This is a genomic window from Pseudarthrobacter sp. B4EP4b, assembly GCF_006680095.1.
In the GTDB taxonomy this organism is placed as follows: Bacteria; Actinomycetota; Actinomycetes; order Actinomycetales; family Micrococcaceae; genus Arthrobacter.
In genome coordinates this window covers 1-57018 of record NZ_VHIJ01000034.1, presented here as the reverse complement: position 1 = coordinate 57018, position 57018 = coordinate 1, and the positions used below count along the sequence as shown (strand labels likewise).

General features: G+C 65.8%; 55 protein-coding genes, 2 tRNA genes and 1 pseudogene (1 of these 58 only partly in view). 31 read left to right on the top strand and 27 right to left on the bottom strand.

Features of this window, described 5'->3' with window-relative positions; all coding sequences use genetic code 11:
- Positions 1-443: the 5' portion of a DNA-3-methyladenine glycosylase gene (locus FNL14_RS12665; RefSeq protein WP_142060554.1), read on the bottom strand. Its footprint begins 541 nt before the window's first position; the window shows 443 of its 984 coding nt (coding positions 1-443); its start codon is at positions 441-443; the stop codon falls past the left edge of the window.
- 141 nt (positions 444-584) lie between these two features.
- Here FNL14_RS12665 and FNL14_RS12660 point away from each other — a divergent pair, with 141 nt between their 5' ends.
- The 7 genes from FNL14_RS12660 to FNL14_RS12630 all read left to right on the top strand — a co-directional run bounded on the left by FNL14_RS12660 (position 585) and on the right by FNL14_RS12630 (position 7200).
- On the top strand, positions 585-977 hold the full coding sequence (locus FNL14_RS12660; RefSeq protein ID WP_091416125.1) for a VOC family protein: 393 nt from the start codon (positions 585-587) through the stop codon (positions 975-977).
- Positions 978-1018: 41 nt separating this feature from the next.
- Positions 1019-2404 carry a cystathionine beta-synthase gene (locus tag FNL14_RS12655; protein WP_142060552.1) on the top strand — a complete coding sequence of 462 codons (1386 nt, stop codon included), beginning with the start codon at positions 1019-1021 and terminating at the stop codon, positions 2402-2404.
- Between the two features lie 37 nt (positions 2405-2441).
- On the top strand, positions 2442-3605 hold the full coding sequence (locus FNL14_RS12650) for a cystathionine gamma-synthase (RefSeq protein WP_142060550.1): 1164 nt from the start codon (positions 2442-2444) through the stop codon (positions 3603-3605).
- A 47-nt stretch (positions 3606-3652) separates the two neighbouring features.
- Entirely contained in the window at positions 3653-4162 is a 510-nt protein-coding gene (locus tag FNL14_RS12645) for a helix-turn-helix domain-containing protein (RefSeq protein WP_142060548.1), read from the top strand.
- Positions 4163-4287: 125 nt separating this feature from the next.
- Positions 4288-5562 carry an MFS transporter gene (locus FNL14_RS12640; RefSeq protein ID WP_255470820.1) on the top strand — a complete coding sequence of 425 codons (1275 nt, stop codon included), beginning with the start codon at positions 4288-4290 and terminating at the stop codon, positions 5560-5562.
- 23 nt (positions 5563-5585) lie between these two features.
- Positions 5586-6356, top strand: a complete 771-nt coding sequence (locus FNL14_RS12635; protein WP_142060543.1) for an SDR family oxidoreductase — start codon at positions 5586-5588, stop codon at positions 6354-6356.
- Positions 6357-6402: 46 nt separating this feature from the next.
- On the top strand, positions 6403-7200 hold the full coding sequence (locus tag FNL14_RS12630) for an alpha/beta fold hydrolase (RefSeq protein WP_142060541.1): 798 nt from the start codon (positions 6403-6405) through the stop codon (positions 7198-7200).
- 83 nt (positions 7201-7283) lie between these two features.
- On the opposite strand, the gene FNL14_RS12625 is transcribed toward FNL14_RS12630, so the two are convergent.
- The 4 genes from FNL14_RS12625 to FNL14_RS12610 are packed head-to-tail and all read right to left on the bottom strand — an operon-like array spanning position 7284 to position 11866.
- Entirely contained in the window at positions 7284-8459 is a 1176-nt protein-coding gene (locus FNL14_RS12625) for an acyl-CoA dehydrogenase family protein (RefSeq protein WP_181762621.1), read from the bottom strand.
- Complete coding sequence (locus FNL14_RS12620; protein ID WP_142060539.1) at positions 8456-9961, bottom strand: APC family permease; 1506 nt, start codon at positions 9959-9961, stop codon at positions 8456-8458. Before FNL14_RS12620 ends, FNL14_RS12625 begins: the two co-directional genes overlap by 4 nt.
- A gap of 31 nt (positions 9962-9992) precedes the next feature.
- Entirely contained in the window at positions 9993-11204 is a 1212-nt protein-coding gene (locus tag FNL14_RS12615; protein ID WP_142060537.1) for a glutathionylspermidine synthase family protein, read from the bottom strand.
- A 2-nt stretch (positions 11205-11206) separates the two neighbouring features.
- Positions 11207-11866: a Tat pathway signal protein gene (locus FNL14_RS12610; protein WP_142060535.1), complete on the bottom strand. Its 660-nt coding sequence runs from the start codon at positions 11864-11866 to the stop codon at positions 11207-11209.
- Positions 11867-12036: 170 nt separating this feature from the next.
- Between FNL14_RS12610 and FNL14_RS12605 the strand changes: the two genes are divergently transcribed.
- From FNL14_RS12605 to FNL14_RS12570, 8 genes are all read left to right on the top strand, one after another.
- The gene (locus FNL14_RS12605) at positions 12037-12693 is read left to right on the top strand and encodes an MOSC domain-containing protein (RefSeq protein ID WP_142060533.1); all 657 of its coding nucleotides are present in this window, start codon (positions 12037-12039) and stop codon (positions 12691-12693) included.
- A 405-nt stretch (positions 12694-13098) separates the two neighbouring features.
- Positions 13099-15231 carry a DEAD/DEAH box helicase gene (locus tag FNL14_RS12600; protein ID WP_142060531.1) on the top strand — a complete coding sequence of 711 codons (2133 nt, stop codon included), beginning with the start codon at positions 13099-13101 and terminating at the stop codon, positions 15229-15231.
- A 291-nt stretch (positions 15232-15522) separates the two neighbouring features.
- Positions 15523-15594 (top strand) — tRNA-Thr (locus FNL14_RS12595).
- Between the two features lie 61 nt (positions 15595-15655).
- Positions 15656-15729 (top strand) — tRNA-Met (locus FNL14_RS12590).
- A 426-nt stretch (positions 15730-16155) separates the two neighbouring features.
- The gene (locus FNL14_RS12585) at positions 16156-18426 is read left to right on the top strand and encodes a phytase (RefSeq protein ID WP_181762620.1); all 2271 of its coding nucleotides are present in this window, start codon (positions 16156-16158) and stop codon (positions 18424-18426) included.
- A 169-nt stretch (positions 18427-18595) separates the two neighbouring features.
- Complete coding sequence (gene yidC, locus FNL14_RS12580) at positions 18596-19417, top strand: membrane protein insertase YidC (RefSeq protein WP_142060527.1); 822 nt, start codon at positions 18596-18598, stop codon at positions 19415-19417.
- 47 nt (positions 19418-19464) lie between these two features.
- Positions 19465-20022, top strand: coding sequence for a dihydrofolate reductase family protein (locus tag FNL14_RS12575; protein ID WP_142060525.1), 558 nt, complete (start codon positions 19465-19467; stop codon positions 20020-20022).
- Between the two features lie 17 nt (positions 20023-20039).
- Positions 20040-20696 carry an SDR family oxidoreductase gene (locus FNL14_RS12570; protein WP_142060523.1) on the top strand — a complete coding sequence of 219 codons (657 nt, stop codon included), beginning with the start codon at positions 20040-20042 and terminating at the stop codon, positions 20694-20696.
- On the opposite strand, the gene FNL14_RS12565 is transcribed toward FNL14_RS12570, so the two are convergent.
- Positions 20689-21894, bottom strand: coding sequence for an ROK family protein (locus FNL14_RS12565; protein WP_142060521.1), 1206 nt, complete (start codon positions 21892-21894; stop codon positions 20689-20691). The genes FNL14_RS12570 and FNL14_RS12565 overlap by 8 nt on opposite strands.
- A 96-nt stretch (positions 21895-21990) precedes the next feature.
- Here FNL14_RS12565 and FNL14_RS12560 point away from each other — a divergent pair, with 96 nt between their 5' ends.
- The 5 genes and pseudogenes from FNL14_RS12560 to FNL14_RS12540 all read left to right on the top strand — a co-directional run bounded on the left by FNL14_RS12560 (position 21991) and on the right by FNL14_RS12540 (position 26913).
- On the top strand, positions 21991-23703 hold the full coding sequence (locus tag FNL14_RS12560) for a glycoside hydrolase family 13 protein (protein ID WP_142060519.1): 1713 nt from the start codon (positions 21991-21993) through the stop codon (positions 23701-23703).
- 31 nt (positions 23704-23734) lie between these two features.
- On the top strand, positions 23735-24676 hold the full coding sequence (locus FNL14_RS12555) for an aldo/keto reductase family oxidoreductase (protein ID WP_142060517.1): 942 nt from the start codon (positions 23735-23737) through the stop codon (positions 24674-24676).
- Between the two features lie 166 nt (positions 24677-24842).
- Positions 24843-25706, top strand: a complete 864-nt coding sequence (locus FNL14_RS12550; RefSeq protein ID WP_091414960.1) for a CoA ester lyase — start codon at positions 24843-24845, stop codon at positions 25704-25706.
- Positions 25707-25736: 30 nt separating this feature from the next.
- Positions 25737-26668: pseudogene (locus FNL14_RS12545) on the top strand (DUF2797 domain-containing protein).
- A gap of 20 nt (positions 26669-26688) precedes the next feature.
- A complete protein-coding gene (locus FNL14_RS12540; protein WP_091414964.1) occupies positions 26689-26913 on the top strand; it encodes a DUF3188 domain-containing protein in 225 nt (74 codons plus the stop codon).
- Here the strand turns inward: FNL14_RS12540 and FNL14_RS12535 are convergent.
- Both FNL14_RS12535 and FNL14_RS12530 read right to left on the bottom strand, forming a co-directional pair.
- Positions 26901-28586, bottom strand: coding sequence for a SulP family inorganic anion transporter (locus FNL14_RS12535; RefSeq protein WP_255470817.1), 1686 nt, complete (start codon positions 28584-28586; stop codon positions 26901-26903). The genes FNL14_RS12540 and FNL14_RS12535 overlap by 13 nt on opposite strands.
- Entirely contained in the window at positions 28583-28963 is a 381-nt protein-coding gene (locus tag FNL14_RS12530) for a metalloregulator ArsR/SmtB family transcription factor (protein ID WP_091414967.1), read from the bottom strand. Before FNL14_RS12530 ends, FNL14_RS12535 begins: the two co-directional genes overlap by 4 nt.
- 124 nt (positions 28964-29087) lie before the next feature.
- On the opposite strand from FNL14_RS12530, the gene FNL14_RS12525 reads away from it, so the two are divergent.
- The 5 genes from FNL14_RS12525 (at position 29088) to FNL14_RS12505 (ending at position 33371) form a co-directional block, all read left to right on the top strand.
- The gene (locus FNL14_RS12525) at positions 29088-29549 is read left to right on the top strand and encodes a MaoC family dehydratase N-terminal domain-containing protein (protein WP_142060514.1); all 462 of its coding nucleotides are present in this window, start codon (positions 29088-29090) and stop codon (positions 29547-29549) included.
- Between the two features lie 2 nt (positions 29550-29551).
- Positions 29552-29989, top strand: a complete 438-nt coding sequence (locus FNL14_RS12520) for a MaoC family dehydratase (protein ID WP_142060512.1) — start codon at positions 29552-29554, stop codon at positions 29987-29989.
- 40 nt (positions 29990-30029) lie between these two features.
- Entirely contained in the window at positions 30030-31097 is a 1068-nt protein-coding gene (locus tag FNL14_RS12515) for a UDP-N-acetylmuramate dehydrogenase (protein ID WP_142060510.1), read from the top strand.
- A 26-nt stretch (positions 31098-31123) separates the two neighbouring features.
- Positions 31124-32254 carry a winged helix DNA-binding domain-containing protein gene (locus FNL14_RS12510; protein ID WP_142060508.1) on the top strand — a complete coding sequence of 377 codons (1131 nt, stop codon included), beginning with the start codon at positions 31124-31126 and terminating at the stop codon, positions 32252-32254.
- Positions 32255-32408: 154 nt separating this feature from the next.
- Entirely contained in the window at positions 32409-33371 is a 963-nt protein-coding gene (locus FNL14_RS12505; protein WP_142060506.1) for a type IV toxin-antitoxin system AbiEi family antitoxin domain-containing protein, read from the top strand.
- Between the two features lie 80 nt (positions 33372-33451).
- Here the strand turns inward: FNL14_RS12505 and asd are convergent, their stop codons facing one another.
- The 13 genes from asd to FNL14_RS12440 all read right to left on the bottom strand — a co-directional run bounded on the left by asd (position 33452) and on the right by FNL14_RS12440 (position 46040).
- The gene (asd, locus tag FNL14_RS12500; RefSeq protein WP_142060504.1) at positions 33452-34582 is read right to left on the bottom strand and encodes an aspartate-semialdehyde dehydrogenase; all 1131 of its coding nucleotides are present in this window, start codon (positions 34580-34582) and stop codon (positions 33452-33454) included.
- Positions 34583-34680: 98 nt separating this feature from the next.
- On the bottom strand, positions 34681-35220 hold the full coding sequence (locus FNL14_RS12495; protein ID WP_255470816.1) for a hypothetical protein: 540 nt from the start codon (positions 35218-35220) through the stop codon (positions 34681-34683).
- A 64-nt stretch (positions 35221-35284) separates the two neighbouring features.
- Positions 35285-35761, bottom strand: coding sequence for a hypothetical protein (locus tag FNL14_RS12490; protein WP_139204854.1), 477 nt, complete (start codon positions 35759-35761; stop codon positions 35285-35287).
- Between the two features lie 5 nt (positions 35762-35766).
- A complete protein-coding gene (locus FNL14_RS12485; RefSeq protein ID WP_142060502.1) occupies positions 35767-36408 on the bottom strand; it encodes a hypothetical protein in 642 nt (213 codons plus the stop codon).
- Between the two features lie 27 nt (positions 36409-36435).
- On the bottom strand, positions 36436-37419 hold the full coding sequence (locus FNL14_RS12480; protein ID WP_255470815.1) for a WXG100 family type VII secretion target: 984 nt from the start codon (positions 37417-37419) through the stop codon (positions 36436-36438).
- A 125-nt stretch (positions 37420-37544) separates the two neighbouring features.
- On the bottom strand, positions 37545-37763 hold the full coding sequence (locus tag FNL14_RS12475) for an NF038396 family protein (RefSeq protein WP_091414989.1): 219 nt from the start codon (positions 37761-37763) through the stop codon (positions 37545-37547).
- 2 nt (positions 37764-37765) lie between these two features.
- Entirely contained in the window at positions 37766-38350 is a 585-nt protein-coding gene (locus FNL14_RS12470; protein ID WP_091414992.1) for a dihydrofolate reductase, read from the bottom strand.
- Positions 38347-39150, bottom strand: a complete 804-nt coding sequence (locus FNL14_RS12465) for a thymidylate synthase (RefSeq protein ID WP_142060494.1) — start codon at positions 39148-39150, stop codon at positions 38347-38349. Before FNL14_RS12465 ends, FNL14_RS12470 begins: the two co-directional genes overlap by 4 nt.
- Before the next feature lie 94 nt (positions 39151-39244).
- The gene (locus FNL14_RS12460; protein WP_255470819.1) at positions 39245-40903 is read right to left on the bottom strand and encodes a hypothetical protein; all 1659 of its coding nucleotides are present in this window, start codon (positions 40901-40903) and stop codon (positions 39245-39247) included.
- 61 nt (positions 40904-40964) lie between these two features.
- Positions 40965-41933 (bottom strand): NUDIX hydrolase, encoded by a 969-nt coding sequence (locus FNL14_RS12455; protein WP_142060492.1) that lies wholly within the window; start codon positions 41931-41933, stop codon positions 40965-40967.
- Between the two features lie 10 nt (positions 41934-41943).
- Complete coding sequence (locus FNL14_RS12450) at positions 41944-44193, bottom strand: RNA degradosome polyphosphate kinase (protein WP_091414999.1); 2250 nt, start codon at positions 44191-44193, stop codon at positions 41944-41946.
- A gap of 129 nt (positions 44194-44322) precedes the next feature.
- On the bottom strand, positions 44323-45291 hold the full coding sequence (gene mshD, locus FNL14_RS12445) for a mycothiol synthase (protein WP_142060490.1): 969 nt from the start codon (positions 45289-45291) through the stop codon (positions 44323-44325).
- Positions 45292-45341: 50 nt separating this feature from the next.
- Positions 45342-46040, bottom strand: coding sequence for a response regulator transcription factor (locus tag FNL14_RS12440; protein ID WP_142060488.1), 699 nt, complete (start codon positions 46038-46040; stop codon positions 45342-45344).
- Positions 46041-46379: 339 nt separating this feature from the next.
- On the opposite strand from FNL14_RS12440, the gene FNL14_RS12435 reads away from it, so the two are divergent.
- The 6 genes from FNL14_RS12435 to FNL14_RS12410 all read left to right on the top strand — a co-directional run bounded on the left by FNL14_RS12435 (position 46380) and on the right by FNL14_RS12410 (position 51868).
- Positions 46380-47147 (top strand): permease, encoded by a 768-nt coding sequence (locus tag FNL14_RS12435; protein ID WP_091415006.1) that lies wholly within the window; start codon positions 46380-46382, stop codon positions 47145-47147.
- A gap of 168 nt (positions 47148-47315) precedes the next feature.
- Positions 47316-47924: an FABP family protein gene (locus FNL14_RS12430; protein WP_050054283.1), complete on the top strand. Its 609-nt coding sequence runs from the start codon at positions 47316-47318 to the stop codon at positions 47922-47924.
- A 30-nt stretch (positions 47925-47954) separates the two neighbouring features.
- A complete protein-coding gene (locus FNL14_RS12425; protein ID WP_142060486.1) occupies positions 47955-48695 on the top strand; it encodes a flavodoxin family protein in 741 nt (246 codons plus the stop codon).
- Positions 48696-48767: 72 nt separating this feature from the next.
- Positions 48768-49850: a folate-binding protein YgfZ gene (locus tag FNL14_RS12420; protein WP_181762619.1), complete on the top strand. Its 1083-nt coding sequence runs from the start codon at positions 48768-48770 to the stop codon at positions 49848-49850.
- Positions 49850-50305 carry an ankyrin repeat domain-containing protein gene (locus FNL14_RS12415; protein ID WP_142060484.1) on the top strand — a complete coding sequence of 152 codons (456 nt, stop codon included), beginning with the start codon at positions 49850-49852 and terminating at the stop codon, positions 50303-50305. Before FNL14_RS12420 ends, FNL14_RS12415 begins: the two co-directional genes overlap by 1 nt.
- Before the next feature lie 48 nt (positions 50306-50353).
- Positions 50354-51868 (top strand): DHA2 family efflux MFS transporter permease subunit, encoded by a 1515-nt coding sequence (locus FNL14_RS12410; protein ID WP_142060481.1) that lies wholly within the window; start codon positions 50354-50356, stop codon positions 51866-51868.
- Here FNL14_RS12410 and FNL14_RS12405 read toward each other — a convergent pair.
- The 6 genes from FNL14_RS12405 to FNL14_RS12380 all read right to left on the bottom strand — a co-directional run.
- Complete coding sequence (locus tag FNL14_RS12405; RefSeq protein WP_142060479.1) at positions 51830-52546, bottom strand: GNAT family N-acetyltransferase; 717 nt, start codon at positions 52544-52546, stop codon at positions 51830-51832. The genes FNL14_RS12410 and FNL14_RS12405 overlap by 39 nt on opposite strands.
- A 9-nt stretch (positions 52547-52555) precedes the next feature.
- Positions 52556-53524, bottom strand: a complete 969-nt coding sequence (locus tag FNL14_RS12400) for an IS481 family transposase (protein ID WP_142060477.1) — start codon at positions 53522-53524, stop codon at positions 52556-52558.
- A 164-nt stretch (positions 53525-53688) separates the two neighbouring features.
- Positions 53689-54714, bottom strand: a complete 1026-nt coding sequence (locus tag FNL14_RS12395; RefSeq protein ID WP_091415021.1) for an ATP-dependent 6-phosphofructokinase — start codon at positions 54712-54714, stop codon at positions 53689-53691.
- A 180-nt stretch (positions 54715-54894) separates the two neighbouring features.
- A complete protein-coding gene (locus FNL14_RS12390) occupies positions 54895-55152 on the bottom strand; it encodes a PspC domain-containing protein (RefSeq protein WP_091415023.1) in 258 nt (85 codons plus the stop codon).
- Positions 55153-55155: 3 nt separating this feature from the next.
- On the bottom strand, positions 55156-55455 hold the full coding sequence (locus FNL14_RS12385) for a hypothetical protein (RefSeq protein ID WP_170850644.1): 300 nt from the start codon (positions 55453-55455) through the stop codon (positions 55156-55158).
- A gap of 1 nt (position 55456) precedes the next feature.
- A partial coding sequence (locus FNL14_RS12380) for a PspC domain-containing protein (RefSeq protein WP_255470814.1) occupies positions 55457-57018 on the bottom strand: 1562 nt, incomplete at its 5' end.

Sequence of the window (57018 nt, the reverse complement as noted above, 5' to 3'; positions counted from 1 at the left end):
TCAAGGATGATGGGCACGAGCTGGTCGATCATCCGCCCGGTGGAGGGAAGCCGGAGGGCCAGGCTCCGCCGCCGCGCCTCCCGGACCATGTGGGGGAGCGTGGCGTGGAACGCCGGCTCATCAAAGGCGCTCCAGTCATCCTCCGCGCCCATGAGCCGGGGCACTGAGCCGATCACTGAGCCTGCTCCCGGACCCCACGCCTGGACGTCCACCCGGAACTCGAGTTCGGCGCTGCCGGCGGGGCTGAGGCGCACGGTGGCGGGCCCGTCCGGCGTCGTGAAGGCATTCCAGATGACTCCACCCTGGACGCTGAAAGACGGATCACTATTGCCGCGCAGGAGCGGGCCCAAGGTGCGGGCAAGGTCATACGGGCCGCCCGGATACCAGCGGAGAGAGGCGTCCGCGGCGGCGGAAAGCCGCGCGGGTGCCTCTGCAATGGTCATACTGCCATCGTCCCATGGCACACGGACAATGCGCCCGCCGGGGTTCCAGCCGGGCCCTTAATCCACGGCGTGCAAAGGACTAGACTCCCAGGTGTGGCGCGGGGCGTCCGCGCCTTCACTTCGCATTCAAAGGAGCATGCAGTGGCTGGAGTTGTGCATTTCGAGATCCCCGCCGACGACAAGGAACGCGCCAACGGCTTTTACCAAAGCGCATTCGGTTGGAACCTGAGCCCCATGCAGGGGATGGACTACACCATCGCCATCACCACGCCATCGGACCAGCAAACAGGGATGCCAAGCGCGCCCGGTGCCATCAACGGTGCCCTGTTCCCGCGCACGGACAACCTCAGGACGCCCATCATCACCATCGACGTCGAGGACATGGACGCCGCCCTGGCGCAGGTGGAATCCGCCGGCGGTTCGGTGGCCCAGGCCAAGGACGCCGTTCCCGGCATGGGTTACTACGCCTACTTCAAGGACACCGAAGGCAACATCATGGGCCTCTGGCAGACGGATTCCTCGGCAGGGAGCTGACTGACGGGGCAGGCGCCCGCGAAAGCGGTAGCTTTGTACTCATGAAGTACGCCCAGTCCGTCCTGGACCTCATCGGCAATACCCCGCTCATCAAGCTCAACCACGTGACGGACGGCATCAAAGCCACCGTCCTGGTCAAACTGGAATACGTGAACCCGGGCGGATCCATCAAGGACCGCATCGCGGCCAAAATGATCGAGGACGCCGAGCGGGACGGCAAGCTGAAGCCCGGAGGCACCATCATCGAACCCACCTCCGGCAACACGGGGGTGGGCTTGGCTCTTGTCGCCCAGCAGAAGGGCTACAAGTGCATTTTTGTGGTGCCGGACAAGGTGGGCGAGGACAAACGGGCCGTCCTGCAGGCCTACGGCGCCGAAGTGGTGGTCACGCCGACGGCCGTTCCGCCGGACAGCCCGCAGAGCTACTACGGTGTCTCGGACCGGCTGGTGCGCGAAACGCCTGGCGCATACAAACCGGACCAGTTCTCCAATCCGGCAGCGCCGGGCAGCCATTATGAGACCACGGGCCCGGAAATCTGGCGCGATACCGACGGCAAGGTCACCCACTGCGTGATCGGCGCCGGCACCGGCGGCACCATCACCGGCACCGGCCGGTACCTCAAGGAGGTTTCGGCCGGCAGGCCGGAGACCGACGGCGGACTGGTCCGGATCATCGGCGCCGACCCCGAAGGCTCGGTCTACTCCGGGGGCACCGGACGCCCCTACTTTGTGGAAGGCGTGGGGGAGGACATGTGGCCGGCGAACTACGACAAGTCCGTCCCGGACCAGGTCATCGCCGTCACCGACGCGGACTCGTTTGCCATGACCCGCCGCCTCGCCCGCGAGGAAGGCCTCCTCGTGGGCGGCTCCTCGGGGATGGCTGTAGTAGCCGCGCTGCAGGCGGCGCGGGACCTGCCGGAGAGTGCCGTCGTCGTCGTGATCCTGCCCGACTCCGGGCGCGGCTACCTGGCCAAAATCTTCAACGACCAGTGGATGCGGTCCTACGGTTTCCTCTCCGGCGGCGAGGAAACCTCCGTGGGTGAGGTGATCAAGTCCAAGAACGGCGAACTGCCGGACCTGGTGCACATCCACCCCAACGAATCCGTCCGCGACGTCATCAACATCATGAACGAGTTCGGTGTCAGCCACATCCCGGTCCTGTCCCAGGAGCCGCCCGTGGTCATGGGCGAGGTACTCGGTGCGGTGGATGAGCGCAGCCTCACGGCCAAGCTGTTCCGCGGGGAGGCCAAGCTGACGGACAAGATCGCCGAGCACATGGGCCCCAAGCTGCCCGTCATCGGTTCCCTGGAGACCATCTCTGCCGCGAGGGAGCTGCTCTCGGACGTAGATACGGTGATGGTCACGTTCGTGGGCGCCCCGGTGGGCATCCTTACCCGGCACGACCTCCTGGCCTACCTCAGCAACTGACCTGCACCTCCGACCTCCCTGCCCGATAAGGAGCACCATGTCCCTCCCGGAAAACCAAGGTTTCAACACCCGCGCCGTCCACGCCGGCCAGCCCTTCGAGCCGCGCACCGGTGCCGTGGTTCCGCCGCTGCACTTCAGCTCCACCTATGCCCAGGACGGAATCGGCGGGCTCCGCGACGGCTACGAGTACGGCCGCGGCGGCAACCCCACCCGGGACGCGCTGCAGGAACAGCTCGCCGCTTTGGAGGGCGGCACGCACGCCTACAGCTTCAGTTCCGGACTGGCGGCTGAGGACTCGCTCATCCGCGCCCTGACCCGGCCCGGCGACCACATCGTGCTCGGCAACGACGCCTACGGCGGGACCTACCGGCTCATCAGCCGCGTGCTGGGCGGATGGGGGATCGGCAACACCCCGGTGGACATGGCCAACCTCGACGCCGTCCGCCAGGCCGTCGCCGCCAACAAGACCCGCTTTGTGTGGGTGGAGACGCCGTCCAACCCGCTGATGAAGATCACAGACATCGCCGCGCTCGCAGAGATAGCGCACGACGCCGGGGCCCTCCTGGTCGTGGACAACACCTTCGCGTCGCCCTACCTGCAGACTCCGCTCGCCCTGGGTGCCGACGTGGTGGTCCACTCCACCACCAAATACATTGGCGGGCATTCGGACGTGGTGGGTGGCGCCGTGGTGGTCAAGGACGCCGAACTGGCCGAGAAGATCGGCTTTGTCCAGTTCGCCGTGGGCGCCGTTTCAGGTCCGATGGATGCCTTCCTCACCACCCGCGGCCTGAAGACCCTGGGTGTGCGGATGGACCGGCACAGCCTCAACGGCCAGGCGGTTGCCGAATGGCTGCTGGAGCGCCCCGAAGTGGAGGCTGTCCTGTACCCGGGGCTGCCGTCCCACCCCGGCCACGAGCTCGCGAAGAAGCAAATGCGCAGCTTCGGCGGCATGGTGTCCGTGCAGTTCAAGGGCGGCGAGGCGGCTGCCCGGAAGGTGGCCGAATCAACCTCGGTGTTCACCCTGGCCGAGTCCCTGGGCGGAATCGAATCGCTGATGAACTACCCGTCAGAAATGACGCACGCGTCTGTCAAGGGCACCGAGCTCGCTGTCCCGGTGAACCTCCTCCGGCTGTCGTGCGGCATAGAGGACGTGGAGGACCTGGTGGCGGACCTCGAGCAGGCGTTCTCGTCCATCCCTTAAGGGCGCTCGTGCTGGCTTTCTTCAAGAAAGTCAGCTAGGGTCCCCATATGGCACTCCGATCTGACTGGTCCCGGCGCAACTGCAGCATGGCCCGTGGCCTGGATATCCTGGGCGATCCCTGGACCATCCTGGTCCTCCGGGAAGTGTTCTTCGGAAACGGGCGCTTCGACGCGATGAAATCCCGGCTGGAGGTGGCCGACTCCGTGCTCACCAAACGCCTGGCCGGCCTCGTGGAGTCGGGGCTGCTGACCAAAAGGGCGTACGACGACGGCGGCCGCACCAGGGGCGAGTATGTCCTGACTGAGAAGGGTGAAGACGCCCTCCCGGTGCTGAACGCTGTCACCATCTGGTCGGAGAAACACTTGCCCGCACCGTCCGAGCAGGCGCACATGTACGTCATCCATTCGGGCTGCGGGCAGCGCACCAGCTCCGCCGACACCTGCACCCACTGCGGTGACCGCCTGACCGCGGCCAACACCAGCTGGCACAGCCAGACCAGGACACCATCGCCGGTGGAGCTCGCCACCGCCGCATCGCCGAAGGGAACAGCCGCGTGAGCGACGACAAGCCCACCCACGGAAGCACCACAGCACCGGCCGCCAGCCTGCTCCCTGGCGACGGAAGCGCCAATGCCGCATCCGCCGTCGTCCGCCCGCAGGACAATCCGCCGCGGCGGCGGCGCCTGCACCCGGCCTGGATCGTTGCCGCCGTCGCGTTCCTCGCGCTGGTGGGAGCTGCCGGTTTCCGGGCTGCTCCGGGCGTGCTGATGGTGCCCCTGCAGCAGGAGTTCGGCTGGTCCACCACGGTGTTGTCCGGGGCCGTCAGCATCAACCTGGTCCTGTTCGGGCTGACGGCGCCGTTCGCCGCGGCGCTGATGGAGCGCTTTGGCATCCGGGCGGTGACGGCAACGGCGCTGGTGCTGATCGGTGCCGGCAGTGCGCTCACGGTGCTGGTGAACCAGTCATGGCAGATCCTGCTGACGTGGGGCCTGCTGATCGGGCTGGGCACCGGGTCCATGGCGCTGGTGTTCGCTGCCACCATCGCCAATACCTGGTTCGTCAAAAACCGTGGGCTCGTGATCGGCATCCTCACCGCAGGAAGCGCCGCCGGCCAGCTGGTCTTCCTCCCGTTCATCGCCGTGCTCGCCCAGGATCCGGGTTGGCGGCAGGCGTCGCTACTCATCGCGGCAGGTGCCCTGGCGGTGGTGCCGCTGGTGCTGAAGTTCCTCAAGAACTCGCCGGCCGACGCCGGTGCGCTGCCATACGGTGCGGAACAGCCCAATGCAGGAACCCTCCGGGCACCGTCCGTGGACAGTGGTCCCCGCGCCAACGCCGCTGTACGCGCCCTGCAGGTGCTGAAGCGGGCCAGCAAGGTCCGCACCTTCTGGGCCCTGGTGGCGGGCTTCGCGATCTGCGGCGCCACCACCAACGGGCTGATCGGCACCCACTTCATCCCCTCCGCCCACGACCACGGGATGCCCGAAACCACCGCCGCGGGGCTGCTCGCCGTCGTCGGGATCTTCGATATTGTGGGCACCATCGCCTCGGGCTGGCTGACCGACCGGTTCAACCCCCGCATCCTGTTGGCTGTCTACTACCAGTTCCGGGGCATCGGCCTGCTGGTGCTGCCCCTCCTCCTGAGCGCCGAGGTGCAGCCCAGCATGATCGTCTTCGTGGTGATCTACGGCCTGGACTGGGTGGCCACCGTGCCGCCGACCGCCGCCATCTGCCGCGAAACCTTCGGCGCGGACGGCAGCGTGGTGTTCGGCTGGGTGTTCGCCGCGCACCAGCTCGGGGCCGCCGCCGCGGCCCTGGCCGCCGGCGCCATCCGCGACTCCACCGGACAGTACACCTACGCCTGGTTCGGCGCGGCGGCCATGTGCACCATCGCCGCGGTCATCAGCGCCACCATCCGCAGGCACGCCGCCCCGCGGGAAGAGCCGGTCGCCGTGGCTTAACGCCGCGCCATTAGGCTGGTGCCATGGAACCCCTTGTGCCGGGCGCTGCCCGCAACACTGCCTTGATCACGGGTGCCGGCCGCCTTGCCGGCATCGGTGCGGGAATCGCCCGGCAACTGGCGGCCGAAGGCTGGGACCTGGTCCTGGCCTACTGGCAGGACTACGATGCCCGGATGCCGTGGGGGAGCGGGCCGGACGACGTCGTGCGCCTGACCGCCGAGCTGGAGGCGATCGGCGCCCAGGTGCATACCCTGCCGGCGGACCTGGAGGACCCGGCCGCCGCAGAGCAGTTGCTCGCCGAAGCCGTCCGGCTGGCAGGGCCGCTGCAGGGACTGGTGCTCAGCCACACCGAGTCCGTTGATTCGGGAATCCTGGATACCAGCCTGGAATCCTTCGAGCGACACTTTGCCGTTAATACGCGTGCCAGCTGGCAGCTGATTGCCGCCTTCGCCCGGCACGTGACGGACGACGGCGGCGCGATCGTGGCCCTGACCAGTGACCACACAGCGTTCAACCTTCCCTACGGCGCGTCGAAGGGGGCCCTGGACAGGATCGTGATTGCCGCGGCGCGGGAGCTGGGGCCGATGGGTATCTCCGCCAACGTCCTGAACCCCGGGCCCGTGGACACAGGCTGGATGGACGACAAGGTCCGCTCAGCACTGACGGCGCAGCAGCCCACCGGCCGGCTGGGCACCGCCGCGGACGTGGCCGGCACAGTCGCATTCCTGCTCTCACCGGCCGGCCGCTGGGTCTCCGGCCAGCTCATCAAGTCCGACGGCGGCTTCTCGGCCTGACGCCTGCTCGTAGGCAACAGGCCTTCGCAGTCCTACAATCGCGGATATGGACGCCGTTGAGGTAGCCGGACTCAGGATTGCTTACCAGCAGGTGGGCAGCGGGCCGCCGCTGGTCCTCTTCCATGGTGCAGGCGATGACAGCAGGATTTGGCGTCAGCAACTGGAGGGCCTCTCCCGGGACTTCACCGTGATCGCCTGGGACGCTCCCGGATGCGGCCAGTCCGATGATCCTGCACCGGACCTCTCGGCCCCGGAGCTGGGCCTGCTCGCCGCCGGCTTCGTGGAGCAGGCCGTCCGCGGCAAGGGAAAGCCACATATCCTGGGCCTGTCCTGGGGCTCCATGGTGGCGCTTGAGTTATACAAGGGGTACCCGGACGTCCCTGCGTCATTGCTGCTGGTATCGGCCTATGCAGGCTGGGCAGGGTCGCTGCCGCCGGAGGAAGTGGACCGCCGGATTGCCATGGTGGAAGCGGAAATCGGGGAGCCGCCGGGAAAGTTCGTGCACGAGTGGCTGCCCACCCTGTTCACGCCCGCCGCCAACCCCGCTGTAGTCGCCGAGATTGCCGCCATCATGCTCGATGTCCGCCCGGCAAGCCTGCGGGCACTGCTCAGCGCGAGCGGACGTGCGGACTACCGCCACCTCCTGCCCACGATTACTGTTCCCACCCTCCTGATCTACGGCGAGGAAGACCAGCGCTCACCGCTGCCGGTGGCGCATGAGCTCCACCGGCAGATACCCGGGGCAGAGCTGACGGTGATTCCCGGCGCCGGACATCTGGTGTTCGCCGAAGCACCCGACGCCTTCAATGCCGAGGTCCGCCGCTTCCTGCAGGGTCAGGCATAAACCCCGCACCCAACTGAGTAGCGCTAAGTGTCGTTTTGGCGCTCCACAACGACACTTAGCGCTACCTAGTTGGGATGCATGGGTCAGCGGAAGGCGCCCAAGCCGGTGATGTGCTGGCCGAGGATCAGGGTGTGCACCTCGTCGGTGCCCTCATAGGTGCGCACCGACTCCAGGTTGGCCGCGTGCCGCAGCGGCGGGTAGTCCAGCGTGATCCCGTTGCCGCCCAGGATGGACCGGGCCTCGCGGGCAATGCGGATGGCTTCGCGGACGTTGTTCAGCTTGCCCAGCGAGATCTGCTCCGGCCGCAGCGTCCCGGCGTCTTTGAGCCGGCCCAGGTGCAGCGCCAGCAGCGTGCCCTTCTGGATCTCCACCAGCATGTTCACCAGCTTTTCCTGGGTCAGCTGGTAGCCGGCCAGCGGCTTGCCGAACTGGAGCCGCTCCTGAGAATACGCCAGTGCCGCCTGGTAGGAATCGCGGGCAGCGCCCATGGCGCCCCAGGCGATGCCGTACCGCGCTTCGTTCAGGCAAGTGAACGGCCCGCGCAGGCCGCGCGCCGCCGGGAGCAGGGCCTCCGGACCCAGCCGGACGTCGTCGAACACCACATCACACTGGATGGACGCACGCATGGACAGCTTCTGCGCGATCGGCGTGGCAGCCACGCCAGGCGTTCCGGCCGGCACGAGGAAGCCGTGCACGCCGTCGTCCGTCATGGCCCACACCACCATGACCCCGGCCACCGAAGCGAGCCCGATCCAGCGCTTGGCCCCGTTCAGCACCCAGCCGGCGTCGTCACCGGACCCGACGCGTCGGGCATACGTGGTCATCGAGGAGGGATCGGAACCGGCGGTAGGTTCGGTCAGCGCAAAGCAGCCGATGACTTCCCCGGCGGCCATCCGGGGGAGCCACTCCTGCTTCTGGTCCTCCGAGCCCCACGTGTGGATGGCGGTCATGGCCAACGAACCCTGCACCGAGACGAACGTGCGGATTCCGGAGTCCCCGGCTTCCAGTTCCATCGCCGCCAGGCCGTATTCGACGGCGGTCCGGCCGGGGCAGCCGTAGCCCTTCAGATGCATCCCCAGGACCCCGAGCTCACCCAGTTCCGGTGCGAGCTCGAGGGGAAAGACGGCGTCCTCATACCAGCGGGCGATGTCCGGCCTGATGCGCTGGTCCGTAAAGTCCCGGACCTTCTGCCGGAGGGCCAGTTCGTCCGCCGTCAGCAGCGAGTCAAGGGCAAGGACGTCAGACGGGTCAGGTGTCACGGTTTCCCCACAAAGTAGCTCTGGGTGGCGGGCAGGAACCGGCAGACGACAGCGAGGACCACACCCAGGGCCAGGAGCACCACGCCGCTGACAAAGGCACCGCCGACGCCGAAGATCCGGGTATCGCCGTACGCCGGGTCCCACATCTGTACCGCTGAAACGAAGAAGGCACCGGTCAGCAGCAGCGCACCCACGAGCGGCAGGATGCCCCGGAACCACAGGTTGCGCGCCGACTGCCGGAGCGTATTCCGGAAGAACCAGAAGCAGGCAAAGCCGGTCAAGGCGTAGTAGAAGGCGATGAAGAGGCTGATGGCGCTGATGGAGTCCGAGAGCAGGTTTTCGCTGAGGAAGCTCATGGCCACGTAGTAGGCAATGGCCGCGCCGCCCATCACCTGGGTGGAGAAGCCGGGTGTCTGGTTCTTTGGGTGCACCTCGCCGAACTTGGCGGGCAGGGCGCCGTGGACGCCCATGGACAAAGTGCCTCGGGCGGTGGGCAGGATGGTGGTCTGGGTGGAGGACAAGACGGAAGCCAGCACCGCGACGACGATCAGCCAGCCCCACGGCCCCAGCACCACGTCCTTCATGGCCAGGAAGACATCGTCCTGGTTCGCCTCGTTGCCGAGCCCGATTCCTTCCGTGCCCACCGTCGCGTACATCATCACCAGGAGCGCAACGGACACGTAGATTGCCACCAGGACGAACGCGGAGATCACGGCCCCGCGGCCCGGAGTGGTGGAGGGGTTCTCGGTTTCCTCGTTCACAGCCAGGCAGGTGTCCCAGCCCCAATAGATAAACAGGGCCAACAGGGCGCCGTGCACCACGGCGCCCGGGTCCGCGAAAGCACCGGCGGGGTTGAACCACTCAAAATCGAAGGGCTGGATGGTGGTCTCGCCACTGGCTGAACCCCTGATGATTCCCACCACGATGGCCACTGCGAAAATGCCCAGCGATATGTACTGCACATACGTCAGGACACGCTGCACGTGCTCGCCCAGGCGGATGCCGCGGTAATTGACCAGCGTCATCACGGCGATGAACAGCACGCCCGTGGCGGTCACCAATACTTTGTTTTCGGCCAGCGAGCCGTCACCCACCAGCAGCCACAGGTACTGGCCCGCCACCTGCGCGAGGTTGGCCAGGACGATGATGCCTGCGAGCGCGACACCCCAGCCGCCCAGCCAGCCTGCCCACGGTCCGAAGGCGCGTCGGGACCAGGTGAAGGTGGTGCCGCAGTCCGGGATGGCGCTGTTCAGTTCCCGGAAGGCGTAGGCGATGAACAGGACCGGGATAAAACCGATAAGCAGGATCAGGGGAGTGTAGTCCCCGTTCACTGCCACGATCAGTCCCAGGGTTGCGGCCAGCGAATACACCGGCGCGGTGGAGGCCAGGCCCAGCATGACGGAGTCGCCGAGGTCCAGGATGCCGGCCCGGAGTCCCTTGGCCGGGACGCCGGCGCCGGACGCTCCGCCCGGGCCTCCCGCCGTCGTGATCTCTGTGCTCATGCTGCCACCGGGGCCGGAAATGTCAGGGGGCTCATAGGGCGATACCTGCCTTGCTGGAATTGGCCGCGGCCGAGAGCGGGGCCGGGGCGTCAATGGTGTTGGGCACGAACCTGCAGAAGTAGTCCGTGACCGGGCCGTCCGATTCGCGGATGCCGCAGCCCACGGATTCGCCGTCGACCACCCACAGGCCAAGGACGGGATGGTTGCCGTCGAAGTCCGGCAGCGGATGGTACTGCTGGTAGCACCAGCCTTCACGGCCGTAGCCGCCGGGCTGCTCAAGGTTGATGCCCTGGGCGTGGATCCGGATGTTGTCGCCTTCGCGGCCGTGCAGGGGCTTGGCCACCCACTCCTTCAAGGGGCCGGGCTCGTTCAGGTATGCGGGGAGCAGGTTGGGATGCTCCGGATAGAGGTGCCACAGGGCGGCCAGGAGTGCTTTGTTGGAGAGCAGCATCTTCCAGGCAGGCTCCACCCAGCGTGGGTTGTGGGCGCGTTCGAGCAGGCGGTGGCCGAACGGTTCCTTCATCATCAGCTCCCACGGGTACAGCTTGAAGATGGTGCTGATCATGAAGTTGTCCAGGTCCACAAAGCGGTTCAGGTTGGGGTCCCAGCCGATATCGGACATGTTGATGCCGATGGTGGTCCAGCCGGCCTGGCTGGCGACGTCCCGCATGTAGGCGGCGGTCATCCAGTCCTCGCCGGACTCCTCAACTTCCGAGTGCGCAACGTGCAGGGTGCTCATGCCGGTGCGGAACTGGAACTTTTTCCACTGCCGGATCAGGGCTTCGTGGATGCCGTTCCACTGGTCCTTCCCAGGGAAGACGTCCTGCAGCCAGAACCATTGGGCGACGGCGGCCTCAATCAGTCCGGTGGGAGTGTCGGCGTTGTACTCCAGCATTTTGGCCGGGCCGCCCTGACCGTCGTAGATGAAGTCGAACCGGCCGTAGACGTCCACGTCAGCCGCCTGCAGGGAGGCCGCAGCCAGTTCCAGGGCCTGGGGACCGATGCCAATGTCCCCCATGGCCCCGGTGGCCAGGAACCGCGCTGCCTCCAGGCACATTTTGTGCATGTCCTCGGCGGCTACCTCAAGGGTTTCCACCTCGTCAGTGGTGAATTCGTAGTACGAGGACTCGTTCCAGTATTCGATCTTCCGCCCGTCGTCCATGGTGGTGGTGGAGAACACCAGGCCCTGTTCCTCGATCTTCTGCTTCCATCCGGGCCTGGGCTCGCTTAACAACCGCTTCACGCCTAACCCCCCGAGACTTTGCCGCCGCCGCCACTGGTACCGCTCTTCGCGGTAGTGCCGAATCCGCCCCGGCTCACAGTGCCGCCCTGGGTGCTGTACCCCGTGGACGCCTTCGCGCCACTGGGCACCGTCCTGGTGTAGCTGGGGGCAGTGGAGCGGTTCTGCCCCAAGGGCGGGACATAGGCGCCGCGGGAGAAGAAGTACCAGGCGTAGATCCCGCCGCCCCTCCCTGCGGAGCTGTTGCAATTGTTGTCGTCAACGCGCTCGCCGGTTTCATCGTTGAAGCAGACCTGCGCGTATTCGGGGTCGTCCTGGTTGCTTGCCACGACGGCGGTGATGGTTCCGGCGAGCAGTGCCGTGACGCCCAGTCCCACCACCACGGTACGCCGCTGGGAGCGCTTCTTCCGTGCGGCGGCCTCGTTGAGCTGCTTCTCGCGGTCCCGGGCGAACGGATCCACCGGGGTGACTGGCTGGTTCAGGAGGTCGGGACGCAGTTCAGGCTTGGGAACCTGCCAGGGGGGAGGTTTGGGCGCCCCGTCCCCGCCGGGAGCATCGCTCGGCTGGCCTGCCGCTTTGCCCGGGCTGGCTCCGGCATCGCTGCCGCCCGCGCCCTTGCCGGCGTCGCGTTGCGGCTCGCGCTCCGGATCTTTGTTCGGGTCCATGGCGTCCCCCTCAGTAGTCCACGTGAATTGGGCACAGCGCTGCACCCCCAATTGCAATCCTCGAATCAGCGTAATCCCTGCCGGCCCCGGCTGCGAGCAGATAGCCCGCAAGAACTCCCCACGGTGGCGGCGGCCGCCGCGGAAGGCTAAGGGATCCCTACACTGGTGCCATGGAAACCGCCTCAGTCCTTGCCGTCTGCCGTGTCCACCAGCTTGTCCCGGACTCTTCGAACGTGGGAGTCACGGCCATCGACAAGCGTGCGGTGGACGGGCCGGTGAAGGTGCACAAGCTGGGCCTCCAGGGCGACATCCAGGCCAACCGCGTCCATCACGGCGGACCGGACCAGGCCATTTACGCCTACTCCCAGGCCGACGCCGACTACTGGGCCGCGGAGCTGCAGCGCGAGCTCCCCCCCGGAATCTTCGGCGAGAACCTCCGGGTGGCCGGAATTGACCCCACCAACGCCGTGATCGGGGAACGCTGGAAGATCGGCCTGGACGTGGAGGTCGAGGTCACTTCGCCCCGCACCCCCTGCGCCACGTTCCAGCGGCGGATGGGGGAGCCCCAGTTCCTCAAGCGGTTCACCGGCGAGGGCCGGGTGGGCGCCTACCTCCGGGTGCTGCGCGTAGGCACCATCCGGGCCGGCGACCACATCCACAAGCTGTACGTCCCGAAGCACGGGGTGACGGTGGGCAAGTGGTTCAGCGAGCCGGACCTTGAGGCCATGGAGGCGTTGAAGGATGCTGACGCCGACGGCGAGATCCGGCTTCAGCAGCCGGAGTTCAGGAAGAAGTTCGAGGCGCTGGAGCGGCAGCTGGCGCGGTAGTCGCCGGCCGCAGCGGCCGGACGGTGAGGCATGTGCGCAAGCTCACCGCCCGCCGTCGTACACTCAATTTCCGCTGCGGCACCTGCGTACCTTACACTTGAAACATCCCCCACTCCGGAAATCCCTTATTCCTGCCCAATTTTTGAGGCAGGACTGGCAAGTGTTGGGGCCCGCAACTGTGATGCGGGCATTTTCATAGGGAGAGCCGGCTAAAGAAAACGCTGTACAGACTGCTGGGATAGCAGCCAAGAGATGCAGCGCGAAGTCCTGCCACGGGATTGCGAAAGCGCCGGACTTCTGTGACCGGCCGGTCAACGTTTGCCCGGCATCCACGGCACACGTACTGCGGCTCCGCTCACCTCGGGTAGTGCCGCCTGGCCCCCTATGGATGAGGAATATTTCCCTATGCCCGAAAATCAAAACGAAACCATCGACGCCCGGAACACCAGCGTCGAGACCGCAGCCGTCGAATTCACCGAGGCCGCTATCCCCGCAGCAGAGCCTGCTGAGCCCGCAGTCGAGACTTCCGCACCGGCAGTTGAAACTCCGGCAGCCGAGGCTCCCGCCGCCAAGGCCGAGGAATCCGAAGAGGACGGCGTACGCTTCGCCGATCTCGGCATCGATGGCCGCGTCCTGGCTGCCCTGCAGGATGTCGGCTACGAGAAGCCTTCACCCATCCAGGCAGCCACCATCCCGCTGCTGCTCGAAGGCCGCGACGTGGTTGGCCTCGCCCAGACCGGCACCGGTAAGACTGCAGCATTCGCAGTACCGGCACTGTCCCGCCTGGCCGAGCTCCACGACCTCAACGGCCCGTCCCGCAAGACGCAGGCCCTGGTGCTGGCCCCCACCCGTGAGCTCGCGCTCCAGGTGGCCGAGGCCTTCACCTCCTACGCCAAGCACATTGACGACTTCACCGTGCTGCCCGTGTACGGCGGCTCCGCCTACGGCCCCCAGCTGGCCGGCCTGCGCCGTGGCGCCCAGGTGGTTGTTGGTACCCCCGGCCGCGTGATCGACCACATTTCCAAGGGCTCTCTCGATCTGTCCGAGCTCCAGTACCTGGTGCTGGACGAAGCTGACGAGATGCTGCGCATGGGCTTCGCCGAAGACGTGGAGCAGATCTTCCAGCAGACCCCCTCGGACCGCCAGGTCGCGCTGTTCTCCGCCACCATGCCCAGCCAGATCCGCCGGATGTCCAAGCAGTACCTGAACAACCCGGCCGAGATCTCGGTGAAGTCCAAGACCACCACCGGCGCCAACACCCGCCAGCGGTACCTGCAGGTCATGGGCCCGCACAAGCTGGACGCGATGACCCGCATCCTCGAGGTGGAAGAGTTCGACGGCGTTATCGCCTTTGTGCGCACCAAGATGGCCACCGAGGACCTGGCTGACAAGCTGAAGTCCCGCGGTTTCCAGGCTGCAGCGATCAACGGTGACATTCCCCAGCAGCAGCGTGAACGCACTGTGGACGCGCTGAAGGAAGGCCGCATCGACATCCTTGTGGCCACCGACGTCGCCGCCCGTGGCCTTGACGTGGAACGCATCAGCCACGTGATCAACTACGACATCCCGCACGACACGGAGTCCTACGTCCACCGCATCGGCCGCACCGGCCGTGCAGGCCGTTCCGGTGACGCCATCCTGTTCATGACCCCGCGCGAGAAGTACCTGCTGCGTTCCATCGAGAAGGCCACCCGCCAGCCGGTGGAGCAGATGCACCTGCCGACCGCCGAGACTGTGAACACGCTGCGCCTGGGCAAGTTCGCCGAGCGCATCACGGAGACCCTCGCCTCCGAGGACGTCGCCGCATTCCGTGATCTCATCGCTTCCTACGAGGAAGAGCACAACGTTCCCGCCGCGGAGATCGCTGCAGCCCTCGCCGTCATGGCACAGGGCGGCCAGCCGCTCCTGGTCAAGGAACTGCCCGCAGCCCCCGAGTTCCAGAAGCGCGAGCGCTCCAAGGACGGCTTCGGCTCCCGCGGGCCTACCCGCACACTGACCGAAGGCAATGCCACCTACCGGATCGCCGTGGGACGCCGCCAGCGCGTCATGCCCGGTTCCATCGTGGGCGCTATCGCCAACGAAGGCGGCATCTCCTCGGCGCAGATCGGCGGGATCGACATCCGCTCGGACCACTCCCTGGTGGAGCTCCCGGCGGACCTCAGCCCCGAGCAGCTGCGTGCACTGTCCCGCACTCGGATCGGTGGCGAGCTGATCCACCTCGAGCTGGACAACGGCCGCAAGCCCTCCGGTGACCGCGGCGCCTACCAGGGCAACCGCGGCGGTGACCGGGGCGGCAACTTCAAGGGCAGCGGCGGTTTCAAAAAGGAGTTCCGGAAGAACGACGGCGAGCGCGGCTCCGCGGACCGCGGCGGCCGTTCGTACAGCGAGCGTTCGGAGCGCAGCTTTAGTGCCGACAGCGGTTCCAGCCGCGGCCAGGCCAGCGACTCCCGCTTCGGCGGCCACGGCGACGGCTCCCGCAAGCCCCGCCACGGCAACGAGGGCGGCCAGCGCGACTTCAACCGCAAGGGCAAGTGGTAAACCCGTCAGCTTCTAACTGACCGATTTCCCCCGATGGGCCGGCTTTCGAGCCGGCCCATCGGCGTTTAACGGGTTAGGCCGGATGTGGGACTGGACACATCGGGCCATCGAACTGCGCCATAGCCTGCCGCAGCCCTGGTCCCGGCGGTTTCCCGCACGCCCGTAGATCCCAGCACTGGCGCGGAAAATGGCGGAAATTGCAGGCCGATATGCAAGTGTTGCACCGCCCCCGAACCGCCCCGGAGGCCGATTTGTTGGTGGTGAAATCTTCCGGTAGAGTATTTACTCGTTGCCCCCCTAGCTCAGTGGTAGAGCGCGTTCTTGGTAAGAACGAGGTCACCGGATCGATTCCGGTGGGGGGCTCTGGATGAGGGCCTGTGTCAAGGCGGTTTTGACCGGCTTGGCGCAGGTTTTTCTCATTCGTGGCGGTGTAGCTCAGTTGGTTAGAGCGCACGACTCATAATCGTGAGGTCGGGAGATCGAGCCTCCCCACCGCTACAGGTTAAGCCCCCGGAATCCCCCGAGATTCCGGGGGCTTTCCTGTTTGCAGGCAAGCCCCCTCCCACACACTCGTTTGCCCTAATACCCGTATTGTGCGCTTTGCCATGCCCCCTAAATCAAGTGAGGGCCTTACCCTTGGCTTGCCCGGGTACTAGCATTCGAATTATCGCCGCGCCACGCGCCAGTCGTTAGTTAGGGCGGCGTATGACACTGCCAACAGACCTAGAGGCCCGTTCATCAGCGCAGCAATGGTCGCTGTGCTTCCCGCCCGGCAAGTTCCCAGCGCACCTGACTCAGTCTGAGATTTCTAGAAATCGGAACGCGATGAATCCGCTCAAGACAAATACAAAGCAACAGTATTCCCCAAAGCGCCGTCGCCGCGGCCGGACGTTCGGCGGCTGGCTTTGGCTACTCCTAAGGTTGATGCTCACGTCGAAGTCTGTTGCGGGGCTGGCGGCGGCCGGGCTGATTGTGGGGCTCACCGCTCCCGTCGCGAGTGCGGCTGTAGTCCAGGTGCCTGCAACGGTCGAAACGGCCCCGATACCCGGAACGCCGGACGCCGCGGACGATCCGGCCATCTGGATCCATCCCACCGACCCCTCGAAGAGCACCATCATCGGCACGGACAAGAGCAGGGACGGGCACGGTCTCGTCGTCTACGACCTGTCCGGACGGCAGCTGTTCTACTACCCCGACGGGCGGATGAACAACGTTGATGTTCGCTACAACTTCCCTCTCGGCGGCAGCCGCGTAGGCCTGGTGGGTGTCTCGAACCGGGAACGGAGCCTTGATTTTTACAAAGTCAACGATTCGGACGGCTCGCTGACCAAGGCCGGCAGCTTCTTGCCCACCGCCAGCATTGCGACGCCCCGCGGGTTCTCCTTCTACCACTCACCGGACACCGGCAAATACTTCGCCTATGTCACGGATGTCGGCAAGGTGGAGCAGTGGGAACTTGATGGCTCCTCGGGATCAGTCACCGGCCGGCTCGTGCGCAGCTGGACGGTGAGCGGTCCTGCCCACACCGAGGGCCTGGTGGCCGATGACGAGATGAAGCGGCTGTATATTGCGCAGGAGGACATCGGCGGAATCTGGCGCTACGGAGCCGAACCCGGGGACCCGACCGCCGGAACGAGAGTTGTCAGCACCACCGAGAACGGCGGCGACATCATCCAGGACATCAAGGGCATCAGCATTTACTACGGAAGCGGGGGCGCCGGCTACCTGCTGGCGGCCAGTCAGGGCTCCAACCGATTCCACATCTATAGCCGCGATGACAACCGACCATTGGGCGCCTTTGCCATCCCCGCCGGGAACGGGATCGATGCTGTCACCGGGATGGACGGCATAGACGTCACCAACTTCGGTGTCGGCGGTCCCTTCCCCCAGGGCTTTTTCGTCACCCAGGACACTGCCAACGAACAACGCCAGAACTTCAAAGCGGTGCCGTGGCAGTCCATCGCAGCCGCCTACTCACCTGCTCTGCTCGTCGATGCGGCTTACGATCCGCGCAAAATTGGAGCCGGGACCGCAACCCCCACTCCGCCTGACACCACTATCACTAGCAAGCCGGCCAACCCGACGACCTCAACATCGGCCCAATTCAGCTTCACCTCGACATCGGCCAGCGCCACCTTCGCCTGCGCGCTCGACACCACATCGTTCACAAATTGCGTAAGTCCGGTCTCCTACTCCGGGTTGGCGAGCGGCACGCATACCTTCCAGGTTCGTGCCTCTGACCAGAACGGCGTAGACGCGACCCCCGCGGTCTATACCTGGACGGTGGGCACCACGCCTCCGCCTACAGACACCACGCCCCCTGAGACGGCAATTAGCTCGGGACCACCTGCAACAACGACATCGACCAGCGCCACCTTCGCCTTCACCTCAAGTGAAGCCAATTCGACGTTCCAGTGCAGCCTTGACGGTGCTCCGCGCGCCGCATGCACCTCGCCCCAGACCTACACCGGATTGTCCAACGCATCCCATACGTTCGCTGTCGTGGCCACCGACGCAGCGGGTAACGCCGATGCCACGCCGGCGACTCAGACCTGGACAGTGGCCCCCAGTGACCCCGGCGGCAGCAGCGGCATCGTCCGGGAGTCGGTGAGTCAGGCGGTGAACACCACGGCCACCACCACGCTCACAGTTCCCAAGCCGGCCAATGTCGGCCAAGGTGATCTGCTCGTTAGCTGTCTCGCCCTGAACGGCGGCACAGTCGCAGCGACCGGTGTGCCTGCCGGGTGGACACGGATAGCAGCCGTGACCACCATCGCAAACCCGAAAGTCTATGGTTACTACAAGGTGGCCACTGCGTCCGAGCCTGCGAGCTATTCCTGGATGACAACTTCGACGACGAGCGGCGCGGGTATCGCGAGGTACTCCGGCGCCTCAGGGCTCGACGGAGTCGCTACGTCGGCGACAGGCGCTGCAGCATCCTCGGGAGCAGTCCCAGCAGTAACAACCACGGCCGCGAACGCGATGCTCGTCGGATGCATGAGCGTCAACTCCAGCTCCGTGACGCTCACTTCACCCTCCGGAATGACCCAGGCCGTCGAGGCCGGTGCCCGCCGCTTTGAAGTCGCGGATGGCGTCCAGGCGGTCGCGGGACCAAGCAGTGCGAAGACGTGGACCTTCAGTGCCGCACGCGAGTGGGCCGGGTGGATGGTGGCGCTTCGACCCAAGACACCTTAACTGCAGATAGCCCCTGAATTCACTAAGTTCCAGAGGGCTCTCTGTTTCTACGCACGCCAATGCAGCAACCAATGGACTTCGGGGGCTTTCCTGTTTGCAGGCAAGCCCCCTGCGTGACAAGCTCCCCGTTTCGCCGTAGCTTTGCGGCAACTGAGGGATGGGGAAACGTATGGGCTTTCTTGACGAAATCATGGTTCCGTTCCGGTGGCTGGTGTCCATCATCATGGTTGGGTTCCATGACGGGCTGGGCGCCTTGGGTCTGCCGGGGGCCAGCGGCTGGACGTGGACCCTGTCCCTCATCGGGCTGGTACTGGTGATCCGGGCCGCCCTGATTCCGATTTTCCTGCAGCAAGTGAAAGCCCAGCGCCGGATGCGGCTGCTGCAGCCGGATCTGATGAAGCTGCAGGAAAAATACCAGGGCAAAACAGACGCGGTCTCCCGCCAGGCAATGGCCCAGGAACAGATGGCACTGTACAAGAAACACGGGACCAACCCCTTCTCGGCATGCCTGCCCCTGCTGATCCAGCTGCCCTTCTTCCTCGCGCTGTTCCAGGTCCTGTCCGGCATCAGCACACTTGCCCGCCAAGGCCAGGGGATTGGTGCCATGAGCCGCGACCTGGTGGTGCAGTTCGACCAGTCCGGCATCTTCGGCGCCCCGCTCACCGCATCGGTATTGCACGGCGGCGGGGACCAGTCCGCCGTCGTGATCCTGACCGTCGTGATGATTCTCGCCATGACCGCGGCGCAGTTCCTCACCCAAAGGCTGATCCTCGCGCGGAATGCGTCCACAGGGACGCCGGAACCGCCTTTTATGCGGCAGCAGAAGATCCTGCTCTACAGCCTGCCGCTCGTGTTCGGACTGGGCGGCATCCTCTTCCCCATCGGCGTCCTGATCTACTGGACCGTGACAAATATCTGGACCCTGGCCCAGCAGTTCTTCGTCCGTGAGCGGCAGCCCGCGGGCGGTGACGGCCAGCCGGACGCGTCTTAGGGGCCCCTGCCCTTACGCAAAGCCACCCGCACCGGCAGAATGGGCGGATGGGCCAGCTCATCTACTCCGGCATCATCTCTTTGGACGGCTACCTCGCGGACAGCCAGGGCAACTTTGACTGGAGCGCACCGGACGAGGAAGTCCACGCCTTCGTAAACGACCTGGAGCGTGACGCCGGCACGTACCTTTTTGGGCGGCGCATGTACGAGGTCATGTCCGTATGGGACACGATGGGCGGGCCCGGGGATCCGCCGGTCATCCAGGATTTTGCCCGGATCTGGCGCGGGGCGGACAAGGTTGTCTACTCCTCTTCGCTCGCCCATGCCACCACTGCCCGCACCCGGGTGGAGCGCAGCTTCAACCCCGATGCCGTGCGGGAGCTGAAGGCCGGCACGGAAAGGAATATCGGCATTGGCGGTGCCACCCTCGCCGCCGCCGCGCTCCGTGCCGGGCTGGTGGACGAGTGCCAGATCTTCGTCAATCCGGTGGCCGTGGGAGGCGGTTTGCGGTACCTGCCGGACGGACTAAACCTGCGGCTCGACCTCCTCGACGAGCACCGGTTCGGCAATGGGGTGGTGTACCTCCGCTACCGCTGCCCGGGCTAAAGGGCAGAATGGGGGACATGACACGCATCGCAATTATCGGCGGCCACGGCAAAGTGGCCCTCCACCTGTCCACCCTGCTGGCGGAAGAAGGCCACGCCGTCACCTCGTTCATCCGCAACCCGGACCATGCCGCCGACGTAGCGGAAACGGGCGCCACGCCGTCGGTCCTTGACGTGGAGAATTCGACGACGGCGGCCCTCGCCGATGCCCTGCAGGGCCACGACGCCGTGGTGTGGTCAGCCGGTGCAGGCGGGGGGAATCCGGACAGGACGTACGCCGTGGATAGGGATGCGGCCATCCGCTCCATGGACGCGGCCGCACAGGCCGGCGTCAACCGCTACGTGATGGTGTCCTACCTGGGCGCCCGCAAGGACCACGGTGTGCCGGCGGACCACGGCTTTTTCGCCTACGCCGAGGCCAAGGCAGCGGCGGACGAATACCTGCGCAGCACTGGCCTTGCCTGGACCATCCTGGGTCCGGGTGGACTCACGGACAAGCCGGGCACGGGCATGATCGCTGTGGATCCTGATCCTGCGGGGGAGCGGGCAACGTCGCGCAGCAACACTGCCATCGTTGCGGCAGCGGTGCTGGACCTGCCACAGACGGCAGGGAAGACCATTGAGTTTTGCGACGGTTCGCTGCCTGTCGCGGCGGCGCTGGAGTCGCTTAGCTGAGCGGTGCCGCCAGTGCCAGGTCCAGGGAGTGCCTCTCCACGTAGTCAAGGGCGGCGCGGACAGCACCCACGGTGACAATCGAGTCGCCCAGCGGTGAGACCGCCACCCGCGGGGGTGTGGCAGTAAGCTCAGTCAGCCGCCGGCCGATCGGTTCCAGCAGCACGCCGGCGGAGTTGGCCACTGCGCCGCCGATCACCACCAGCTCCGGGTTCAGCAACGTGGATACCGCGCCGATGATACGGGCCAACCTGTCCGCCAGGCGGTCAAGGATGTCCAGTGCCACTCCATCCCCGCCGGCGGCGGCGGCGAACACCTGCTCTGCCTCGACCCCGCCGGAGGCATGGGCTCGGAGGGATGTCCTGGCGTTGCCCGCCAGCGCCTCGGCGGCCCAGGTCCTGGCAAGGCTCGCGATCCCGTAGGTGTCGCCCACACCGTGGACATGCTCGAGGAACGCGAGTTCGCCGGCGCCGCCACGGCTGCCGTGAAGCAGCCGCCCGCCGTCGACCACTCCCGCACCGAAGCGTTCGCTGGCAAGGATTACCACGACGTCGTCGATCCCGGCGGCCGCGCCCTGCCACCGCTCGCCCAGGGCGGCCAGGTTGGCGTCGTTTTCCAGCAGTACCGTCCAGCCGCGGCGGTCCCGCAGCGCCGACTTCAGCCCGACGTCGAACAGTCCCCAGAAGTGCTGGGCGGCCAGCACGTCTCCGTTGCGGTCCACCGGTGCGGCGATGCCGGCGCAGGCGGCGAGCACTGCTTCCGGGGAGGCGCCCGCCTGGTCCAAGGCCGCCTGGGCGGCGCGGTCGATGACGCAGATGCGCTCTTCGGCGGAAATTTCCGCTTCCGCAAACGGCTGGCTTGACCTGCCGAGCGTGTTGCCCCGAAGATCCGATACCACCACGGTTGCCTTGGAAACGCCCACGTCCATGCCGAGGACGCACCCGGCGCGCTCGTTGAGCTCGAACCGCCTGGCCGGGCGCCCCTTCTGGTATTCGCCGAACGCGCGCTGGTTCTCCAGTTCCCGGATCCAGCCCCGATCCTTAAGGTCTTCGCAGACGGCGATGGCGGTGGCCCGCGTCAGACCGGTTGCCTCCATGACCTCGGTGACCGTGACCACGGTGGCGGAGCGCATGAATTCCAGGACTGCACCGGCGCTCACCCGGCGCAACAACTGTGGGGTGGCAGCGGTGGTTTCAGCCATGCTGTTGACCTTTCTGCGGATCGCGCCAGATAATACTTGGGCAACTAAATTTAGATTCAAAATAAATATAGTCGACAAGAAGCAAAGGATCACCCCTTGTCCACCACCGCCACCCTGGCAACCCTGTCCGATTCCGACCGCCTGGCCGATCCGAACTGGTGGCGCCAGGCCTCCGTCTACCAGATCTATCCGCGCAGCTTCGCCGACTCGAACGGTGACGGCATCGGTGACCTCAAGGGCATCACCTCCAAGGTTCCCTACCTGAAATCGCTCGGGATCGACGCCGTCTGGCTGAGCCCGTTCTACCCCTCGGCGCTGGCTGACGGCGGCTACGACGTGGACGACTACCGCGACGTGGACCCCAAGCTGGGAACCCTGGCGGACTTTGACGAGATGGCCAAGGCGCTGCACGACGCCGGCATCAAGCTGATCGCTGACATCGTGCCCAACCACTCCTCGAACAGGCACCAGTGGTTCCAGGAGGCGCTCGGCTCACCCAAGGGCTCGCCCGCCCGCGACCGCTACATCTTCCGCGACGGGAAGGGCCCCAACGGCGAGTTCCCGCCGTCGGACTGGGACTCAGTGTTCGGTGGACCGGCCTGGGAACGGATCACCGAACCTGACGGCACCCCGGGCCAGTGGTACATGCACATCTTCGCCAAGGAGCAGCCGGACCTGAACTGGTCCAACCGGGAAATCCGTGAGGACTTCCTCAAGACGCTGCGCTTCTGGTCAGACCGCGGCGTGGACGGCTTCCGCGTGGACGTGGCGCACGCGCTCACCAAGGACCTGACCGAACCGCTGCTCTCCAAGCTGGAACTGAGCGCGGCCAACACCGGTGTGGACGGGTTCGACGACGGCACGCACCCCTTCTGGGACCGGGACGAGGTCCACGAGATCTACGCCGAATGGCGCGAGGTGTTCAACGAGTACAACCCGCCGCGCACCGCGGTCGCTGAAGCATGGGTCCACGCCACCCGCCGGGCCCGCTACGCCAGTCCGCAGGGACTCGGCCAGGCCTTCAATTTCGACCTGCTGCAGGCCGACTTCGACGCCGCCGAGTACAAGGAAATCATCAGCCGCAACCTGGCCGAGGCCGCCGCAACGGGCGCATCCTCCACCTGGGTGTTCTCCAACCATGACGTGGTCCGCCACGCCACCCGCTACGGCCTGCCGCAGCGTTCCAAAGGTAAGGCCGGCAGCAAAGGCCAGGACGGCAAAGACTGGCTGCTCGCCGGCGGCCCCAAGGAGGAGCTGGACGTGGAGCTCGGCGAACGTCGCGCCCGCGCCGCCACCTTGCTGATGCTCGCCGTCCCGGGCTCGGCCTACCTGTACCAGGGCGAGGAACTGGGCCTGCAGGAAGTCGCCGAGATCCCCGAGTCCGAGCGCCAGGACCCCTCCTTCTTCCGCAACAAGGGCGTGGAGATCGGCCGCGACGGCTGCCGCGTCCCGCTGCCCTGGCAGGTTGAGGGAACCTCCTTCGGCTTCGGCGCCGGCGGTGCGCACTTGCCCCAGCCCGACTGGTTCAGCAAATACGCCGTGGAAGCGCAGGACGGGACCCAAGGCTCCACGCTGGAGCTCTACCGCAAGGCCTTGAAGCTCCGCCGCGAACTGCTGACCGGCGAGGAGCTGGAATGGGTGGAGACCGGCAACCCGGAGGTCCTGCATTTCCGCCGCCCCAACGGCTGGCAGTCCGTCACCAACTTCGGGAACACCGCCGTCGGCCTGCCTGCCGGTGAGGTCCTGATCAGCAGCGCGCCGCTTGAAGACGGCAAGCTGCCCGCCAACACCACTGCATGGCTGCGCTGATGTCCGCAGTGCGTGAGGGGCTGTCCGCCTGATGCAGGAACTCATTTACGGCTGCATGGGCCTGGGCGGCAGCTGGTCCAACGAGCCGCATGCCGGTGAGCATGTGGACGAGGCCGCTGCCGCCGTCGAGGCCGCCCTGGACGCCGGGATCACGCTGTTCGACCACGCTGATATCTACCGCAGCGGCAAGTCCGAGGCGGTCTTCGGCGAGGTGCTGTCCGCCACGTCCGGGCTCCGGGACCGGATCCGGCTGCAGACCAAGTGCGGGATCAGGCTCAATGAACGCGGCCTGCAAACGCACTACGACCTCAGCCGTGAATCCATCCTGAAGCGGGTCAATGAAAGCCTGAAGCGGTTGCAGACGGACTACGTGGACATCCTCCTGCTGCACCGCCCGGACCCCCTGGCCGGCTCGGCGGAGGTGGCTGCCGCCGTCGGACAGCTGATGGCGGAAGGCAAGGTCCGGCAGCTGGGCGTGTCCAACATGTCCGGGGCGCAGATCGAGGCGCTCCAGGACCGGCTGGAAACGCCGGTGGTGGCCAACCAGCTGGAAATGAGCCTGCTCAAGCGCGCCTGGCTGGAAAGCCAGGTGCTGGTGAACCACGCCGAGCACCTGGACTACAGCTTCCCGCACGGCACCTTGGAGTACTGCGTCCGGAACTCCATCACGTTGCAGGCCTACGGCTCCCTGGCCAGGGGCCTGTACACGGGCGCGGAACCTGACAGCCAAACGTCGGCCGAGGCGGCCACCGCCGGGCTGGTTGCGGAACTGGCGGGGGAGTATGGCAGCTCCGGGGAGTCGGTGCTGCTGGGGTGGCTGATGAAGCATCCTGCCGGCATTGCGCCGGTGATCGGAACGGTCAACCCTGGACGCATCCGGGCCTGTGCCGATGCTGCCCGCGTGGCCCAGGCCATGAGCCGGGCGGACTGGTACAAACTTTGGGTCACTGCGCGGGGCAGCAACATCCCCTGACCACCCCCATGGAGCAGCAGCAGGTGCCGTATGGGACTCCCATTGCGGCACCTGCTGTCACGTCCATTTGCAGAGGCTCCTGTCATATCCCGTTTAGTTCGTATTGATCCTCCCGAGCTGACCGTTTTCGGAGGCATTGGGGTTGCGGGGCGGATACGGTAGATACATGACGTCTACCATCGCCACCGAGACCGTAAGGCCGGAACGCAATATCCCAGCAGAGATCGCCCGCTCCTGGCTCCTCGTGAATGCCATGAAGACCGAGCTGTTTGACCAGTCGGCCGTTTCCCGCGCTGATTCGATCATCCTGGATATTGAAGATGCCGTGGACCCCTCGCAGAAGGACCACGCCCGCAACAACGTCATCGACTGGCTGACCTCCGGAGGCAAAGCCTGGGTCCGCATCAATGACGCCACCAGCCCCTTCTGGGCCGACGACCTCGCAGGTCTCCGCGGCACCCCGGGCCTGCTCGGTGTGATGCTTGCCAAGACCGAATCCGCGGACCAGGTCACCGAGTCCTACCACCGCATGGACGGCAAAACCCCCGTCATCCCGCTGGTGGAGTCCGCCGTCGGCATCGAGGAAGCCAACAACATCGCCAAGGCCCAGGGTGCTTTCCGCCTCGCCTTCGGCTCCGGCGACTTCCGCCGCGACACGGGCATGGCTGCCACCGCCGAGGCCATGGCCTACCCCCGTGCCAAGCTCGTCGTGGCCAGCCGGGTGGGCAACCTCCCGGGTCCCATTGACGGCCCCACCGTTGGCACGAACCACCCCATCCTGCGCGAGCAGACCGGCATCACCGTGATGATGGGTATGACCGGAAAGCTCTGCCTGGCCATCGACCAGACCCCAGTGATCAACGAGGTCATCAGCCCCACGCCGTCCGACGTCGCCTGGGCCACCGACTTCATGGCGGACTTTGAAGCCAACGGCCGGGTCATCCGTGACGGCTCCGACCTGCCCCGCCTGGGCCGCGCCGAGAAGATCATGAAGCTCGCGGTAGCCTTTGGGGTGCAGCCCGCGCTCTAGCACCCGTAGATTTTGCTTTCAGGAGACCCCGTGACCGATACGCCCTATCTGGTCCACGGGGTCTTTTGGCCTGCGGCGGAAGATTCCGCCGACAGCGCGCCTCCCGTCCTCGGCTGCAGGCCCCGGACGGCGCCTTCCGTGAAACAGCGCTCGACGACGGGTCCCGGCTGGGCTTCCGGCTCGCCGCGGAGGGGAAGTCCTGCCTGGGGCACCACCGCGTGCACGGGCCCGGCCATCGGGACCACGTGCTGTGCAGGAACCAGTCGCCGTCTGTCCGAGGGCACCAGTGCGGGCGGTGCTTTGTAGCGGACGACTTCCGGCTGATGCACGACTTCCACCGTGGCGGCGGCGTTCCGCCCGGGCTGCGAAGCTACCTCATGCAGCCACATTGGCTGTACGTGGCCACGTTCGCGAACGGGGCCAGCAAGGTGGGAACAGCGTCAGACCTGCGCAAGTGGCAGCGGCTCGCCGAACAGGGTGCCGTGGCGGCCAGTTACATTGCCCGCGCTGCCGACGGCCGGGTGGTGCGGATCCTTGAGGACCTGGTGACGCGCGACGGCGGCCTGCCGCAACAGGTGCGCTCCGCAGCCAAGGCTGCCGCCCTGGCAGCACCGGCGCCCGCAGAACAGCTCACCGCCCACAACACGGCCTTGGCTGACGACGCCCGGCGGCTGCTGTCCCGGGCGGATGAAGACGGCTTTGAGGTGGTCACGGAAACCTGGAACAGGCCGCGGCTGGCGGGAAGGTTGTGTTCCGGATCCGCCCGCCACACGTACCCTCATGGGCTGGCTGCAGGCACGCACGGGTTCACCATCCGGTCCGTCTGCGGCAGTTTTGTGCTGGCCGCCCTTGATGACAGCGGCCTCGAGTTCGTGCTGGACCTGGGCCGGCTGAAAGGCCGCACCATCGAACCGGGTGAGCACACCTCCGAGGTCCCGGCGGTCCAGGAAGCGCTGTTCTGAAGCCCCGGTAGACTGGCTTGGTGCTGAACGAATTCTGGGCCACCGCGCCAACCCGCTACAAAGTCCTGGTTTTCAGCGCGATGGGACTGATCGCCGTCGGCATCATTCTGAACCTCGTTGGCAACACCAGCGGCAACCAGGCGCTGGCCATGGCATCGCTCCCGCTGATCGGGCTGGGACTTGTCCTGCACGTCGCCGGCATCGTGGTCCGCGGCCAGGCCATCCGCAAGGGCTACAAGCGGTAGCCCGCACTCCGGCGGACGTGGCTGCGGGCATGCTCCACGGCGTCGGGCAGACGCTCAAACAGGTGCTTGTGGTGCCGCAGGGAACGGATCACTCCCACGTTGGTAACCAACGCCAGGTGATCCGGCCGGACACCCTTGAGCAGGACTGTGATTCCGCGCAGTTCCAGGGCAGAGATGACCTCGACCAGGGCGTGGGCGCCGGTGGCGTCGAGCATCCGCACCTGGGAGAGCCTGATGATGGCCACTTGAACGTCCTTGACCTGGCTGATTTCCTGGAGGATCCGTTCGGCGGCTCCAAAGAACATAGCTCCGTCCAGCCGGAGGACGGCGATGTGCTCATCTCCTTCGGACGGCTCCCCGGGAATGTCCTCACGCTGCACACTGCTCAGTGACGCGAATTTCCGCAGCGCGAAAAGGGCCGCCGCGGCAAGTCCGATCTGGATGGCAACAATCAGGTCGAAAGCTACCGTAATGATGGCCGTGAGAACAAAGACGGCGGCGTCCGGCCTGGTGGAACCCAGGATGGCGGTGACGGTCCGCCGCGAAACCATCCGTACTGCCGTAACCATCAGGATCCCGCCCAGCGCCGCCAGCGGAATGCGGCTGACCATCCCCGAGGCAAAATACGTGATGCCCAGCAACACCACCGCATGGATTGCTGCTGCAAGGCGAGTCCTGGCTCCTGAGCGAACATTGACCGCGGTCCGGGCGATGGCCCCGGTGGCAGGCATGCCGCCAAACAGGCCGGCCGCGATGGACGCCAGGCCCTGTCCCGTCAGCTCCCGGTCCGGAGTGTAGGGTCCGGTGGGCTTGCCGTCCGGACCGCTCATCCCGGCGGCCACCCTCGCAGAGAGCAGGGACTCAATGGCAGCCAGGCAGGCGATGGCCACAGCGGGCATCGCCAGGCTGCCCAAGGATGCCAGCTCAAAAGCGGGGATGGCAGGCGCCGGCAGGGAATGCGGAAGAGGGCCGATCCGGGGAATGTCCAGCTGCAGGAGCTCGGCAGCTGCCGTGGCCAGGAAAACCGCGAGCAGGCTCGCGGGAAGCGCCCGGGACAGCTTTTGCGCCAGAACCATAACGACGGCGACCAGCGCCACGAGTGCGAGCGTCAGCAGGACGGTTGGAGCGGCCGCCGTCGATGCCGCCTCGATGGCCGCAAGGAGTGTGTTGTGTCCCGGGGTTCCGGGCGTGCCGGTGGCAAGCGGGACCTGCTGAAGGAAGATGATGGCCGCGATGCCGAGGGTAAAACCCTCCACCACCGGCCAGGGTATGAAGGCTACGGCCCGGCCCAGGCCGCTGAAACCCAGCACACAGACCAGCACGCCCGCCATCAGGGACAAAAGAGCCACACTGCCGGTGCCGTGGACCGCCACCACGGGAGCAAGCACCACAACCATGGCGCCGGTGGGCCCGGACACCTGCACCGGGGAGCCGCCCATAACAGCCGCCACCAGCCCGGCCACGATCGCTGTTATAAGTCCGGTTTCAGCGCCCACCCCGGAGCTCACGCCGAATGCCAGGGCAAGCGGCAGCGCCACGATGCCCACGGTGATGCCGGCCAGCAGATCGGTACGCCATGATGCCGCGAGCCCCGCGTAGTCCTTCCGGGACGGCAGGAACCGCCGTGCCCTCCGGATCGCCGGGCCGGTGGCGGTGCGCTGGCCCGTGCTCACGAGGCTGCTCCGGGTGACAGGTGCTCTGCCGGCAACTGCTGTGCCAGCCTGAGCTGCTCGTGCGATTCAGCGAGGCTGTCCAGCAGGAACGTCCGCGCGATGGCAAGGAGCTGCGAAACTCCGGGATGCGCCAACTGATAGGTCACCGCATTGGCGGTGCGTACCGACGTCACCACCTTGTGCTTTCGAAGGGTGGCCAGGTGCTGGGAGAGGTGGGACGCTTCCAGCCCGGTTTCTGCCAGCAGGTAACTCACTGGCGCAGTTTCCCTGGGCGCCGCTGCCAGCAGCTCAAGGATCCGGATCCTTGCCGGATGCGCCAAAGCCTTGAAGAGGTTGGCTTTGATCTCGTACAGCGGAGCCTGGGCGGAGGACAACATGGCAGCGCTCCTGTACGCGGTGACTGCCTCAGGAGCGAGCCCCGCCGATTGATGGATTGATGAAACCATCATACCACTGCCTGCAAGACCGCCCGGGAGATGAGGCAGCGATAGGCTTGAGCCCATGACTATCAATCCGGAACTGCAGGGCAGAAGCTACCCTGCCGCAGAGGTGTACGACGTCGGCCGCGAGAAGATCCGCGAGTTCGCCCGCGCCGTGAAAGCAAACCACCCTGCACACTTCGACGTGGACGCCGCCAAGGCGCTGGGCCACGCCGACCTTGTTGCCCCGCCGACGTTCGCCATCATCATCGCCCAACGCGCCGACGCCCAGCTCATCGAGGATCCGGACGCCGGCATCGACTTCTCCCGCGTGGTCCACGCCGACCAGCGCTTCACGCACCACCGCCCCATCTTTGCCGGCGACCGGCTGGTGGCAGAGCTGCACGTGGACGGTGTCCGGTCCATGGGCGGGGGAGCGATGATCACCACCCGCTCTGAAGTCTTCGCACTCGGCGCGGACGAATCCCGTGAGCCGGTCACCACCACCACGTCATCCATCCTGGTCCGCGGAGAGGGACAGTAGCCATGAGCCTCAGCATCCACGAACTCAGCCCCGGCCAGGACATTGGCAGCCGCACCATCGAGGTCACCCGCACCGACCTGGTCAAGTACGCGGGCGCTTCCGGTGACTTCAACCCCATCCACTGGAACGAAGCCTTCGCCACCGGCGTTGAACTGCCCGGCGTCATCGCCCACGGCATGTTCACCATGGGCTCCGCCGTGCAGCTGGTCACCGACTGGGCAGGCGATCCGGCCGCCGTCGTGGACTTCCAGACCCGCTTCACCAAGCCCGTCCTGGTCACCGACACCACGGGAACGGAGGCGCCGGGCGCCACCATCGAGGTCAGCGGACTGATCGGAAAACTCGACGCCGAGGCCAACACCGCGCGCATCGACCTCACCGTTGTTGCGGCAGGCCAGAAGGTCCTGATGAAGGCCCAGGCCGTCGTCAAACTCAGCTGAGCCGGAAAGCGGGGCTCATGTTCGGCGATAGGGTTGTCTGGTGACTTCCACCCTGCTTTCCCAGTTCACCACGGCCGCCGTCGGAGGCCCCGCCGGCACCTTTATCGAGGCCCTGACCGAGGCTGACATCATCGACGCCGTCCGGACAGCGGACGCGGCGGGGGAGCCGCTGCTGATTATCAGCGGCGGCTCCAACCTGCTGATTTCCGACGACGGGTTCCCCGGCACCGTCGTCAGGATCGCCTCGGAGGGATTCACCGTCAACGCCGAGGACTCCTGCGGCGGGGTGGCCGTGGTGGTGCAGGCGGGCCACAACTGGGACAAGCTCGTGGAGCACGCTGTCCTTCACGCCTGGTCCGGCATCGAGGCGCTGGCGGGCATCCCGGGCTCCACCGGGGCAACTCCCGTGCAGAACGTGGGCGCCTATGGTTCGGACGTTTCGCAGACCATTGCCGCCGTGCGGACCTGGGACCGCGAGCGGAACGCCGTCAAAACCTTCACCAACTCCGAGTTGAAGTTCGGCTACCGGGACTCCATCCTGAAGCAGACCACCATCAACGGCTCGCCCCGTTATGTGGTGCTGACGGTGGAGTTCCAGCTGCCGATCGGGCGCATGAGTGCTCCCATCCGGTATGCGGAGCTTGCCCGGTCGCTGGGGGTGGAACAGGGAAAGCGTGCCTACGCCACCGACGTCCGCCGGGAAGTGCTGCGGCTGCGTGCTTCCAAGGGCATGGTGCTGGATCCGGCAGACCGCGACACCTTTTCCACCGGTTCGTTCTTCACCAACCCGATTGTCCCGGCGGAGGTGGCCGAGGCTCTGCCGGAGGGCGCGCCGCGTTATCCTGCCGGTCAGGACGGGCTGGTGAAGCTCTCTGCCGCCTGGCTGATAGACCAGGCCGGCTTTGGCAAGGGCTTTGGGCTGGAGCCTGGCAGCGTCAGCGGAGGCCGTGCATCCCTGTCCACCAAGCACACCCTGGCCATCACCAACCGCGGCTCAGCCAAGGCAGCCGATGTGGTGGCGGTGGCCCGCGAGGTGCGTGCCGGCGTCGAACGTCGTTTTGGCATTGAACTCCACCCGGAACCGCTGCTGATCGGGCTGGAGCTGTAGCCCGGTCCTGGCCATAGGATGGGGCCATGGCTGCGAAGGTGGGGATCCGTCTTGACCGTCGAACGCTGGGCAGGCTTCGCCTGGTGTCCCAACGGCTGCTCCCGCACCCGGCTGTTCCCCCGCAACCGCACCATCCTGATTCGATAGCTGCCACGGTCCGCTGGATGACAGCCATTCAGGCCCAGGACCTGCAGGCGGCACTCTGGGCTGTGGGCGCCAGGGCTCCCGGAGCAGACGTGGCCGATGTCCGTTCCGCCCTTGATTCCGGTGCTGTGGTGCGCTCGTGGCCCATGCGCGGAACGCTGCACCTGGTGGCGCCGGAGGACCTGCACTGGATGCTGGACCTTACTGCGGAGCGTCTCACCAAAGGCATTGCCGGCCGGCACCGCGAATTGGGTATTTCCTGGGCTGACATCGAAAAGTGCCGCGACCTGGCCCTGGAGTACATCGCTGCAGGTGGTCCTGCCGGCAGGGCTGCCCTTTTCGAGGTTTTCGACGCCGCCGGGCAGTCTACCCAGGGCCAGCGGGGTATCCACATCCTCGGGACACTGTGCCGGCACGGCTGGCTGGTGCTCGGGCCGCTGGCGGGAAACCAGCAGTTGTTTGCCTCCTTCAATCAATGGATCCCGGACTCGCGCCGGCTCGAACGGCAGGAGGGCATCGCCGAGTTCGCGCTGCGCTATTTCCGAAGCCACGGGCCGGCCACCATCCGGGACTTCGCCTGGTGGACGCAGGTTCCGCTGACCGAGGTCCGGGCGGCTTTTGAGGGCATTAAGGACCAGCTGGTCAATGTGGAGTTTGGGGGCACCAGTTACTGGCTGTCCACGGAGACGGCATCATTGCTCGACGGCCGCGTGCCGGGGCAGCGGTCCGTCCTCCTGCTTCCCGGTTTCGACGAGTTTCTGCTGGGTTACCAGGACCGCAGCCTTGTCCTGGCTCCCGAGCATGCCAACAAGATCGTCCCCGGCGGCAACGGTGTCTTCAAGAAAACGCTGGTGGCCGGGGGAGAGGTGATAGGCACGTGGGCCCGTTCCGGCACGGGCGCGGGTGCCGCCGTCGTGCCTGAACTCTTTGATGAAGCCCGTCCCCTCGGCGTCACGGCGCAGGCTGCCTTCAACCGTGCCGCCCAACGCTACCTCGCCTTCCTCGGCGCCTAAAACAGTACGCGCGGCCCTGGGCCGCTTAACCGGTGCTGGCCACCACCGGTTGAGCGGGGCACGGCCGCTGCTGCACATTTACGGGTACAAGAGTTGTCCACACTCGGCAGCCTGCGGCTTCCCTTCACACGGTCGGCGGACGAAGTATTGGTCCATGAAGCCCGAGAAAACCCGGCAATTGATAGAGGACCGCTGGCCGTCAACGCCCCTGGCATCGACCACGGAGCTTCAGGAAGCCGGCATAGGGGACCGGCTCCTCACGTCGGCGGTGCGGCACGGCACCGTAGTTCGTGTGCGTCGCGGCGCCTACGCACAGAACTTGTATTGGAACGGGCTAAAGCCATGGGCCCGTGACCGCCTGCTCGTTGATGCACACCATCTCTCCACTGGCGGGACTGCCCTGTACAGCCACCTCAGCGCAGCGCGGCTGCACGAATGCCAGGTGTGGAATACCGGACCGCTGATCCACGTAACAACCGGCTATGCGAATTCCCGGGCAAGCGCAGGAACGGATGTCAGGACGCATCGGGCTGCCGTCACGGAAGATGACATCACCCGGCTCGTGACCACTGACGGTAAGGTTTTCCTTGCAACCAGCCTGGAGAGGACTGTTCTGGACTGCGCGCGGATCCTGCCGCTCGAGCAGGCGGCCGTAATTGGCGATCACGCGTTGCGCAAGGGAGCCTCGCGCGACGATATCCAGCGGCTTCTCAGCATCGGTCCGGAAAAGCGAGGGAGCCGGAAGGCCCGTATCCTGCTGGACGCGCTGGACGGACGGTCCGAATCTGCGGGGGAGACCCGGACGAGGCTTCTGCTGCATGCCATAGGTATTCGCAGCTTCATACCCCAATTTGAGATTCCAACTGTTTCCGGCCTGTTCCGGGCCGATTTCGCTGATCCGGAAGCGAGGACCGTCATCGAGTTTGATGGCGCCGGGAAGTACACGGAGTACCGGCCCACGGAACAAGTTCTTCTCGCTGAACGCCGGCGGGAGAACGCGCTGATTGAAGAGGGGTGGTTGGTACTTCGGCTCAACTGGCAGCACCTTGACCGGCCCGCAGAGTTAAAGCTCCGCCTGCAGGTTATGGCAGAGCGCTCCCGCCGGATATCCGCCTGACACAAGAGCGGCCCTGACCCGCTTAACCGGTGCTGGGCAGCAACGGTTAAGCGGGCCAGGGCCGCTCCTGGGGAACCGGCCTACAGGTTCCCGGTGGCGATGTTCAGCATGCGGCGCAGCGGCTCGGCGGCGCCCCAGAGGAGCTGGTCCCCCACGGTGAAGGCGCTGATGTACTGCGGGCCCATCTCCATCTTGCGGATGCGGCCCACCGGGATGTCCAGGGTGCCGGAGGCGGCGACGGGGGTCAGGTCGGCCATGGAGGCTTCCTTGGTGTTCGGAACCACCTTGGCCCACTGGTTGTCCTCGTCCAGCAGCTTTTCGATCTCGGCGACGGACAGGTCCTCGCGCAGCTTGAGGGTCAGTGCCTGGGAGTGGGAGCGCATGGCGCCGATGCGGACGCAGAGGCCGTCCATGATGATCCGGTTTTCGTCCGAGGTGCCCAGGATCTTGTTGGTCTCAACCCCGGCCTTCCACTCTTCCTTGGACTGGCCGTTGCCCAGGTCCGCGTCGATCCAGGGGATCAGGGAGCCGGCAAGGGGAACGCCGAACTGGGTGGCGTCGATGTCGGTGCGCTGGTGGGCCAGGACCTTGCGGTCGATGTCCAGGATGGCCGACGCCGGGTCGTCCAGTTCCGTGCTGACCTCGGCGTTGAGTGTGCCGAACTGGCTGAGCAGCTCGCGCATGTGCCGCGCGCCGCCGCCGGAGGCAGCCTGGTAGGTCATGGAGGTGCCCCATTCGACCAGGTTGTTCTTGAACAGGCCGCCGAGGCCCATGAGCATGCAGGAGACGGTGCAGTTGCCGCCGATGAAGTCCTTGGTGCCGTTGACCAGGCCTTTGTCGATGACGTCGCGGTTGATCGGGTCCAGGACGATGATGGAGTCATCGTTCATGCGGAGGGTGGAGGCGGCGTCGATCCAGAGGCCATCCCAGCCGCGGCTGCGCAGTTCGCCGTGGACCTGCTTCGTGTAATCGCCGCCCTGTGCGGTGACGATAATGGGCAGCTTGGCCAGCGTGTCGACGTCGAACGCGTTTTCGAGCTTGCCGGCGCCTTCTGCGAAGGAAGGCGCGGCACCTCCCGCGTTGGAGGTGGAGAAGAACACCGGGTTGATGTTGGCGAAGTCGCCCTCGTCCTGCATGCGCTGCATCAGGACGGAACCGACCATGCCGCGCCATCCGACCAGGCCGACGGAAGGGGTAGCTGCTGTAGTCATTCGTACAGTTTAGACTTCGGAACCGGCACGGCGCAGTCGGTTACGTCACGCGCCCACGGGTTCCGGCTCAACGGACACGCCGGCACGTGTGGGGCAGCCTAGTTGTCGAACTGGCGTGCGGTGGGCTCGGGGATTCCACGCTCGGCGCGGAGGCGTTTTGCCGTCGAAGCTACCTTCGCCATCCGAATGGCATACGCCGCACCTCCCAGCCCGGCGGCCGTCAGGAACAGCCCGCCCCACATCGGATCCTGGCCTTGGCCAGTGGGCCCGATGACCAGCAGGACGGAGAAGACTGCCGCTGCAGCGAAGAAGACGGCCATCGCCAGGAAGCCGCCGGCGGACCTCACCTTCGGGTGGGAGCTTGCCGTGACCACTCCCAGCTCGTCTTTGGCGTAACTGTGGAGCCTGCCCTCCACCGTACGGAACAGGACTCTCTTGTCACCGCGTGCCAGCGCCTGTTCGTGGTAGGCGCGGACTTGGTCGTCGGAGTGCGGGCCGCTGCCCGTGTTGCTGCCTGGAATGCCGTTGTGCACGCTGGTCCCCGGTCCGTATTCTTTCTCGTACATGAGCACATTGACGGGGCTCGGACCATATTTGGTTCCGTCCGGCCAGCGGAATGCGGGGCGGTCAGCTTCCATAAGCGTTCCTACCGAGGCGTTTTTCTTGCAGCGGAACTTACATCTCAGCCATGCCGCTTCAGTACTAGGCCTCACCAGGAAATGGGCGCGTGCTGTCAGGGAAGTTTTCGCGGGTGATGGCAATACCCGAGGGATTGGATTCAAACCAGGCCCGGGCCTGGTCATCGGTCAGGGCGAAACGCGGCTTTGGCAGCCCTTTCAGCCTGCGCTGCCTGGAAGCCCGCAATTCGCGGCGAAGATTCATGATGCCCAGTAGCCAGCCGCCGGTAAAGAGGACGGTGCCAAGTAACCCAAAAACAACCACAATCAGATTAAGGCTCGCAAGGGCGATGATCAGCAGAAGGGGTGCGCCGAGCGCAGGGATGGTCATGAGGGCTGTTACCACGAAAAGCCCGGTGGTTGTGTGGACGGAGTAGTTCCCGGTTGGCTGGGCACCGCCGATGCCCCACTCTTCCTTCGTGTAGGCATGCACGGTGCGTTCCATACCCGTCGCATAAAAGTACTGGCGTTCGACGAGTAGTTTTTGTACGGCGGGATCCATTTCCATCAGTTTTCGCCAGCTTCATGACCGAAGGCCTTCAGTACCGCCGTAAGGTCCTCGCTGGTCGTCGCAAGTTGTTCAGGTCCAACAACGTCGCCCTGCGCAATGGTGTGGGCCCAACCGCGGGTGTCTTTGCGGATAAGGAGCTGCTGTGAGGAAGGGACCCGTCCAGATCTGATCTTCACGCCACCTTCCGGATACTTGAGCAGGTGCTCCCGAACAATGAAGGCTTCTGCCGCTTCCTTGGAGAAGTGAGCATCCTGGGGAAGGACGAACCAGCTCATCATGGTTCTCGGCTGGAAGATCAGCGATATTTTTCCGGCCTCGGCATGAAGCACCGAGTCTGCGCGCTGCGCGTCCATCAGCAGATCCAGTTGTGTCCATTTTGCCGCATGGGAGAGGGTGTAAGCGACTGCATCCACCTTTGTATCAAACTCGACGTTGGTGCCATCGACTGCCGCCAGGCGGCGAGCGATGAGCGACGAGAGGCCCGCGCTGACCAGTTGCTTGTTCTCTGACTCCTCCGTTAGCCGGAGCCAGGCGGCGCTGGCGCGGGATTCGTCTGTGTCCTGCAGTTGTACGAGATAAGCCATTTCTGCAACACCGAATCCCAGGGAGGTGTCTGTCGCCGTTTGTGCCTCAGTCATGCTGTCCATCCTATGAGTCCCCATTTTCTAGAAGCCGAAGAAGTCCTTGACACCGTCGCCGACTGCTCCTACCAAATCTTCAGTCGTGTCGCCCACCCAATCGAAGGCGTCGTCGATCGCGTCCTTGGCCCCTGGGACCATCTCGACGGCGGCCCATGCGCCGCCCACAACCATGCACGTGACCCCAACAGGTGGGGGGAAGAAAGAGCCGACGCCGAGAGCGGTTTTCAGGCCGGACTTAAGCGCGTCACCAGTCTCGCCGGCGCGAATCGCGTTGACCGTGTCGAGTCCATCCAAGCCAACGCTGATCCCCCCGAGGACATGTCCCGCGGAGTTGAGACCGAACTTCGCCCAGGGGCCGATCTCCGCTGCTCCCGTACCCCGGGCCATGTCGGCGAAGTCACCGAATTTGCCGCTCAGAAGGTCAGAAGTACCTGAGAACGCGCCCCGCAAAGGATCGGCGCGCGCCGAAGCTTCCCATAGGTCCTTATTGAAAAAGCGTTTCCATGCTGCCAAGTCCTGGCCCGCTCCGAACAAGGCGTCGATTTCGTGGCCATGCCGGGCATTAAATTGCGAAATGTCACGAAGACCCAGAGGAACACCCTTCAGCCCAAGGACTCCGTTGTAGGCGTCCCAGCCGTTCCGGAAGGGTGAGTCACCGTTGGAAAGCCACTCTGGACCCACGGGAACGAACGGCGAGGACGGAGTGCCAGCCTCGACACCAGGACGGGAACCGCCGGATCCCGCGCCCGTGTTGCTCGCCTTCTCCTGCTGATCAGCGTTGACGAGTAGCTTCTTCGACTCCTGCTGCAGCGCGAAGGCAGCCTGCTGGAGCATCGCCCGGTGGCTTCCGTTCCAGTCGGAGCGGAACGCAACGGCGTCCTGGCCCTTCCATGATGTCGTGCTGTTGATGTGGCTTGTCAGCTGCGTGGATTGCTGCAGCAGCTGATCGGCCGTCTTGCCGAACTGCTGCGCCAGCGTCCGCAACCCGGCAACGTCCGCGCCCCACAAATTTCCTGCCACCAGGCAATCCCCCCGATATTCGACCAGCGTCTTTCAAGCCGGAACCCAGCCCAGCCTATTAGCAACATGCTGCAGCCGCGATGGGGTGTCCCTCCCATACGCAGCACCGCGTGCTAGCCGCGCTTTGACTCCTCCAGCACGGCTGCCTTGCGCGCCCGCAGCGCGAAGAAGGCCCCGAAGGCGAAGACCTGCGTCACCACCACCAGCACGATGGCCCCGGCGATCTTGTTGCCGCCCAGGATCATGGTGAATCCTACGATGGCGGACAGCAGCGCCAACAGGGGGAGCAGCATGTAGCCCAGCACAAAGAGAGTTTCGGGTTTCTTTAACATTCCTAGCCCTCAGTCCGTGACCATTTGGTAAACCGGTAGCGTGTGCCGTTGGCGGCCGTCAGCCAGCCGTCCGGGGGAACCGAGGCGGAAGCCTCCCACCCGGTGCCAAGCTCGGGGGCGAAAGTGTCCCCGTCGGCTTCGACGTCGATGGTGGTGACCACTGCGACGTTCGCCAGCTCCGTGGACTGGCGGAAAATCTCGCCGCCGCCCAGGATCCAGACGGTTTCGCCGCCGTCCACAAACTGGGACTCGAGCAACGCGTCATCAAGTGAAGGAACCACGACGGCGCCCTCCGCCTCGGGCGTGTCGGCCCAGCTTTTTTGCCGGGTAATCACGATGTTGGTGCGGCCGGGCAGGGGGCGGAACTTGTCCGGGAAGGAAAGCCACGTCTTGCGGCCCATCACCACCGGGTGGCCCATGGTGAGCTGGTTGAAGTGCTTCAGGTCCTCGGGCAGGTGCCAGGGCATGTCGCCGTCCTTGCCGATGACCCCGTCGGGTGTCTGCGCCCACACGAGGCCCACACCGGTGACCGAGGCGGCCAGCTCTTCCGTAAAGGACTGCGGATCGGTGGAGTTCTCCGTGCTCATACGGCGATCGGAGCCTTGATCGTGGGATGGTGCTGGTAGCCCACCACTTCGAAGTCCTCAAGGGTGTAGTCGAAGATCGACGCCGGCTTCCGCGTGATCTTGAGCTGCGGGTACTCGTAAGGCTCCCGTTCCAGCTGCTTGAGGACCTGGTCCATGTGGTTCTCGTAGATGTGGACGTCGCCGCCGGTCCAGACGAATTCGCCGGGCTCCAGCCCCACCTGCTGGGCCACCATGCAGGTGAGCAGTGCGTATGAGGCGATGTTGAACGGCACGCCCAGGAACATGTCCGCGGAGCGCTGGTACAGCTGGCAGGACAGTTTGCCGTCCGCCACGTAGAACTGGAAGAACGCGTGGCACGGCGGCAGCGCCATGTCGTGGAGTTCGGAGACGTTCCACGCGGACACGATGTGCCGCCGCGAGTCCGGGTTGGATTTCAGGTTCTCCACCAGTTCGGCGATCTGGTCGATGTGGCCGCCATCGGGTGTGGGCCAGCTGCGCCACTGCACACCATAGACGGGGCCGAGATCGCCGTCGGCGTCTGCCCATTCATTCCAGATGGTGACGCCCTGGTCCTGCATCCACTTGATGTTGGTTTCGCCGCGCAGGAACCACAAAAGCTCCACCGCCACGGATTTGAAGTGGACCCGCTTGGTGGTGATCAGCGGGAAGCTTTTCGAGAGGTCAAAACGCATTTGGCGCCCGAAAACGCTGGTTGTTCCGGTCCCCGTACGGTCCGATTTGTGCGTGCCGGAAGCCAGGACTTCGCGCAGGAGGTCTTCATAAGGCGTTGGGATGCTCACGCCACAAGTCTACTGTGGCGCGAGCCGGCCACGTCAGCAGGCCGAGCAGCACGTCGTCCCACTACCAGGCGCGTAGCGACTGCGACCGCCCCGCTCATGTGACCGGTTCCCGGACCGCTTGCCTGCGTGCCACGGGGGTGCGGGCAAAGCTGCGGACGGGGATGACGGCGATCACCACGCCTGTTGCTGCGAGCAGGGCGCCCACCGCCCCGGATGCCTCCCAGAACCAGTTCAAGGGGACCGGCTCTAGGCTGACTGCCGTTCTAACAGCCGGTCCAGCGAACAGCAGCAGCACCCCTGCCTGCACGGTGAAGCAGGCCGCAAGCGCGCGGACCACCCGGTGTACGGTGATGGCGCGGAGGGCAGCATCGAGCCCCTGAACCACGGCCGGAATTCCCCGGCGCAGCCGCGCGGCCGCCAGGGGCAGCAGGGACACCGCGCACACCGTTGCCGCTGCCCAGATGGTCCCGGGCCACGTCGGCGCCTCGTCCACTGCTGCCTCGGCGGCGGCGGTCAACACAAGCACAACAACGAGCACCGCGAATGCCCCGAGCGCGGTGGTGACCAATGCCGGGCTGACTGATTGCCGCGGCCAGGTGCGGGGCGCGTCAGGTATTCCATGATTGTGGTGAAGAAGCAGTTCTCCTACTGCTGCGGCCACCAGGACTGACGACGCCGATACCGCCACAGCGAGGGCGGGGTGCCCCGTGGCCACTCCCGGGATCATCAGCACGAGCGCCACCGGAACCAGGGCCGCCAGTCCCAGCGCCGCTCCAATCGATACCAAGAGCCGGGTGGCAGGATGGGATGCCGCTTCGGGGGCGCCGCGCGGGTCCACGCCATGGCCAGCCCGGGCGGGGGGAAGCTTGGGCGGTGCCCACCACCACATGGCCAGAAGGACGCCCAGACCGACCACTCCGGCGGCGTTCGTCCAGCTCCCGGAAACGCTGGAAGGATCCGGCCGGGCGGCGTGGTTGCCTGCAACGGCCGCCAGGCCCGCCGCCACGGTGGCGACAGTGCGAAGAAGCCGGTTCATGGCAATGGTCCGCAGGACGTCATTGTCTTCGGGGGTCAGGGACTCAAGCTGCCGCCGTCGCGAGATCAGCGTCAGTACTGCCAGGGTTCCCATAGCAAGGATGATCAATGCAACGCTCAGAAAGGCCGCCAGTTCGACACCGGGAATGCGGCCATCTCCGCCATAGGGGATATATCCGTTGGGGCCATCGGGGCGTGACCCGTACTGGACCGGTGCGAACCCTGGCAGTGTCGCCGTCCAGCTAATCTGTGCTGCGGCCAAGGCAAAGATCACCAGAACCGTCCAGGCGAGCCGCCGGGGTAGGAAATCCCGCATCCGCCGCCCCTCCAGCGTCACCGGCTGCTGCGGCAGCCTTGGCCGGGGGAAACTCAGTTGGCCGATGGCGTGAACAGCCAGGCAGCCCAGCACGGGCCACGCCAAGGCCTGGATGATGTCGGCCGCGCCGGTGAGCGGCCTGGCTGCAGAACCAGCGGGAAGGATTCCGGCGTTTCCCGCCGGCTGCAGCGAGCTGGCCAGCCAGCCCAAGACCCCTACCCATAAGGCATGCCGGGAAGCAGTGACAGCAGAGACTCCATTGCCGCGTTCGCGGACCACCCCGCGAAGCAGCACGTGAACCCCGGTTGCCAGAAGGAGCGCCCAGAGGACGGCCAGGGGCGGGACGTTGCTGAAGACGGCAATCACATCGGAATCCGGCACATTTCCCCCAAAATCGTGCATCAATCTACTGAGTGTTTGATACAAACCGGCCGGGGTCAAGCGCGGCACTCACCGCCGCGGGTCAGTCGTCGAAGGGCCTGAACTGCTCGACGGCGACAATCCGGTTTTTCCCGCCCGGCGCCACATGGCACACCACCAGTTCCCCGGGGGACAGGTATGGTTCGTTGGCCGGCAGGAGCGCGGCCAGTTGCTGCGGCATGTGTTGCGCCAGCTGCCCGAACACGGTGGGCAGCGCCGGTCGGTGGGTGCAGACAACCACCGGCCGCTGCTTATCAAACAGGCCCTCGACCACGGCAGCGGTTTTCTTCGGGTTCCGCTGATGCCGGTGTTCGGTCAGGGCTTCCGAGAGCTTCACTTTGGGACTGGCCACCTTCGCGTAGGGGGCGATGGTTGCCACACAGCGGAGCCACGGACTGGTGACCACCCGAGGCGGCTTCCACGCCTGGAGCAGCCGGCCCACTGCCTGCGCCTGGCGGGTTCCAGTGGCGGCCAGCGGGCGCTCACCTTCGGCCTTGGACCAGGACGAGCGGGGTTTCGCCTTGGCGTGGCGGAGCACCAGGAGCGGCCAGGTGTTCAGCTCGCCGCGCCCATGGGCGTCCTGCAAGTATTCGAGCGGTGCGACGTCGGAGGGGTTGGACAGCAGCCGGGCCGCCTTTTCGGGGGCACACCACATCACGCTGTCCACCTCCTTGCCGTCGGGCACCAGCTTGTCCCCGTTGACCCTGACAGCCCAGTAGTAGACCACCTTCAGGCCGGACGCCACGTGGTAGTGGATCGGGGGCAGCGGTATGCCCAGTGACGCGGACAGGCCAATCTCTTCCCACACCTCACGGATGGCGCACTCAGGGATGGTCTCGCCGTCGTCTATCTTGCCCTTGGGCCAGGACCAGTCGTCATAGCGCGGGCGGTGGATGAGGAGGACCTCAAGCTGGTCTTTATTCAACCGCCAGGGCAGCGCACCGGCAGCCGTGACGGCTACGGGTTCGCCTGGGTGGTCTGTCTGGTCTGCTACGAGTGCGTCGCTCGACAAAACCGCGCCCTTACCGTCGGCTCAGGCTGCGTTGCCGTGGCCGCGATGCCAGCAGGAAGGACTGGACGTCCTCGAGGGGCCTGCCATCGTCGCCCAGATGGTGGCGCGTCCACCTTCCCTCGTTGTCCAGGTGCCAACTGGCGGTTTCGGGCGCCATGTAGCGCTTCATCAGGTCCAGGACATACTGGATGTCATCAGCGCTGGCCAGCTGGACCAGCGCCTCCACCCGGCGGTCCAGGTTGCGGTGCATCATGTCCGCTGAGCCGATATACACCACCGGATCCCCGCCGTTCGCGAAGGCAAACACGCGGGAGTGCTCCAAGAACCTGCCCAGGATGGAGCGGACGGTGATGTTGTCGCTGAGCCCCGGTACGCCCGGGCGCAGCGAGCAGATGCCGCGCACCACAACATCCACCTTCACCCCGGCCTGTGACGCCCGGTAGAGCGAGTCGATAATAGCCTCGTCCACCATGGAGTTGACCTTGATCTGGACCCGGCCCGGCAGCCCGGCACGGGCGTTGCGGATCTCGGTCTCAATCCTGTCGATCAGCCCGGAGCGCACCGAACGCGGGGCGACCAGAAGGCGCTTGAAGGTTGACTTGGGCGCATAACCGGAGAGCTGGTTAAACAGTTTGGACAGGTCCTCGCCCACCTGGTCATTGGCCGTGAGGAGACCGAGGTCCTCGTAGTAGCGAGCCGTCCGCGGGTGGTAGTTGCCGGTGCCGATGTGGCAGTAGCGGCGCAGACCATCCACTTCCTGGCGCACCACCAGCGAGAGCTTGCAGTGCGTTTTCAGGCCCACGATGCCGTACACCACGTGCACGCCTGCCTGCTCCAGCTTGCGGGCCCAGGAGATGTTCGCCTGCTCGTCAAACCGGGCCTTGATCTCCACCAGGGCAAGGACCTGCTTGCCGGCCTCGGCCGCATCAATCAGGGCGTCCACGATGGGGGAATCACCGGAGGTCCGGTACAGGGTTTGCTTGATGGCCTGCACCTTGGGATCCGCTGCCGCCTGCTCCAGGAACGCCTGCACAGAGGTGGAAAACGAGTCGTAGGGGTGGTGGAGCAGGATGTCCCGGCGGCGCATGGCCGCGAAAACGTTGGCCGCCTTGGACGTCTCGGACTCGTTGAGGTACCGGGACGTGTGCGGGACATGCTTAGGGTAGTGCAGGTCCGCGCGGTCGATGCCGGCAATGACGGACAGGCCGCGGAGGTCCAGCGGTGCGGGGACCGAGTAGACCTCGGATTCCTCTACGCCCAGTTCGCGGATCAGCAGCGCCCGGATGTTGGGGTTGATGTCGTTGGTGACCTCAAGGCGGACAGGAGGGCCAAAGCGCCGGCGCAGGAGCTCCTTTTCCAGTGCCTGCAGGAGGTTCTCGGCGTCGTCCTCTTCGACCTCCACGTCCTCGTTCCGGGTCACCCGGAAGGTGTGGTGTTCCAGGACCTCCATCCCGGCAAACAATTTGTCCAGGTGGACGGCAATAACTTCTTCAAGCGCGATGAAGCGGGCCACCCGGCCAGCTACGGCCCCGGCCCGCGGGCCGTCAATGGAGATCAACCGCGGCAGCTGGTCCGGGACCTTCACGCGGGCGAAGAGCTCTTTGTCGCTGACCGGATTCCGGACCACCACGGCCAGGTTCAGTGAGAGCCCGGAAATGTAGGGGAACGGGTGCGCCGGGTCCACGGCCAGGGGCGTGAGGATGGGGAACACTTTTTCGGCGAACATCTGGCTGAGCTGCTGCTTGGCGGCATCGTCGAGTTCATCCCAGTGCATGAGGTGGATGTGCTCATAGGCCAGGGCCGGGCGGATCTGCTCTGCGAAGACCTGGGCGTGGCGCTGCTGGAGCCGGTGTGCTTCCTCACCGATCTTTTCCAGCACCTCCACCGGGCTCAGGCCGGCGGGGGAGGGGACGGCCAGTCCCGTGGCGATCCGCCGTTTCAGTCCCGCCACCCGGACCATAAAGAACTCGTCCAGGTTGGACGCGAAGATGGAGAGGAAGCTGACGCGTTCCAGCAAGTGCAGTGTAGGGTCCTCGGCCAGCTCCAGGACGCGGGAGTTGAAGCTGAGCCAGCTCAGTTCACGGTCCAGGAAACGGTCCGGCCGGATATCCCCGTCGGGCTCCAGGTTGGGCGCAAAGTCGGGGATGTCTATCCGGTCCTGCGTGGCCCGCGCCGCAGGAACCTCCGAGGAGCCGAAGCGCGCGCGCACCGGGACTGGAGTCTCTTGGGACGTGGCTGCTCCGGAAGGTTCCGGGTTCATGGCATCTCCTTTACCTGGCGCTTGATGCTGCCGTTTCCGGCCGGCGCGGTTCTGTTTCAACCTTACAAGCATTCAAGGCGGGAAGGCCCTTGATTTGGCGTCCCAAGACCCCTGGGTCAGGCGATTGGACTAACCGGCCGCCGGGCCGTACATCACGTCCATGTCCCACCGGGAAAAGCCCAGCCGCCGGTACAGGGCAACCGCCGGCGCGTTATCGGCGTCGACGTACAGCATGACGGCGTGCAGCCCCAACGACTGCAGGTGCTTGATGCCCGCCACCGTGAGGGCCTTGCCCAAACCTGATCCCTGGGCTTCCGGGGTCACGCCCACCACGTAGATCTCGCCCACTGAAGGGTGGGCGCCGTGCCGGGGATGGACCTTCGTCCAGTGGTAACCCAGCAGCCGGCCGTCCCGGCCAACGGCCAGGAGGAAGCCCGCCGGATCGAACCAGGATTCGGCCATACGGGCATCAAGGTCCGCCCGGGTAAGGCTGCCCTGCTCCGGGTGGTGCGCGAAGGCGGCGCGGTTGGCCGCCAGCCAGCCCTCCTCATCCTGCCCCGGCACAAACGCCCGGATGCGCACCCCGTCCGGGAGGACGACGTCGGGAAGGTCCGCCGCCGTCGTCGTCATCCGCATTTTCCACAGTTCACGCACGGGCACGTAGCCGTAGCGGGCGGCAAGATCAGCGGCCGCCTCGTGGTTGCCGTGGGACCAGGCCTTCAACCCGGCGAACCCCCGCCGGTCCCGCAGCACGCCTACCAGGCGGTCCGCCACGCCCTGGTTGCGGTAACTGGGATGCACCGCGATCTCCACCACCCCGGTACCATCGGGCTCTTCCACCACAGCGGCGAACCCGGCCAGGTCCTGGCCGGAGGAGGGATCCGAGTCTTCATCCGGTGCGTACAGGGCCAGGGTCAGCACGTTGTGTTCGGTAGAATCCCCGGCGCGCATGCTGATCAGGGTCTGTTCGGAGATAGACGGGTTGCCATCCGACTCTTCCGCCGCTGCCAGGAGGTTGCGGCAGTCTTTGAGCAGCTGCTGGTCAACCCCGCCTTGGACTGCATGGACGGGCCACTTCTCAGGGTGTGCTGGAGTCATGAAGCAAGGCTATACGTCGAAGGCTGCGGGCGGACTGCGGTGAAGCCGGTTCAGGCTTCGGTCAGCTCGTCTTCCTGCTGCCGTACCAGGGTGAGCCGGTAGCCGACGTTGCGGACAGTGCTGATGAGGTTTTCGTGGTCGGCGCCCAGCTTGGCCCGCAGGCGCCGGACATGCACGTCCACCGTCCGGGTGCCGCCGTAGTAGTCATAGCCCCACACCTCGGTGAGGAGCTGCTGGCGCGTGAACACCCGGCCCGGGTGCTGCGCCAGGTACTTCAGGAGCTCGAACTCCTTGAATGTCAGGTTCAGCGGCGCGCCGTTCACCCGGGCGGTGTAGCTCGCTTCGTCAATGACGACCCCTGCAGCCCGGATCTCGGACGGTGCGTCCTCCTGGTCCGGGACAGCCCGGGCGACGGAGAGCCTGATACGGGCCTCTACCTCGGCGGGGCCGGCTGACTCAAGCACGATGTCGTCAACGGCCCAGGCAGAGGAAACGGCGGCCATGCCGCCTTCAGTCAGGATCAGCACCAGCGGTGCACTGAGGCCGGTGGCCTTCAGGAGCTGGGTGAGGGACCGGGCGCCCACAAGGTCCTTGCGGGCATCGAGCAGTACGATGTCGCAGGGATCGGTCTCCAGCAGTGCTGTGGGCTCGGCGGGGAGGATGTGCACCCTGTGGTTCAGCAATTCCAAGGCAGGCAGGATGTCCACCGAAGAACCGGTGCTGTTCGTCAATAACAGGATGTGCGACATTGTTCCTCCAAGGGCCGTCCGCGCATCGTTGGGCGACTGAACCGGATTTTCACCGGCCGGTACTGGCTCCCCGCCCCGGTTTTGGGCCACTGCCATCCGCAATGATCCGGCTACCCCGGCAGGGAACTTAGCTGAGCCTTGAGTATACCCGGCGGGTCCCCCAGCGGCATGGATTGGCTTCGGACCACGGTACGTTTTGCGACATATGCCGTTCATATAAGGCAGGATTGGGGCAGGGCTGGATGCCCTGGCACTGAGGGCGGGCGCCGCCTTCCAACGTCAACGCAGGATGGGATGCAGCGCAGTGAGTGCACAGACTAAGCCCCGGCCGGGATCCGAATGACGGCGGAACTTCAGGCACCCGCGCGCTCCCTGGGTTCATGGACCATTGGCGTGGCGGGCCTTGCCGGACTGGCGGCCATCGTCGGCGGGGTCTATGCGTCCCGGGAGGCCCTGGTGGCCGTTGCGGTGGCCATCGCAGCCGGTGTTGGCATCGGCTGGCCCCACTTCCTCCGGATTCCCGCCAAAAAGACCCTGGCCGCCGTGATTGGCCTGGCCGGCGCCGGGTCCGCTGTGGCCGCCGCCTACGCGCCCGCTCCCGGGTTCCTGGATTGGACCCCGCCCTTTATTGCGCTCGGAATCATGGCGGTGTTTGTAGTGCAGCTCATCCGCGGGACCGGCCAGGCGCAGCGGCTGGAGTCGACCCTCGGCTGTTCCGTGGGAGTGCTGCTGTCCTGCCTGGGCGCCGGGTGGATCGCCGGTGCAAGGTTCAACGGGGTCCGCGAGATGCTGCTCGTGGCGGCCATCAGCGCGGCGGTTGCCCTGCTGGCGGGGCTGATCCGCTGGCCGGACAGCATCGTGGCTCCCCTCGGTATCGTCCTGGCCGGACTTGCCGGGCCGCTTGCGGGGCTGGTTCTGTCCGACATCGCCGTGCTCCCGGCCGCGATTTTTGGTGTGGTAGTGGGTGCGGTGCTCGTGAGCTTCCGCCGCCTTGTTACCGTGCGGGGGGCGCCGCTGAATGTTCCTGCTGCCCTTAGCATGGGGCTGGCGCCTGTTTCTGCAGTAGGTTCTCTTGCCTACTTCATAGACAAACTACTCATCTACTAACGGTTAGGATGGCATCATGTCCGTACTTGCTTTTGAAATTTTCTTCCTTGTCCTGCTCGGCATCGCCAGCCTGTCCATGGCGTGGTTTGCCGGCTTTGTGGTCTACCGCCTCTTCAAAGGCCAGAAGTAGACCCTTTCCGGAGCTAGCCGTTTTCCGAGGTAATTGCTGTGCCGATTGATATTCCCACAGACCTGACTCCAGAACTTGTCCCGCTTTCCTGGCTCATTGGTGAGTGGGAGGGCCGCGGCCGGCTGGGCAGCGGGGACGAGGACTCGGAGCACTTCCTGCAGCACGTGTCGTTCACGCACAACGGGCTGCCGTACCTGCAGTACCGGGCGGAGAGCTGGCTGACGGACGACGACGGCACGCGGCTGCGGCCGCTGACGGTCGAGACCGGCTTCTGGGCACTTGAGCGCAAACAGCTGGATGCCGACGGCGGCCCCGGCCTTATTCCGGCAGACATTGTGCCGGCGTTGAAAAGCGCAGACGAAGTGGAAGCCCTGCGCAACAGCGAAGGCGGCTTCGACATTTCCGTGTCCATCTCGCACCCCGGGGGCATCTCCGAGCTGTACTACGGGCAGATCAAGGGTCCGCAGATCCAGCTCACCACGGATATGGTGATGCGCGGAAGCCACTCCAAGGACTACAGTGCTGCCACGCGCATCTTCGGCCTGGTGGATGGAAACCTGCTCTGGCGCTGGGATGTGGCGGTGGGCGGCAAGGAAGGCAAAGGGCTTGAAGCCCATGCGTCTGCCTTCCTCAAAAAGGTATCCTGACCACCACAGGAACGAAGGAAGGGCGCGGCAATGGAGGATCCCGGAAACCTGCAGGCGCCGGGGCACGGGCGGGATTACAGCGACCTGAAAGCCGTTTTCTTCAACGGGACCCTCAAGAGATCACCGCAGACCTCCAATACTGACGGCCTGATCACCATCAGCCGCCTGATCATGGAAAAGCAGGGTGTCAGCACGCGGGTGATCCGCACCGTGGACCATGACATCGCCAGCGGCGTGTACCCGGACATGACCCAGTACGGCTGGCCCACCGACGAATGGCCGCAGCTGTATCCGGCGGTGCAGGAAGCGGACATCGTGGTGGTGGCCGGGCCCATTTGGCTCGGCGACAACTCCTCCCAGACCAAGAAGCTCATCGAACGCCTCTACGCCCACTCCGGTGAACTCAACAGCAAGGGCCAGTGGGCGTTCTACCCGAAGGCGGGCGGCTGCCTGATCACGGGCAACGAGGACGGCATCAAGCACTGCGCCATGAATGTCCTGTACAGCCTGCAGCACATTGGCTTCAGCATTCCGCCGCAGGCCGATGCCGGCTGGATCGGTCCTGTTGGTCCGGGCCCGAGCTACCTTGACGAGGGCTCCGGCGGTCCCGAAACCGACTTCACCAACCGGAACGCCACGTTCATGACCTGGAACCTCCTGCACCTGGCCCGGATCCTCAAGGACGCCGGCGGATACCCGGACTACGGCAACCTCCCCAAGGAATGGGCCGCCGGAACCCGCTTCGATTTTGAAAACCCGGAATACCGGTAGCCACACCTGCCTGTGGTCGGGCGGCCGCACCAACTCCGGAATACTCCCTGACTAAAGGACGTTGCCCCCAGTATGACTACTCCCAGCCCTCTGTTGTCGCGCCCCGGAGCCGTTGAGGCCGCAGGTGCGGACGCCGGCGTCGCGGCCCACTATGGCGAGCCGCTGCGCGAGCAGCGCGCCCTCGCAGCCGGAACCGCCGTCGTCGACCTATCCTCCCGCGGCGTGGTGACGGTCACCGGGCCGGACCGCCTGAGCTGGCTTAACACGCTGTCCTCCCAGCAGGTCACCGGCCTGCGGCCGGGAGAGTCCAGCGAGCTGCTCCTCCTGAGCGTGCAGGGCAGGATTGACTTCGACGCCCGGGTGATTGACGACGGCGGGACCACCTGGCTGATCGTGGAGGGCGCCGAAGCGGCCCCGCTGGCGGAGTTCCTGAACAGGATGAAGTTCATGCTGCGGGTGGAGATCGCCGACGTCTCGGCCGACTGGGCCGTTGTGGGGAGCACCAAGGCTGTTCCCGAGTGGTCGGACCGGCTTGCGTGGCTGGACCCGTGGCCGCATGTATCCGCAGGCGGGTACTCCTACGCAACGGTTGCAGAGGAAAACCACCCCGGGCTCGAACGCCCGTGGTTTGAATACCTGATTCCTGCCGCCGGGCTGGAAGATGCTGTGGACGGGCGCGCCCTGGCCGGGGTCCTCGCCGCCGAAGCCCTGCGCGTTGCGGCGTGGCGTCCCCGCATCGGTGCCGAAACGGACGATAAAACCATCCCGCATGAACTGGACCTCCTCCGGACCGCAGTCCACCTGGCCAAGGGCTGCTACAAGGGCCAGGAAACCATCGCACGCGTGCACAACCTGGGACACCCGCCGCGGCGGCTCGTGTTCCTCCAGCTCGACGGCTCACAGCACACGCTGCCCGAGGCCGGCAGCCCGGTGCTGGTAGGGGAGCGGAAGGTAGGGGCGGTGACCTCCGTGGCGCAGCATTACGAGATGGGCCCGGTTGCGCTGGCAGTCATAAAGCGTTCCGTAGCGGCGGATGAAATACTGACGGTCCTGGACGGGGACGAGCCATACACTGCCGCCCAGGAACTGATCGTTGCCCCCGACGCCGGCCAGGTGGTGGGGCGCCAGACCGGATTCCTCAAGGGGCCACGCTAATGACTGACAACGCCGCCGTACCGTCCAATAACACTCCGTCCCACACTGCACCGGCCAACTCTCCCGGGGCCAGCGGTGGTCCGGATGATGAAACGCTTGCCCTGGCGCATACGCTCTTCCAGGCGGCCCGGGAAGGGGACTCGGCTTTGCTGGGCGCGTATCTCGACGCCGGCGCTCCCGCCACCATGACCAATGCCGCTGGCGACTCCCTGCTGATGCTGGCCGCCTACCACGGCCACGCAGAGGCTGTGCAGCTGATCCTGAAACACGGCGCCGAGGCAAACGCAGCCAACGACCGGGGACAGACCCCGCTGGCCGGAGCCGCGTTTAAGGGCTACACCGATGTTGCCCGTGTCCTGCTGGACGCGGGCGCAGACCCGGACGCGGGATCACCGTCCGCCCGGGCCGCCGCCCAAATGTTCGCCCGTACGGAGATCCTGAATCTCCTGGGCTAGGATCACCGGGTCCCGCCTGGCCGCAACACCCTGACGAAAGATGCCCGAGTGGAAAACGTAGCAAGGCCCTGGCCGGCCCTGTGGTCCCTGGTGATCGGGTTCTTTATGATCCTGATCGACAGCACCATCGTGTCCGTGGCCAACCCGCGGATCATGGAAAGCCTGGACGCCGACATCAACGCGGTCATCTGGGTGACCAGCGCCTACCTGCTGGCCTACGCGGTCCCGCTGCTGATCACCGGCAGGCTCGGTGACCGGTTCGGTCCCAAGAAGCTCTATCTCCTGGGCCTTGTGGTGTTTACGCTGGCCTCGCTGTGGTGCGGACTGTCCGCCAATGTCGAGACCCTCATTGCGGCGCGGGTCCTGCAGGGCCTTGGGGCGGCAATCATGACTCCACAGACCATGGCCGTCATTACGCGGATCTTTCCGCCGGACCGGCGCGGGGCGGCAATGTCCATCTGGGGAGCAACCGCCGGCATGGCGACGCTTGTGGGGCCCATCCTGGGCGGCGTCCTGGTGGACGGCCTTGGCTGGGAATGGATCTTCTTTATCAACGTCCCGGTTGGCGTGGTGGGCTTTATCCTCGCCTGGCGCAACGTCCCCGCCCTCAGCACCCATCCGCACCGGTTCGATATCCCCGGCGTCCTGCTCAGCGCCGTGGGACTCTTCCTGCTGGTTTTCGGCATCCAGGAAGGCGAGACATACAACTGGGGCACCATCACAGGGCCTGTCAGCGTATGGGGCCTGATCATCGCGGGGATCGCCGTCCTTGTCCTGTTTGTCCTCTGGCAGCGTTTCAATAAGGGCGAACCGCTGTTGCCGCTGGCGCTGTTCCGGGACCGGAACTTTTCCCTCGCCAACCTTGGAATCACCCTCGTGGGCTTTACGGTGACTGCCTTCACCCTGCCGCTGATTTTCTATTACCAACTGGTCCGTGGCCTCACGCCCACCCAGTCAGCCCTCCTGATGGTGCCCATGGCGCTGATCTCCGGTGGCCTGGCGCCCGTGGTGGGGAAGATCGTGGACCGGGTCAACCCGAAGTATCTTGCCGCTGGCGGTTTGACCCTGATGGCTGTGTCGCTGGTCTGGAACTCGGTCCTGATGCAGCCGGACACACCCATTTGGATGTTCCTGCTGCCCAGCGCCGTCCTGGGACTTGCCAACGCGGGCATTTGGGCGCCGCTGAGCACCACCGCCACCCGCAACCTGCCGCCGCGCCAGGCCGGTGCCGGTTCGGGGGTCTACAACACCACCCGCCAGTTCGGGGCGGTCCTGGGCAGCGCTGCCATCGCCGTGCTGATCCAGTCCCGGCTGGCTGCCGAGCTTCCCTCGGGCGGACCGGGCGGAGCTGCCGGCGAGGGCATGGCTTTTTCCGGAAGCCTGCCTGAGGCCCTCCACAGCGGATTCGCGACGGCGATGGGCCAGTCCATCCTGCTGCCCGCCGCAGTGATCCTGGTCGGGGCGGCAGTGGCAATGTTCTTTGCCAAGCCGCAGCCGGTTCAGGGCTGGGGCAACGCCACCCCGTCAGCCAAGGTGGACGCTGGTCTGGATTCCGCCGGCTGACAGGCCGAGCTTCCGGGCCAGCGCCAGGGATCCGGTGTTGCTGACATCGGTGCGCCACTGCAGCGTAAGCCCTGCCGCCAGGGCTTCATGGGCGGCAATGGATACGGCGAGCGAGCCCAGCCCGCGGCGCCGCCACTCCGGGTCCACCAGGACCCCGAGGTGCGCCAGCAGGCCCACCCACTCCGAGTAGGCGCCGCAGGCCAAGGGCACGCGGCGGCCTTCCACCTCATGGACGATGGTGTAGCGGTTCTCGAGGTCCGAAAGGCCCACCTCGTTCACATCGTCCGGCGGGCAGCGGCCCTCCAGCTCAATGGCTTCCGGATTGCCGTGCGAGACGGTCATTTCTTCCGAGGGCTGCTTGAGCGGCAAGTCATCCGCGAAAAACAGCGCCGCCGCTCCCAATCCGTGGCCGCCATGGGAGCGGGTGAGCGTCAGCAACGTGACGTGCTGGGCCATCTCCTCATCCGGGATGCCTGCGGCGGCGTCAATGATCCACTGCGGACCAACCAGCGCCGAACTGCCAAAGAGCCGGACGAACTCGACGGTCCGGGCTGATTCGTCGGCGCGGACAATCCGCTCGCCGGAGGCCAGGGCAGAACTGAATGCGTCATCGTCCAGTCCCAGGCGCCGTGCCCACGCAAGCTGGATGATGGCGGCGGAACCGGGGTCAAGTGTCATAACCCCAGCCTAGGTGTATTGACCAGAGAGGTTGGTGACGCGGCTGGCCGGTGTCTGACCTTTGAGGGCAGTGTGGGCTCTGTGGTGATTGTAGGCGTGCAGCCAGTCCGGGAAAGCGGCAACACGCTCGGCCTCTGATCGGTAAGGGCGCGTGTAGGCCCATTCCTCGAGCATGGTGCGATTGAACCGTTCGACCTTGCCGTTGGTCTGAGGCCGGTAGGGGCGGGTGCGTTTGTGCTTGATGTCCGGGCCCAGGGCTTCGGCGAAGGCGCGGGACCGGTAGCAGTTCCCGTTATCGGTCAAGACGCGCTGGACCGTGATTCCATGGGTTTGGAACCAGGCGTTAGCCCGTTTCCAGAACGCGGCTGCTGTTTCCTTTGTCTCGTCGGCGAGGATCTCCGTGTAGGCCAGGCGTGAGTGGTCGTCGATGGCGTTATGGAGGAAGTGGTAGCCGGGCCTGCGGTTGGACGGTGTCCTTGCTTTGTTGCGGCGGCCGGGAGCTCGGCCCAGGACGCGGTGTCCGCCTCCGTCGGGGATACGGCCGAGCTTTTTGATGTCTACGTGGACCAGGTCCCCGGGCTTGTCGTGCTCGTAGCGGCGGATTACCCTTCCGGTGCCGCGATCGAGCCAAGTCAGTTTGGCCAGCCGGTAACGGGATAGCACCCGGTGGACGGTCGAGGGGTGGATGCCGAGCAAGTAGCCGATCCTTGCAGGGCCCCACCGGCGGTTCACGCGTACGGCGATGATCCGCCGCTCCGTTCGCGTTGCAGTCCGCTGTGGCGAGGAATGCGGCCGGCTGGATCGGTCTTCCATTGCTTCCGGGCCGTGCTCACGGTAGCGCTCCGCCCAGCGCACAGCGGTCGGAACCGAGACCTGAAACCGTTCCGCAGCCCGGCGCAGACTCCAGTGCTGATCCACGACGCATTGAGCAAGCTGCAGCCGGCCGCGAGGGGTCAATAGAGCGTTAGGGTGGGACATGAAGGCCTCCGTGTGTGGAATTGGACTCTAGACAAGCCCCACTCCACCCGGAGGTCTTCTTCATGTCACCAAACCACGCCGGGCGTCACTAACGTCCGTGGACAATACACCTAGGGCGGTCACGCGGCGCCGCCGGGCAGGACACCTCAGCTGAACGGGACACCTCAGCCGAAGAGGACAGCGGCTTCGTCGTAGCGCTTCTGCGGAACGGTCTTGAGCTGGCCCAGGGCCTCCTGGAAGCCCACGTGCTCGATGTCCGTGCCTTTCAGCGCCACCATGGTGCCCCAGTAGCCTTCCACCACTGAGTCGATGGCGGCCATGCCCAGCCGGGTGGCGAGGACACGGTCAAAGGCTGACGGCACGCCGCCGCGCTGGATGTGGCCCAGGATGGTGGCGCGGGTTTCGATGCCGGTACGGGCTTCGAGCTCAGGCGCGAGCTGGTCCGCGATGCCGCCCAGCCGGGGCCGGCCGAAGGTATCCAGCCCGCGCTCGGAGTGCGGGGTTTCCATGTGCTCGGGCACGAAGCCTTCGGCGACCACTACCAGCGGTGCGCGGCCACGGGCGTGGGCTTCATTCACCCACTCGGTGATCTGCTCGATGCTGACCTTCTGCTCCGGGATGAGGATGGCGTGGGCGCCGGCTGCCATGCCGGCGTGAAGGGCAATCCAGCCCACGTGCCGGCCCATCACTTCGGCAATCATGCAGCGGTGGTGTGATTCGCCCGTGGTCCGCAGCCGGTCGATGGCTTCGGTGGCGATCTGTACAGCAGTGTCGAAGCCGAAGGTGTAGTCGGTGGCGTCGAGGTCGTTGTCAACAGTCTTGGGGACGCCCACGATCTTCAGTCCTGCGTCAGTCAGACGCTTGGCTGCGGCCAGGGTTCCCTCACCGCCGATAGCAATGATCGCGTCGATGCCGAGGCGGTCCATGTGCTCTTTGATGACCTCGGGCCCGCCGCCGTTTTCAAAGGGATTGGTGCGGGAAGTGCCCAAAATGGTGCCGCCCTGCTTGGCGATGCCGCGGACCATGGTGCGGGGGATATCGATGATGTCGCCCTCCACCACGCCGCGCCAGCCGTCAAGGAAACCCACGAATTCGTGACCGTGGATGGCGATGCCTTTGAGGACGGCTCCGCGGATCACGGCGTTCAGTCCGGGGCAGTCGCCACCGCTGGTGAGAATTCCAATTTTCATGTCTCTGGCTCAAATCCTGGGGAGAAGGTGTACAGGCAGAGCGCCACGCTGAGCTCACATAGAGTCTAGTGGGGGGTGTGGGGTACGACACAAACCGGTTACATTGCCCAGCCCCGCGAAGTCCCCGGACACAACAAAGGCTCCCGCTCCAAAAGAGGAGCGGGAGCCTTTGCCGTGTCGCTATGGACGGTTGATGGACCGCCGCTCAAGGAATGTCTGGAGCGGGATGACGTTGCGCTGGTCCGGCAGGACCACCCAGGCCAGGAGGTAGAAGATGACGGCGGGTCCGGGGAGCAGGCAGAAGACCAGGAAGGCGATCCGGACGAAGGCCACGTCCACGTTGAGCTTGGCTGCGACTCCTCCCAGTACCCCTCCGAGCCAGCGTTCGGGTCCGCGTTTCAGGCCAAGGCCCCTGACGATGCTGAAAAACTTGTCCATGGTTCAAGACTTCCGTGTTGAGGAGCTGTTGTCACGTTTCCGGGCGGAGAGGAGACCGCCCACCACCAGGGCCGCGCCGGCGCCTATCATCAGGCCGATCAGGACGTAGGTCCAGTTCAGGGTGACGATGCCGAGCTGGGCGATGATGATCAGGGCGGCGAGGGCCAGGACGATCAGGCCCCACACCACGGTGCCCACCCTCGCCCCTGCCGCTGGGGCACCAGAGGCGCCTGCCGCCGTCGTGCTTCCCGGGACGTAGGGATCCGGAACATAGGGGTCCGGGGCCGGATTGTTGGTGCTCATCTCAGTTGCCTTCCTCGATGGTGATGTTGCTGAAGGCGCCGTCGATCTCGATGATCAGGTGGCTGCCAGGCTGGTCGCTGTTGTAGCTGCTTTCCCTGGTGGTGACACCGCCACGGTTGCCGCCGCTTTCATGGATGTTCCCCATGGCCATGTCCGCCTTGATGTCCACGGGCATTTTGTCGGGGATGACGATCGTCACGTTGCTTGCCGCGATGTCGAGCGGAACCACGACGTCGGACGCCAGCGGGGCGTTGCCGTCCAGCTGGGTGAGGTCAACAGTGCCGCGGCTGCCCGCCACATCAAGGCCGTTGCGGGCATCTTCGATGCTCGCCGGGCTCCAGTTCAGCTGCTGGAACCGCATCCGGTCGCCGTTGTTGCCCACCACGTTGAAGATGCCGCCGACGATGAGCGCTGCCACCGCGAAGAACGAGAGGATACCGGACGTCCTGCCGCGCAGGCCCATCATGAGGATCCCGAGGCCCAGGACTGCTGCCGCGCTGGCCCACGCGATGGCGTTGGCGGAGTCGCCCAGGTTGATGATGCGGGTGACATCCAGCGCCTTGAGCCCGGCACCTACCAGCAGGGCGCTGCCGGCAACGATCGCGACGGCGGGAGCACCGGGACCAGCGGGACGCACTTTGGGTGCCGGCGGCGGGCCCTGGGGCGGCCTCGTGTTGTCCCAGCCGCTGCCGCCGGAACCGCTGCCACCGTAGGCACCGCTTCCATACGCGCTGCCGTTATAGCCGCTGCCGGACGGGGTGCCGGTGGAAGTGCCGCCGTAGGGGCTGCCGGTGAAAGGACCGGTGCCCGCGACGTCGGAGTAGGGAGGAGTTGTTGCGGTGGGGAAACCCGCCGCGTACGCAGGGGCGCCTGCCGCTGCTGCGCCGGCCGGGACGCCAGCTGCTGCCTTGTTCCGCCGGACCAGGTAGTAGATGAGGTAGATGGCGCCGCCCACCCAGAAGATGGTCCAGAGGAAGGCGCCGAAGCCGTGGTTGCCCCAGCCCCAGAAGCCGCCGCCCAGCCCGCTGAAGCCGAGGATGGTGGCGATCAGGGAACCGGTCATGCCGCTGGTCCAGCGCCCTGCACCCGCTTCCTGGACGTGGATCCGGCCGTCGGGCTCAGGCAGGAATGCCCACGCCAGGCCGTAGAGGAGAACGCCGATTCCGGCGAAGAGGGTCAGGACGATGAAGACGCCGCGGATGATCAGCGGGTCAATGCCCATGCGGTGGGCAATGCCGCTGGAGACGCCGCCGATCCAGCGGTCCTGGCCACGGCTGATGCCGTGGCCCCGGACCCAGCCGAAGAAGTCTCCCTGCTGGCCGGGCATTCCGGCATATGCGTAGCTCCCGGAGTTCGGGGCGGAATAGGATCCGGCGTAGGGGCCGCTGGAGGTGTCCTGGCTGGATCCGATGCTGGGCCCGCGGCCGGATTCGCTGGCCGCTTCCTGTGCCGGCTCCTGCGCCGGTTCCTGTGCCGGCTCCTGGTCCTGGGGGGAAGAGGAAGCCGCTGGCAGTGGCTCTGTGGGGTGTGTGTTGTCCCGTTCGGGGAGGGGCTCCGTGGGGT

Bases quoted from the DNA above. Each gene is read 5' to 3' on its own strand.
- FNL14_RS12565 (WP_142060521.1), bottom strand. From the start codon at position 21,894: ATGGCTGAAACCACCGCTGCCACCCCACAGTTGTTGCGCCGGGTGAGC.
- FNL14_RS12650 (WP_142060550.1), top strand. From the start codon at position 2,442: ATGTCCCTCCCGGAAAACCAAGGTTTCAACACCCGCGCCGTCCACGCC.
- FNL14_RS12655 (WP_142060552.1), top strand. From the start codon at position 1,019: ATGAAGTACGCCCAGTCCGTCCTGGACCTCATCGGCAATACCCCGCTC.
- FNL14_RS12490 (WP_139204854.1), bottom strand. From the start codon at position 35,761: ATGGATCCCGCCGTACAAAAACTACTCGTCGAACGCCAGTACTTTTAT.
- FNL14_RS12470 (WP_091414992.1), bottom strand. From the start codon at position 38,350: ATGAGCACGGAGAACTCCACCGATCCGCAGTCCTTTACGGAAGAGCTG.
- FNL14_RS12630 (WP_142060541.1), top strand. From the start codon at position 6,403: ATGGACGCCGTTGAGGTAGCCGGACTCAGGATTGCTTACCAGCAGGTG.
- asd (WP_142060504.1), bottom strand. From the start codon at position 34,582: ATGACTACAGCAGCTACCCCTTCCGTCGGCCTGGTCGGATGGCGCGGC.
- FNL14_RS12585 (WP_181762620.1), top strand. From the start codon at position 16,156: ATGCTCACGTCGAAGTCTGTTGCGGGGCTGGCGGCGGCCGGGCTGATT.
- yidC (WP_142060527.1), top strand. From the start codon at position 18,596: ATGGGCTTTCTTGACGAAATCATGGTTCCGTTCCGGTGGCTGGTGTCC.
- FNL14_RS12530 (WP_091414967.1), bottom strand. From the start codon at position 28,963: ATGTTGTCCTCCGCCCAGGCTCCGCTGTACGAGATCAAAGCCAACCTC.
- FNL14_RS12440 (WP_142060488.1), bottom strand. From the start codon at position 46,040: ATGTCGCACATCCTGTTATTGACGAACAGCACCGGTTCTTCGGTGGAC.
- FNL14_RS12605 (WP_142060533.1), top strand. From the start codon at position 12,037: ATGGAAACCGCCTCAGTCCTTGCCGTCTGCCGTGTCCACCAGCTTGTC.
- FNL14_RS12645 (WP_142060548.1), top strand. From the start codon at position 3,653: ATGGCACTCCGATCTGACTGGTCCCGGCGCAACTGCAGCATGGCCCGT.
- FNL14_RS12620 (WP_142060539.1), bottom strand. From the start codon at position 9,961: ATGAGCACAGAGATCACGACGGCGGGAGGCCCGGGCGGAGCGTCCGGC.
- FNL14_RS12390 (WP_091415023.1), bottom strand. From the start codon at position 55,152: ATGGACAAGTTTTTCAGCATCGTCAGGGGCCTTGGCCTGAAACGCGGA.
- FNL14_RS12395 (WP_091415021.1), bottom strand. From the start codon at position 54,714: ATGAAAATTGGAATTCTCACCAGCGGTGGCGACTGCCCCGGACTGAAC.
- FNL14_RS12385 (WP_170850644.1), bottom strand. From the start codon at position 55,455: ATGAGCACCAACAATCCGGCCCCGGACCCCTATGTTCCGGATCCCTAC.
- FNL14_RS12460 (WP_255470819.1), bottom strand. From the start codon at position 40,903: ATGCACGATTTTGGGGGAAATGTGCCGGATTCCGATGTGATTGCCGTC.
- mshD (WP_142060490.1), bottom strand. From the start codon at position 45,291: ATGACTCCAGCACACCCTGAGAAGTGGCCCGTCCATGCAGTCCAAGGC.
- FNL14_RS12400 (WP_142060477.1), bottom strand. From the start codon at position 53,524: ATGTCCCACCCTAACGCTCTATTGACCCCTCGCGGCCGGCTGCAGCTT.
- FNL14_RS12405 (WP_142060479.1), bottom strand. From the start codon at position 52,546: ATGACACTTGACCCCGGTTCCGCCGCCATCATCCAGCTTGCGTGGGCA.
- FNL14_RS12575 (WP_142060525.1), top strand. From the start codon at position 19,465: ATGGGCCAGCTCATCTACTCCGGCATCATCTCTTTGGACGGCTACCTC.
- FNL14_RS12510 (WP_142060508.1), top strand. From the start codon at position 31,124: ATGGCTGCGAAGGTGGGGATCCGTCTTGACCGTCGAACGCTGGGCAGG.
- FNL14_RS12485 (WP_142060502.1), bottom strand. From the start codon at position 36,408: ATGACTGAGGCACAAACGGCGACAGACACCTCCCTGGGATTCGGTGTT.
- FNL14_RS12495 (WP_255470816.1), bottom strand. From the start codon at position 35,220: ATGGAAGCTGACCGCCCCGCATTCCGCTGGCCGGACGGAACCAAATAT.
- FNL14_RS12635 (WP_142060543.1), top strand. From the start codon at position 5,586: ATGGAACCCCTTGTGCCGGGCGCTGCCCGCAACACTGCCTTGATCACG.
- FNL14_RS12425 (WP_142060486.1), top strand. From the start codon at position 47,955: ATGGAGGATCCCGGAAACCTGCAGGCGCCGGGGCACGGGCGGGATTAC.
- FNL14_RS12450 (WP_091414999.1), bottom strand. From the start codon at position 44,193: ATGAACCCGGAACCTTCCGGAGCAGCCACGTCCCAAGAGACTCCAGTC.
- FNL14_RS12555 (WP_142060517.1), top strand. From the start codon at position 23,735: ATGCAGGAACTCATTTACGGCTGCATGGGCCTGGGCGGCAGCTGGTCC.
- FNL14_RS12550 (WP_091414960.1), top strand. From the start codon at position 24,843: ATGACGTCTACCATCGCCACCGAGACCGTAAGGCCGGAACGCAATATC.
- FNL14_RS12420 (WP_181762619.1), top strand. From the start codon at position 48,768: ATGACTACTCCCAGCCCTCTGTTGTCGCGCCCCGGAGCCGTTGAGGCC.
- FNL14_RS12415 (WP_142060484.1), top strand. From the start codon at position 49,850: ATGACTGACAACGCCGCCGTACCGTCCAATAACACTCCGTCCCACACT.
- FNL14_RS12610 (WP_142060535.1), bottom strand. From the start codon at position 11,866: ATGGACCCGAACAAAGATCCGGAGCGCGAGCCGCAACGCGACGCCGGC.
- FNL14_RS12475 (WP_091414989.1), bottom strand. From the start codon at position 37,763: ATGTTAAAGAAACCCGAAACTCTCTTTGTGCTGGGCTACATGCTGCTC.
- FNL14_RS12435 (WP_091415006.1), top strand. From the start codon at position 46,380: ATGACGGCGGAACTTCAGGCACCCGCGCGCTCCCTGGGTTCATGGACC.
- FNL14_RS12525 (WP_142060514.1), top strand. From the start codon at position 29,088: ATGACTATCAATCCGGAACTGCAGGGCAGAAGCTACCCTGCCGCAGAG.
- FNL14_RS12505 (WP_142060506.1), top strand. From the start codon at position 32,409: ATGAAGCCCGAGAAAACCCGGCAATTGATAGAGGACCGCTGGCCGTCA.
- FNL14_RS12570 (WP_142060523.1), top strand. From the start codon at position 20,040: ATGACACGCATCGCAATTATCGGCGGCCACGGCAAAGTGGCCCTCCAC.
- FNL14_RS12600 (WP_142060531.1), top strand. From the start codon at position 13,099: ATGCCCGAAAATCAAAACGAAACCATCGACGCCCGGAACACCAGCGTC.
- FNL14_RS12520 (WP_142060512.1), top strand. From the start codon at position 29,552: ATGAGCCTCAGCATCCACGAACTCAGCCCCGGCCAGGACATTGGCAGC.